The sequence below is a fragment of the Rhizobium sp. JAB6 genome (genome assembly GCF_003024605.1).
GTDB lineage: Bacteria > Pseudomonadota > Alphaproteobacteria > Rhizobiales > Rhizobiaceae > Rhizobium.
In genome coordinates, this window is sequence record NZ_PYJQ01000010.1 from 337,021 (window position 1) to 394,691 (window position 57,671).

Consider the following 57,671-nt stretch of genomic DNA (forward strand, 5'->3'; position numbering starts at 1 on the left):
GCAACCCCTCTCCGGCCGCCCCGCCATCGCCTTCGCCATGCAGCCGTCGCGCACGCAGCATGTGCTGCCCGACGCACTCATCCGGCGTCTGGATACCATCGGCCGCGTGCTCGATGCCGCGCCGATGCAAAGCTTCGATGATGCGCGTGCGACGAGGCTGCTCTCGGAAACCGAGATCCTGATCACCGGCTGGGGTTCACCGACGATCGATGCCGCCGCGCTCGCACAGGCGCCGCATCTGAAGCTGGTGGTTCACGCCGCCGGCACGGTAAAAGGGCTTGTCAGCGATGGTCTCTTCGATCACGGCATCCTGGTCAGCCATGCTGCCCAGGCCAATGCACTTCCGGTCGCCGAATTCACGCTTGCGGCCATCATCTTTGCCGGCAAGAAGGTCTTCCGCTTTCGCGACTATTACGTCGCCGACCGCAACCGCAATCGGACTGTACCGATGCACGCCGAAGCCATCGGCAATTACGGCCGCACCATCGGCATCATCGGCGCTTCGCGGATCGGCCGGCGGGTGATGGAACTCCTGGCGCCCTTCAGCTACCGCATCCTACTCTATGATCCGATGGTCGATGCAGCCGAAGCGACACGCCTCGGCGTCGAAAAGACCGAGCTGGACGCGCTGATGGCATTGGCCGACATCGTCTCGCTGCATGCGCCCTCGCTGCCCGCTACACGGCACATGATCGACGCCCGACGCCTCTCGCTGATGAAGAAGGGAGCGACGTTCATCAATACGGCACGCGGCGCGCTGGTGGACGAAGCCGCCCTGATCGCCATGCTGAAAACCGGCCATATCGATGCGGTCATCGACGTCACCGATCCGGAAATTCCGGAGGCCACATCGGCATTCTACGAACTGCCGAATGTGTTCCTGACGCCGCATATTGCCGGTGCAATCGGGCTGGAACGAACCCGCCTGGGTGAGATGGCGGTGGACGAAGTCATTCGCTTCATCGAAGGCAAGCCGCTGCTTTACGAAATCCGCCGCGAGGACATGGCGCGCATGGCATGACGCGTCGCAGCAAATCCATGAAAACACCCTGAAATCGCCCCATTTCGGCACAGGCAGACAACTCGTTTTTAATCATTCCGCGCTAGCAATCTCGTGAGCGTGGGTCCGCCAAAAGCTCGGCTCGAATTTTTGGAAAGGACCATGCGCCGGCAGGTTGTTGCTGCGTATCCCGTGCCTTTGAAAGACGCGCGGCGCAGCAATGAAGAGGTTCTAGTAATGCGTAGCCGCGTCCTTTCCATTCTGGCCGTAATGCTGCTCGGCGTGCTGGCGGGCTGTGCCACCGCACCTCGCCATACCCGCAACATCTGCGCCATCTTCGACCAGCGCGACGGCTGGTTCAACAACTGGCAGCGGGCCGCTGAACGCACGGAACGCAAATATGGTGTGCCGGTGCCGATCCTGATGGCGACGATCTATACCGAATCCGGCTTCCGACCTCGCGCCCGCCCCCCACGGCGCTATCTGCTCGGCTTCATTCCCTGGAAGCGCCCGACGACCGCCTATGGCTATTCACAGGCGCTCGACGGCACCTGGGATAAGTACAAGCGCGAAACCGGCAATTGGGGCGCAAGCCGCACCAATTTCTCCGACGCCATCGATTTCGTCGGCTGGTATCACTATCAGACGCACCTGCAGACCGGCATTGCCCTGAACAATTCCTACGATCTCTATCTCGCTTATTACTCAGGTCCCAAGGGTTATCTGCAGGGGTCGTGGCGCGGCAATTCGACGGCTCTCGCCGGAGCCAGGCGCTTCAACGGCATGACGAGACTTTACGCGCAGCAGCTGCCCAGCTGCAGCTGAGCGCAGCGAGTCTCAAATAGGAGTCGCAGCCCTAAGGCCGCGGCTCCAGCAGATTGAGGCCGCCATCTTCGCCCCAGATATCCGCAACCGAGACCTGCTGGCCGGTGTGGCTGCTCTGCAAGGCTGCGATGCCGCAAAGCACCGACATTGCCCCAGCCCGCGAACCCGCGCGCTGCCTGAGCTCGTCGTTCCGCCCGGAGCGCAGGAGCATGTTGCGCAGCCGGTCGTCGCCGCCATAATGCCCACCAGAGGAGTGCGGCACCCATATCCGCTCGACATCGCCGAAATTCTTCATAACGACGATCTCGTCGGCCGGCGGCGTCGTCCAGTTCTGCTTCTCGTATTGGCGCAATTCGATGCGTCCGTTGTGGCCGTTGAAGGCGATGTGGTGACCCTCGATCGGCATGTAAGTGTTCAGAGAATAGGAGACATTGACGCCGTTACGATAGCGGATGGATGCGACCATCGTATCCGGGATATCGATATCCTCGCGGAACACGCAGGCATCGCGCACATAGCCGTCAACGCTCGATGGGTCCTCATAGAGGCTTTCGAGCAGCGGCGTCGCGCTGATGTCGAGATAATAGTCGCACTCGTCCTTGTAAGGACAGGTGCGACAGCGCTCGCCGCGGAAAGGCCCCTTGCGGCCGTAATGCTTGAGATCGGCAAAGGCGGCGACCGTTTCCGGATCGGAATCCAGATACCAGTTCAGAAGGTCGAAATGATGCGTTGCCTTATGAACGAAGAGGCTGCCGGAATTTTCGACGTAAGCATGCCAGCGGCGGAAGTAATCGGCACCATGGCTGGTATCGAGATACCAATGAAAGTCGACCGATGTGACATCGCCGATGACGCCGGAATTGATCAGCTCCTTGATCTTCGCGGCAGTTGGCGCAAAGCGGTAGTTGAAGGAGATATCCAGCCGCCTGCCGGTGCGCGCCTCGGCATTGAGGATGCGCTTGATCTTGTCGACCGTCGTCGTCATCGGCTTCTCGCTGATGACATCGGCGCCGGCCTCCATCGCCTTGACGATCAGATCGTCATGGGTAGAATCACGGGTACAGACGATGACGAGATCCGGCTTTTCCGTCCGCAGCAATTCATCGAAATCGGTATAGATGGGCACCGATGCGCCGATATATTCCAGCGCGCGTTTTGCCCGCATGGCGTTGAGATCGCAGACCGCCACGAGTTCGACCTCATTACTCCAGCGCTCGACCAGATCCTTGCCCCACATGGTCGCGCCACGATTGCCCGTGCCGACCAGAACGTAGCGTTTCCTCGATGACTGCATCTGCTCCTCCACAATCTGCAAACAACGATAATGAGGCCTCGGAGGCCTTCATTTACTTCGGCAAGGCCCCTCACCCCAACCCTCTCCCCGCGCGCGAGGAGAGGGTTGGGGTGAGGGGCCAAGCACGGCAGCATCGGCAGGCTAGTGCGGCGATCTCTCCATCGCCGCCCAATCCGGCGCAACCGACGAACCAAGACCCACAGCATTGATAACGGAGCCGATCGCAAGCTGCCCCGCCTCGATCCGCAATCGTGTGCGGCCATTGCTGACGCGGTAGAGATCGGAATGCGCCGCGGCGAAAGTTGCCTGCTCCGCCTCCGGCGCGCCCGCCATGCCATCGACGTAGTGATGTCCGTTGCGCTCGATATGCGTCATGCCGATCAGCGATGCGAGCGCCAGATCCTGCTGCACGGCAAGACCGCCCTGCGTCGTCAGATCCTCGGCCGACATGAAATAGGGAATGCCGTCCTCCGCACTCCATTTGGCGACGCGCGCTCGGTTCAATAGCGAGCGATAGAACCCTTTGCAGGATTTCGAGGAGATGCCGGTATAGCCGAGACCCCTCGCCGTAACGAAGGCATCGATATCGGCATCGGATTCGTCGATCTCCACCGGCTTGAAGGCGGCAAGCGCTTTCACCGGCTTCTCGAAAGCGCGGACGCGGGCGATCGGCTGCTCGACGAACAGGATCGAAGAGGCGAAACGCGCAAGCCTCGGCTCCTCCTTGACGCGGGACAGCAGGTCGGCGACCGCTTCCGCGGACGAAAATTGCTCGTTGCCGTCGAGCGTCACGGAATAGCTGGGCACTTTGGCATCGATAACGGCAGCGACGCGGCAGAGACGATCGATATCGGCTTCCAGCGCGCCGGAAACCTTGACCTTGAAGAAGGTCAGGCCATAGGCATCGATCGCCTCTTCAAAACTCTCCGGCAGCCCATCATCCAGCCCCTCGCCTGCCGGAATGTCGCCGGGCACGATGGCGTCCACCAGACCGACGGTATGGCGGGCAGCAAGGCTTGACGATGGCTGCAAGGTCGAGAGGAAACCTGAGAGATCGAAGCCCGAGAGATCGCGCGCGGTGGACGCATCGATTCCGGGGCGGTTCATCTTGATTGCTTGCGTTACAGTCAGTCCCTCCAAGCGGCAAAGCGCATCGAGGATGGCCCGGTTGGCAAGTGCGATGCCGAAGGATGCAACAAGCCCGTTCAGCTTCTCCGCCGCCGCTTGCGCATGGTGTGAGGCCTCGACGGCGGTATGCAGACCGAAAGCCGTTCCCAACCCCGCGCTTCGCAGCGCGCCCTGTGCCAGAACCAGCGACCGGCGCAACTGGTTTTCATTGTCGGCATTGGAAAGCTCGGGCGATTTATCGAACCATTTTGGCACCATCAGCTCGGCCGCCATGCCCTCGGCCGAGCGTCCTTGCGCATCCTCGATGCGGACGCGCAGAAAAATCTGCCGGGCCTCCCGCAAGGTCGCCGCGCCAAAACGAAAGGGAAGCCGCAATTTGACCGGGCGCTCGAACGCTTCGGCCTCGACAAGCCTGATTTTCAATGGATCGGTCATGATATCAATCGGCTCCTGTAATTGTCAGGCAGGTTTGTATAGCCGGGCTACTGGCGTGCGTGGCCCTCACCCCCAAGCCCTCCCTCGCCCTTCGACAAGCTCGGAGAGGGCTGGGGTGAGGGGCAATTTAGTTCATTGCAGAAGTCTTTCTTGAAATCTCCAGCCGCGTCCCATTGCAGCTCATACACTTCACGCTATCTCCTCCTCATCCCGATTCCTCCAGAATCAGGAAAAGCAAATGCTTGGCCGGCCAAGCAATGTAACCATATAGTTACAAGATCGCGCGTTACCTCCGGCCTTGTCAATCGTCTTTTGCAAATTTCTCGAAAGCTCCGAAGCCTGTTTCCAGGCATCTACAGTCGGATCGAAGCAAGCGTGACGGCAACGATATGCTCGCCCCAGGCACTCAGCTCATCCGGCGCCGTCAGCTTGCGGGCGAAAATTGTCGACAGCGTGTGGCGGTTCGACAGATAGAAGAAACCGAGCGCCGCGATCGTGAGATAGACGGATATCGGATCGATCGCCGGCCGGAAAATGCCGAGCGCCTCCCCGCGGCGCAGCACATCCGAAAGCTCGTCGATGAGATGCGAGTGCATGGCCGAGATTTTGTCGGATCGCTGCAGATAATGCGCGTGATGCAGGTTTTCCGTAGCGAGCAGGCTGAGAAACTCAGGATGCGCGAGAAAATGCCGCCATGTGAACAAGGCGAGCTCCCGCATCCCCTCCTCCGGGTGGCGATGCGCAAGATCCAGTTGCTTTTCGGCATTGCGGATCGTCGCATAGCTCGCCTCCAGCACGGCGAGGTAGAGCCCCTCCTTGTCGCCGAAATAGTGGTAGAGCATCCGCTTGTTGGTCTGCGCCCGCGCTGCGATCGCATCCACGCGGGCACCGCCGAAACCATGCGCGGCAAATTCTTCCGTCGCCGCGTCCAGGATCGTGGCATGAGTACGCTGCGGGTTGCGGGTCACCTTCTTCGATCGCCTTCCGGCGCTCTTGCCAGCATCCGATTGCGCTTTATTTTCAGTTTCTTGTCTCGCCCCGCCCGCCATGGACGATCTCCTTTCGAACGGTCGCATGAGCGACGGATTCTGCCGGCTCCGGCCTGCGTCGTTTTAATTGCCGCACGATTGGCGCTTGACAGCGGTCGCGTTTCTATCCAACTTGTAACCAAATAGTTATATCATGCAAAGCAGTTCGTAAATCATCGGTTCGCTGGGGAGGAGACCAGGATGACGTTGACGATCGACCGCCGGCAGTTGCTTGCCGGCATGGCAGCTATGCTGGCTTTTAGCAGTATCGGATTTTCCCGCGCCAATGCGGCAACCGCCATGCGCCTTCTTTGGTGGGGATCGAAGGAGCGTGCGGACCGTACTTTTGCAGCGGTGAAGGCCTATCAGACCAAGAACCCGGATATAACCATTGCCGGCGAGTCCTTCGGCTGGGATAGCTATTGGACGCGCCTCGCCACCCAGACCGGCGGCGGCAATGCGCCCGACCTCATCCAGATGGATTATCGCTACATCTTCGAATATGCCCGCCGCGGCGCGTTGCTCGATATGACGCCTTATCTCGGCAAGAGCCTGAAGATCGAGGATTTCGGCCCGGCCAACATCGATTCCGGCAAGGTCGACAACAAGATCTACGGCGTCAGCCTCGGCGTGAACTCCTTCATGGTTGTCGTCAACACGGCCGCGTGGACCGAAGCAGGCGTCGAACCGCCACATGACGCCATGACATGGGAACAGGTCGGGGATGCCTGCGCCAAGGTCACGGCCGCCAAGAAGCGTCGCGGTTTCTACGGCATGGCCGATGCAAGCGGCGGGGAGCCGGCGCTCGAATGCTGGCTGCGCCAGCGCGGCAAGGCGCTCTATACGGCGGACGGCAAGCTCGCCTTCGAAGCCAAGGACGCGACCGAATGGTTCGATCTGTGGAGCCATATGCGCAAGATTGGCGCCTGTGTTCCGGCCGACGTGCAGGCGCTCGATCAGCAGACGCTCGAAACCGATATGCTTGTCACCAAAAAGGCAGCGATGAGCTTCGCCCATTCCAACCAATTCGTTGCCATTCAAGGCCTGAACAAGGAAAAGCTCGATATCGTCTCCTATCCGGTCGCGGGTGCGGACAGCAAACCCGGCCAGTATCTGAAGCCCTCCATGCTCATGTCGGTCTCCGCAACATCCCCGAACAAGGATGCCGCTGTCGCCTTCGTCAATTATCTGGTGGAGGATCCGGAGGGCACGAAGGCTTTAGGTCTCGAGCGCGGCGTTCCCGCCTCCCCGAAGATCCGCGATCTGCTGACGCCGGATCTGGATCCCGTCAGCAAACAGGTGGTCGATTATATTGGCCGGCTGACACCGCATGTCGGAGCGCTACCGCCGTCCCCGCCGAACGGCGCGGGCGAGAATGCATTCCTGCTGAAGAAGATCGCCGAGGAGGTGGCCTTCGGCAAAACCAGCGCGCAGGACGCCGGCGCAAAGTTCACCGAACAGGCAGCAGCAAACATTACGCGAGGCTGACATCGTGGGTACAAACAGCAAGAGCGTTGCCGGCGGCTTGGTCGTCGGCGTGCGCGCGCCGTCGCGCGTGGAAACCTCCTATAAGGCGCCGAGCGCCTTCGCGCGCAACGCACCCGGCTATCTCTTCCTTCTGCCGTGGTTCATCGGCTTCTTCGGACTGACCCTCGGCCCGGCGATCGCCTCGCTCTATCTGTCCTTCACCGATTACAATCTGCTGCAGTCTCCAAACCTCGTCGGCATGGAGAATTACGTGCGGATCGCGACGGCCGACGACAAATTCCTGTCGTCGATGAAGGTGACGCTGTTCTACGTCGTCTGCTCCGTGCCGCTGAAGCTCGCCTTCGCGCTGCTGGTGGCGCTGCTGCTCAATCGCGGCATCAAGGGGCTGCCGGTCTATCGCGCCATCTTCTACCTGCCGTCGCTGCTCGGCTCCAGCGTCGCAATCGCCGTGCTGTGGCGGCAGATCTTCGATGCCGACGGTATCGTCAACACCCTGCTCTGGTACGCTTTCGGCATCAACGGGCCGAGCTGGATCTCCAATCCCGACTATTCGCTCTATACGCTTGTCATTCTGGCTATCTGGCAGTTCGGCTCGCCGATGATCATCTTCCTTGCCGGTCTGCGCCAGATCCCGACCGATCTTTACGAGGCTGCCAGCCTCGACGGCGCCTCCAAGGCGCGGATCTTCTTCAAGATCACCCTGCCGCTTTTGACACCGGTCATCTTCTTCAACGCCGTGGTCCAGACGATCGACGCCTTCAAGGCCTTCACGCCGGCCTACGTCATTTCCTCCGGCACCGGCGGCCCGATCGATTCCACGTTGTTCTACACGCTCTATCTCTATCAGGAAGCCTTCGGCTATTTCCGCATGGGCTACGCCGCCGCGCTCGCCTGGATCCTGGTAATCATCATCGCGATCTTTACCGCCTTCTCCTTCCTCTCCGCTCGTTATTGGGTCCACTACGATGACTGACGCGAAGCTCACCCATTTTGCCGAGGACATGAAGCCGCCGCGCGAGCGCCCATGGTTCCTCTCGGTCCTCATCCATGTCGCTCTCGTCGCCGCATCGATCGTGATGCTCTATCCGCTGCTGTGGATGCTCTCAGGCTCGATCAAGGACCAGAACGAAATCTTCGGCACGGCATCGCTGATCCCCTCCCATTTCGATTTCAGCGCCTATGCCCGCGGCTGGTTCGGCGGTCAGGTCACCTTCGGCAAGTTCGTCTGGAATTCCGCCGTCATCGCCGTGCTTTCGGTGATCGGTAACGTCATTTCCTGCTCGCTGGCCGCCTACGCCTTCGCGCGGCTGAACTTCTGGGGCAAGAATTTCTGGTTCGCCCTGATGCTGGGCACGCTGATGCTGCCCTATCACGTCACGCTGATCCCGCAGTATATCCTCTTCCTGAAGCTCGGCTGGGTGAAAACCATGCTTCCGCTCGTCGTGCCGAAATTCCTCGCGGTCGACGCCTTCTTCATCTTCCTGATGGTACAGTTCTTCCGCGGCATCCCCCGCGAACTGGACGAGGCTGCCATGATGGATGGCTGCAGCCCGTGGCGCATCTACTGGCGCATCATGCTGCCGCTGTCGCTTCCCGTTCTGGCAACGGCCGCCATCTTCTCTTTCATCTGGACTTGGGACGATTTCTTCGGGCCGCTGATCTATCTTTCCGACATCAATACCTACACGGTGCAGCTCGGCCTGCGCTCCTTCGTGGATTCCACGGGAAGCTCCGACTGGAGCAGCCTGTTTGCCATGTCGAGCCTGTCGCTGATCCCGGTCTTCCTGATCTTCCTCTTCTTCCAGAGGCTGCTGATCGACGGCATCGCGACCGCCGGCCTCAAACGCTGATGACGAACCCCGCGGTCCCGAATACCCAAGATCTGGGGCTGCGAACCAACGAACCCACGAAAGGAAATGTCGCATGAGCGCGTTGCGCTTTGCCGCCATCGGCCTCAATCACGATCACATCTACGGCCAGGTCAACGTCATGCTGCGGGCCGGCGCCGAACTCGTCGCCTTCCATGCCGTGGAAGATGACCTCGCCGCCACCTTCGCCGACCGCTTCCCGCAGGCACGGCGCGTTGCCGATAAAAGGGAAATCCTCGAGGACAACTCCATCGCGCTGATCGTCAGCGCCGCGATTTCCAACGAGCGCGCCAGCCTTGCCATCGAGGCCATGCGCCACGGCAAGGACGTGATGCTCGATAAGCCTGGCATGGTGACGCTGGATCAGCTTGCGGACGTCAAAAAGGTACAGGCAGAGACCAAGCGCATCGTCTCCATTCTCTATTCCGAGCATTTCGAGACGGCATCGACGGTCAAGGCCGGCGAGCTGGTGAAAGCGGGCGCCATCGGGAAGGTCATTCACACGACCGGCCTCGGCCCCCACCGCTTGCGCAAACCGACACGGCCGGACTGGTTCTTCGACCGCAAGCGCTATGGCGGCATCATCGCCGATATCGCCTCGCATCAGTGCGAGCAGTTCCTGTTCTTTGCCGATTCCCTTGAAGCCGAGGTGCTGTCTGCGACGGTGTCCAACCGCGCCAACCCCGAAACGCCGGGCCTGCAGGATTATGGCGATTTCCATGTGAGGACGCCCGACGTCACGGGCTATGTCCGCGTCGACTGGTTCACGCCGGACGGTCTCTCCACGTGGGGCGACGGCCGCCTCTTCATCGTCGGCACGGAAGGCACCATCGAGCTGCGCAAATATATCGACGTTGCCGGCCGGCCCGGCACCGACCATCTCTTCCTCACCGACCGCAAGGGCATGCAGCATATCGACTGCAGCGGCGTGGAGCTGCCCTACGGCCGCCAGCTTGTGGCCGACATCAGAGACCGCACCGAAACGGCCATGGGCCAGGAGCATTGCTTCAAGGCCATGGAGCTGGCGCTGAAGGCGCAGGCGCTCGCCGAGGCAACATCGCTCAAGAACATTCAGAGGTAATTGCGACATGCCCGACATCAAGAAAGTCGCGATCATCGGCCTCGGCATCGGCCGCTCCCACATCGTCGAAGGCTATCTGCCGCATCCGGACCGTTTCGAGGTCGCGGTTCTCTGCGATCTCAACGAGGAACGCCTGAATGCCGTCGGCGACGAATTCGGCATCGCGAGACGCCTCAAGGATTTCTCCGAAGTCCTCAATATGCCCGATATCGACATCATCGATATCTGCACGCCGCCCGGCTCGCATTTCCAGCTGATCATGCAGGCGCTCGCCGCCGGCAAGCATGTGGTCTGCGAAAAGCCGCTCGTCGGCTCGCTCTCCGATGTCGATGCGGTCATCGCGGCCGAAAAGACGGCCAAGGGCCGGCTGATGCCGATCTTTCAGTATCGTTATGGCGACGGTATCCAGAAGGCCAAGCGCATCATCGCGTCAGGCATTGCCGGCAAGCCCTATGTCGCGACCTCGGAGACGCATTGGGTGCGCGGCGCTGATTACTACGCGGTTCCCTGGCGCGGCAAGTGGGATACCGAACTCGGCGGCGTGCTGATGACGCATTCCATCCATCTGCACGATATGCTGACCTATTTGATGGGGCCGATCGCAGGTCTTTTCGGCCGCGTCGCCACCCGCGTCAACGACATCGAGGTCGAGGATTGCGCCAGCGCCAGCCTGCTGATGGAAAACGGCGCGCTCGCCACCATCAGCGCAACGCTCGGCTCGCAGGAGCAGATCAGCCGTCTGCGCCTCGCCTTCGAAAACGTCCTGATCGAAAGCAACCATGAGCCCTACAGCCCCGGCCAGGATCCTTGGAAAATCGTTCCTGCCAATGACGAGATCGGCGCGAAGATCGATGCGCTGCTCGCCGATTGGTCGCCGATCCCAAACCGTTTCAACACGCAAATGAAGCTGTTCCACGAAGCGCTGGTATCGGGCGGCCCGCTGCCGGTGACCACAGCCGATGCCCGGCAGGCGCTGGAGCTGGTCACGGCATTCTATGAATCGTCGGAAACCCGCACCGAAGTCCGCTTCCCGGTCGGGTCGGAAGCCAAGAAATACAAGAGCTGGAGGCCGTCATGAACGTTGCCCCGCGAGCCGTCGGAACCAATAAGGAGGGAGCGCCCATGGCGACAAGCGTATCGCTGCAGAAGGTTATCAAGCGCTATGGCGAGCTTCAGGTGGTTCACGGGATCGATCTGGAAATCGAGCCGGGGGAATTCACCGTCTTCGTCGGTCCCTCCGGCTGCGGCAAGTCCACGCTGCTGCGCATGATCGCCGGGCTGGAGCCGATTTCAGGCGGTGGCCTCTATCTCGACGGCAGCCGCATGAACGATGTCCCCGCCTCCAAGCGCGGCATCGCCATGGTCTTCCAGTCCTATGCGCTCTATCCGCATATGACTGTCTACAAGAATCTTGCCTTCGGCCTCGAAACCGCCGGCATGAAGAAGCACGAGATCCAGCCGCGCGTCGAAAAGGCGGCCGAGATCCTGCAGATCAAGCAGTTGCTGCAGCGCAAGCCGAAGCAGCTTTCCGGCGGCCAGCGCCAGCGCGTCGCGATCGGCCGCGCCATCGTGCGCGAACCCAACATCTTCCTCTTCGACGAGCCGCTTTCCAACCTCGATGCCGAGCTGCGCGTGCAGATGCGCGTCGAGATCGCCCGCCTGCACCAGCGGCTTGGCAATACCATGATCTACGTCACGCACGATCAGACCGAAGCCATGACCATGGCCGACAAGATCGTCGTGCTCAATGGCGGCAAGATCGAGCAGGTCGGCGCTCCGCTCGACCTCTACAACAAGCCCAAGAACAAGTTCGTCGCCGGCTTCATCGGCTCGCCGAAGATGAACTTCCTCGACGCCGAGATCGTCGCCTCCGACGACGGCTCCGCGGTCATCGACCTCGCCGGCCAGACCGTGCGCCTGCCGCGCCGATTGGGCGGCCTCCAGCCCGGGCAGCCCGTCACGCTCGGCGCGCGCCCAGAACATTTGAATGTCGGCGATCGCGGCCTGTCACTTGGCAATGCCCGCGTCGATCTCGTCGAGCACCTCGGCGGACAGACGATCCTCTACGTCACGCTGAATGGGGGTCAGGCGCTGACGGTCGCGCTGGAAGACCAGCAGGCCATCCGCGCTGGCGAGACGGTCAACATCCACATCGATCCCGAGCGCTGCCATCTGTTCGGGCCGGATGGTGTGACGTTGTAGGAGAGCTGGCGCAGGCCCCATCTCGCCTTGGCGGGCGAGATAGGTTTCCGCATTTACCGCGCCTTGATCAAACCTCGACGATCCGCTGGCTGCCGATGGTGCGGATTTGCCCGGTTGGAATGACATCGGCCGGAACACCTTCCCGCCGGTACAGGCGAAGCCGTCGGCTGCCGGGGGCAAGATGGAACCAGTCATCTTCCGCCCGATAGGCTTCCAGATCGATCTGCACCGATTGCGCCAGGCGATCGGAGCTGAGATCTAGGAACCAATCCTCGCCCTCCTGAAGAACCGATGCCGTAATTTCGGCATCATGGAACGCCTTGCTGCGCCCAAGCGGGAAGTAAAAGGCCTGCGCGATAAGAGCGCCGGTTGCCGAATTCGTCAGCCGCGTCACAGTGACATCATGGGACGGCGGGCCGAAGCGGAAAGCGTAGGTCGTGTCGAAGAAGGCACCGAAAAGTTCAGTGCAGGCTATCTTTTGCTTGCTGCGGGCTTCGAGCACCAGATCGCGGCCACCACCGACAACGATCTGGCGGCCGTCGCGCAGGCAGGAGACCTCAACGGTCAGGTCGAGCGCCGCATCGCTCTCGTTGATGACATGGACGTCAAGGCCGTTCGTGCCCTCGTCCATCAATAATACCTGAACCGGCCGGAAAGCCCGGCGCAGCCCGTACCAGACCGGCTTCGGTTCGCTCGTGGAATTGATCACGCCCCATCCGGCGCCGGGAAGCAGATCCTGCAGCGTCCAGACCAGCGCGCCATTGCAGCCGGAACCTTGGCGGCGCCACTCGGCATAGGTCTCCTCGGCCACCTCGCCGGTCACCGCGCGCGAAAGGTTGAGATAGAGATCCTGGTCTTCCCGCCGCAGCTTGTCGGGCTCGAAGCCGTAAAGCTCCTGAAGATAATGATCGCGCACATCCTCGAAATCCCAGGATGCGCCGCGATCGCGCGGCACACGCTCTTTCCATAGCGGGCTATGGACTGCCGGAACCGGCAGATGCTGGCCAAGCGTACGGGCTTGCGGCACATGCGCGAAAGCCAGGCTCTCGGCGGCAAAGCGGACATCGGCGCGGCGCGCATCGGCAAGCGGCCGCATATAGGCGCCGACGCCGTAATAATGCGTGACCCCGGCATTCGGCGAAAACGGCATAGGGCCGCCAGAGGGCGAATTGACCACATAGGGCACATCCGGCCGAAGCGATTGCACCAGCGGCGGGATGATTTCTTCCACGATGGGGCTTTTCCAGAACTGTTCGGGCAGCCCCATCATCGCAGCCTGCTGGTGGATCTCGCTGCCGCCGCAAAGCACCGCCAGCGAAGGCGAGAGGCGCGTGCGGCTCAGAAACTGCGAAACCTCCGCCTCGACATGGGCACTGAACGCCTTGTCGTTCTTCGGATAGTCGAAATTGGCGAACATGAAATCCTGCCAGACGAGCAGGCCGAGTTCATCGCACAGGCGGAAGAATTCCGGCGTTTCATAAGCCATGGTACCGCCGATGCGGATCATGTTCATGCCGGCTTCAGCCGCCAGCCGCAGCCAGCGCTCGTAATCGTCGCGACCGCCCGGTAGGCGCACGATATCTGCCGTGGTCCAGACAGCACCTCGGCAGAAAATCCGTTCGCCATTGACGATAACAGTGAAATCCTGCCCATCGGCACCGCGATCGACCGAAAGCCGTCGAAATCCGGTTTTCCCGAGCGCGTGTTCGGTGCCATCGACGACGAGCGTGACGTCATGAAGCTGCGGCACGCCATGCGTATGCGGCCACCAGGGCGCCACATCGGAGATTTTCAGAATAGCCGTATAGCGCCCGGCGCCATCCTTCTCGAACGCCTGTTCCGCCTCGCCGCATTTCAATCCCAGCTCTTCGACATCGCCTTCGATCGAGAGCGACGCATAGAGCTGGCCCTCACCGTTTTCGAGCAGATCCGGCCGCAAGGAGAGATCGCGAATAACGGGGGCGCCTGGACGCAGCAGCGTGATCGACCGCCATGGGCCAACGGCCTGAACCTCCGGGCACCAGCCGGGCATGTGGCCGAGCAGCGTCGTGCGCACCATGCGCAAGCCTTGCGGCGTAATCATCTGCGGCCGCCAGCGGGCACGCGGTCCCGGCTCGGAAAGCTTCGGCTCCAGGGCACGGAAGCACAGCGCCAGCTCGTCCCCGCCAAGCAGGGTAACGTCGACGTCATGCGCTTCGAACATGCTTTCGGAGACGAGGATTTTCTGGCCGTTGAGGAAAACCTCGCAAAGCGTCGCCAAGCCCTCCAGCCGCAGGACCGCCTCACCGGCCTCCGCATCCACCAGACGGCAGATGTACCAGGCGTCGCGGTCGTGAAGAGGCTGGGGCTTCGTCCGGTCGAAACGCCCGGCCTTTTCTAGGGCTTCCGCCACCGTGCCCGGCACGGGCGCTGGAATGAAGCCTGACGTCAGTGGCACATCAGAGGGCGAGATGCATGTGCCTGCATCCGTTAATACCAAATTCCAGCCCTCGCTCAGCCGCATTCCACCGCTGAGATCCGCCAAGCGCCCGCCCATGACATCTTCGGGGATTTCCCCCGCCCCCAATATCGTCAGAAATAATCCAGCCGTAGCGCGATTGAACGAAAGCCGGTCAAAGCTTCCGTTCGAGTTCGCCCATCATGGAATCCCACGCATCGGCGGCGGGATCAAGCGCCGTGCGCAACGGCTCGAATTTCTTGCGCGTGATGGCGCGAGCCAGCTGGAACTGCACCGATTTCGCCGTCTCGGAAATTTTCCGCGCCTCGGCCGCCGCATCGGACATTTCAACCGAGAGCCAATCGAAATGGCTGCCCGCAAGCTCGAAATTGGCACCGAGCTGACGCAGCGTGTTGAAAGCATATTTATGGAAGAAGCCGAAAGGCCGTTCGGCAATCGCTTCAACCTGCGCAGGGAAGACCTCCGCGAAAGCGCGGACCGGATTGGCCTTTGGCCGGCGTCGGAAATGGAAGGAGAGGAGCTGCCGCGCGGTCTCATGGATCGCGGCTTCGGCCGGTGCTGTCTCCGGAAATTTCGCAAATTCCGTATAGGGCAGAAACGGCAGATCCTCGTCCGTCAAATGCAGCTGGAAGAGCCCGTCGAAATCCTCGCCCGACAGCTGGAAGAACCCGCCATTGTGGAAATAGTCGAGCGTGCGGCCCTGCATGTCGAGCCGGTTGATCGCCACCGTCGTCTTGCCGTGCTCGCGGCGATAGCCGACACCCTGCGTATCCGGCATGAAGAAGGAATCCATCTCTACCAGGCAGAGCCGGCCGCGGCCGATCTGCTCGGCGACATGATTTTCAACCTTGTCGTAGATCGCAAGCTCGGTGCAGCGCACGCCATAGAGCGCTTCGAGATCCTCGAGCGGCACCTTGAAGAAGGTGAACTGGTCGCCCTCGAAATCCTGTGTCAGCGTAAAGCCGAGCATGGCTTCCGGCGGCAGCTTCAGGCTCGAAAGCACCTCGATCCAGAGATCGATATAGCAGTTCGTCTCGGGCCACATGCGCTCGCTGTCGTGCAGCGCATGCGGCTTGTAGGCGGCGGGATCCAATCCCTGAAATACGGAAGCCATGGAAGCGATCAGCCCCACAGCGCCTTGCGCACGCTCTCGGGCCATTCCTTGACGTCGAGACCATGCGTATGGAACAGCGCCAGCGCAATGCGCTCCAGGCCGAAGCCGACGCAGGCTGTGTGCACGACGCGGCCATCGGCGAAGTTCAGGCCCCACTTCGTGCCGAAGGCATCCTGATGATAGTTGAAGCTCATGCAGGCGGTCGGCTTGGCGGTCGAAGTGATCGGGATCAGCAGCTCGAACTTCAGGTTCTGGTCGCGCTGGTTGTTGGCGAGCATCTTGCCGGCCCGACCGAAGAATGGGTCGTTGGCGACATCGATGGTCACGTCGAGGCCGACTGCCTTCATCATCTCGACGCCGCGGTCCATCCAACTCTGGCGGAAATCCGTCACATGCTTTTCGCTGCCCATGCAGACATATTCGCGCATGCGGAACAGCTGCTGGCGGGCTGGGTCCTTGGAGGGCTCGTGGCGGAAGCAATAGGACTGCAGATCGTAGAGCGCGCCGTCTTCCGGAATGGAGCCGCGCTTTGCAACCGTCGGATAGAGCGGATAGCAGGCGGCGGGCGTCAGCACGATATCGGTCGCCTGCTGGTCTTTCGTCCAGTCGTCGCCGACTTCCATGCATTTCAGCAGGCTCATATGGTCGAGTTCGCTGCCGCAGAAGCTGTGCACCGTGCCGGCCAGCTGCGGGAAGCTTTTCATATAGCCGCTCTTTTCGAAGAAGGCGCGGTTCATGCCGGGCGGAAAGCGGATAGCCTCGGCGCCATCGGCGCCGCCAAACTTGTCGATCAAGCGCTCGAAAGCGGAAATCACGTCTTCGAACTGGCCGCTGCGGCCATAGAGGCCGTCAACGCCGGTGTCGATCAGGAGACCGGAATCGAAAAGACGGTCGAGAAACGATGTTTGCATATCCATGACGGTTACCCCAACAGGCTGGTATCTTGTTTGTGGACGAGCAGCATGGTCGACGTATTGCCGAGAATGCGGTCATTCGAGATCATCAATTGCGCCGAGTGCGCGTCGCGCAGGTGGCGGCCGAGGCTGTAGGGCGTACCGTTCTTGTAGCCCATGATGCCGCAGATCAGCATCGCATGGTTGATGATCGGCAGGATCATCTCCGACGACGCGATCTTGACGTTGTTCATCGCGACGGCAAAAGCCATCGACGACAGGCGGTCCGCATCGAGCTTCGCCTCCTCATAGGCCTTCAGCCCGGCAACCACATTGGATTTCACCATCTGCAGCATGCTGGAAGCTTCGGCGAGACGCAGCGCGCCGGGCGGCGGCGCGCCGGGAGACTTGCGTGCGGCGGCGCGGACGAAAGCCTGCGCACGGGAAACGGCGTCGGCGGCAATGCCATACCACACACCGCTCCACAGCAGGTGCGAGCTTGCGAGCATCGACTGTGCGGCGATTTCGGCAAACGGCTTCGGCAGGATCTGCTTGGCCGGCGCCTCGCCCTTGAACAGGAAGCCGTCCGAGCAGGTGCCGCGCATGCCGAGCGTATTCCACTCGACCGTGCGCTTGAGCTCGTACTGATCTTTCAGGAAGCAGGTCAGCACCTGATCGGAAGAGGCGGCCTCGGCATGGCTGCGCGAGGTGATCAGGATGGCGTCGGCATGGGCGCCGTAGGAAATGACGGTCGCATCCTTTTCGAGATAGCAGGTATCGCCTTCGACCTTAATAGCGCAGATGCTGTTGCGCAGATTGCCGCCGATCCCGCCCTCGGTCGTCGCCGAGGCGAGCAGCAGCTGCTCCCTGGCAATGCGGCGCATGAAGTCGCGATGCCAGTCGCTGTCGGCGCCGTGCTCGACCAGGCTCGAAAGCTTGATCTGATGCATGGCAAAGACCATGGCGCTGGCGGCGCAGGCCTGACCGAGGATCGAGCAGAGCTCGGCGATTTCGGTCATCGACGCGCCCTCACCGCCAAGATCGGTGGGGATCTGGATGGAGAGCAGCTTTTCGGCGCGCATCGCGTCGACTGCTTCGCGGGGGAACCGGCCTTCGGCATCGACGGCATCGGCGTGTTGGCTGGCGATCGCTGCGACGCGGGCGGCACGAACAGCCGCTCCCTCGCCCGTCCCAACCTCGAGTAGAGCGATCGCCGCAGTCATCAGGCGACCTTTCTGCTGTCCAGGATCATGCCGACGGTTCTTTCGATCGCGGCGATGCTGGCGAAGGATTTGCGGTTCAGCAGATTGTCGGGAAATTCGATGTCGAAGGCTTCTTCGATGCCGAGCATCAATTGTACGGAAGCGAAAGAAGACAGCCCCGTCGCGTAGAGATCGGCATCATCTTCGATCTGATCGACAGCAACAGGAAGCGCCCCGAACTTGGCCAGCAAATCGCGAATCGTCTTGTTCATAGTCTAGTTCCTTCTGGCATTGGCAAGCATAACCGCAGTTACGCGGTCTTATCCTTCGCCGAGAAGTAACAGGCAAAATAGAACATTCCGCTAAGCGACGTGGTAAATAAAAACAACTTATACTTGATGGAAAATTGTTATATTATAAACTTTTCCGATTGAAATTTACCAACCGTAAGTCATCTAAATCGCAGCGCGCGCATTGATATTATATATGTCTAATATTAAGACGCGGTTCTTTTTGGAAAGCCGCAGGTCCCGAGACGGTTAACGTGCCGGAATTCGCCACAGCGTTTATTCGAAAAACACCATCACAATCAGAGCGTCAGTAAATTATAGGCTTGCGCTGCGGCCGCTAAGCCTCCGGCGCATAGATATGTTCGCCGCCACGATAATCCGAAATCGAATAGCAACCTTCGCCCAACTCGCGAACCGAGCTTTGACCGATGTCGGCCTTGCCGTGGCCGCCGGGAATATCGAGAATATAGGTCGGCTGGCAAAGGCCGGAAATGCGGCCGCGCAGGGCCGCGACAATTGCTTGCCCTTCGGCGATCGTCAGGCGGAAATGGCTGGTGCCAGGCGCAAGGTCGGGGTGATGCAGATAGTAGGGTTTCACCCGCGTTTCGACGAAAGCCTTCATCAGCGCCGCCAGCACCTCCGGCTCGTCGTTGACGCCCTTGAGAAGAACCGACTGGCTGACGAGCACGATCCCCGCATCGATCAGCCGGGCGCAGGCAGCGCGCGCCTCCTCCGTCATCTCCCGCGGATGGTTGGCATGCAGCGCCACATAGATGGTCTTGCCACTCGCCTTCAGCGCCGTGATCAACGCGGTATCGACCCGCAAGGGATCGACGACCGGGATGCGCGTATGGAAGCGGACGATCTTCACGTGCTCGATGCCGGCAAGCTGTCTCAGGATCTCTTCGAGACGCCGCGGAGACAGCACCAGCGGATCGCCGCCGGTGAGGATGACCTCCCAGATTTCCCGATGATCGCGGATGTAGGCAAAGGCGCCATCCAGCGCCTCGCCATCCAGCGTGCCCAACCCTTGAGGGCCGACCATTTCGCGGCGGAAGCAGAAACGGCAATAGACCGGGCAGACATGCACGGCCTTCAGCAGTACGCGATCCGGATAGCGGTGCACGATGCCTTCGACGGGGCTGTGCGCGCGATCGCCGATCGGATCGGCGCGCTCATCCGGAGTAACGATGAGTTCCGCCGCATCAGGCACGAACTGTCGGGCGATGGGATCAGCTGGATCCACGGGATCGATGAGGCGCATGACGGTCGGCGTCAGAGCGACGGCATAGCGCTCCGCGACCGCTTCAAGCGCAACCGCCTGATCGCCGTCGATCAATCCGGCGCGCTCAAGTTCGCCGATGGTCCGGATCGGGCGCATCGCATTCATGCGTCATACTCCGCAACCGGTGCCCACAGTACCTGTTCGATCCGCGAGGCGCCGGTTGCCAACATCACGAGCCGGTCGAAGCCAAGCGCGATGCCGCTTGCCTCAGGCATGACGGCAAGCGCCTGCAGAAACTCCTCGTCCAGCGGATAGGTCTCGCCATAGACGCGCTGCTTTTCCGCCATCTCGATCTCGAAGCGTCGCCGCTGCTCCTCGGCATTGGTCAATTCGCCGAAGGCATTGGCAAGTTCGACACCGCAGGCATAGAGCTCGAAACGCTCGGCGACGCGATGATCGCTCGCCGATGGCCGCGCAAGGGCTGCCTCGGAGACAGGATATTCGTCAAGGATCGTGACGCGGCCGAAGCCAAGGTTAGGCTCGATTTTCTCGACCAGCACCCGGCTGAAAAGATCCTGCCACAGATCGTCGTTGGCAACGCGAATGCCAGCCTGGCGCATATCTGCCGCCAGACGCTCACGATCCGTCGATCCGTCGAGACCGATAGAGGCAAATAGATCGATGCCGGCATAGCGTTCGAAAGCGGCCGCCACGCTGATGCGCTCGGGCGGCAGGAACGGATCGGTTTCGGCGCCGCGATAGCTGAATTTTTTCGCCCCGACCGTCTCCGCCGCAAGCCCCAGTATTGCGGCGCAATCGGCCATCAGGACCTCATAACCTTCCCCTGCCCGGTACCATTCGAGCATGGTGAACTCCGGATGATGCAAAGGTCCGCGCTCGCGATTGCGGTAGACATGGGCAAAACAGGCGATACGCTCCTCGCCCGCCGCAAGCAGCTTCTTGCATGCGAATTCCGGCGAGGTATGCAGATAAAGCGGCAGCGCTTTGCCGTCGGTCCTCAGCGCTTCGGTTTCGAATGCGTGCAGATGCGCCTCGTTACCGGGCGACACCTGTAGGGTCGCCGTATCCACCTCGATGAAGTCGTTGCGCGCAAAGAAAACGCGCAATGCAGCCTGAATGGCATTGCGGCCGATGAGGAACGGCCGCCGGTCCGCATGGACATTGCGGGTCCACCAAGGGGACGCTTTGCTCGTCTTTGGCTTCATTCCTGGCTTTCTTCGTGACACGAGCCACGCAAGGGGGTGGCAATTTCCATTGATTTAGGGTAGTTGCGCCCCCAAGCAAACAATTGCTGCGTCTCGGAGAGCATTTCGACAGTCCCTCTACGACGCAAAACGCAGCGTTACAAGGAAGTCTTATGGTCAAGGTCATCGCCTCTTCGGTCCGCAAGGGCAACGTTCTCGACGTAGACGGCAAGCTCTACGTCGTTCTCACCGCTCAGAACTTTCATCCGGGCAAGGGCACTCCGGTCACCCAGGTCGACATGCGCCGCATCGTCGACGGCGTAAAGGTGTCCGAGCGCTGGCGCACCACCGAGCAGGTCGAGCGCGCCTTCGTCGAAGATGTGAACTTCCAGTATCTTTATGAAGACGGCGAAGGCTTCCACTTCATGAACCCGGCCACCTACGACCAGGTCGTCGTCGATGTCGAAACCATGGGCGACCAGAAAGCCTACCTCCAGGAAGGCATGACCTGCATCCTGTCGATCCACGAGGGCGTTCCGCTGGCAATTGAACTGCCGCGCCACGTGACGCTTGAGATCACCGAGACCGAACCGGTCGTCAAGGGCCAGACGGCATCGTCCTCCTACAAGCCGGCCATGCTGTCGAACGGCGTGCGCACCATGGTGCCGCCGCACATCAACGCCGGCACCCGCGTCGTCATCGCGACGGAAGACAATTCCTACGTCGAGCGCGCCAAGGACTAAGCGATCAACGTCTCTCCGCCTTGAAAACGCCTCGTCCCGGTGACGAGGCGTTTTTCGTTTCGGGCGGTTGTAGCCGGAGCGGCCACGCGAAGACGTATCCTGCCGCGTTACGGAGCGCTGGCCCTTTTCTCGTCCGCCTGTATCGCACCGGCAATTTCGGAAGGCGTTTGCATATCGGTGCTGTGCTCATGCGGAGCCAGGGCCAGCAGATGCAGGACGCGCGGCGACATGGCCTGCATGAAGGCATCGGAGCGTCCGATGTAGATCAGGGTCGCACCCTCCAGTTCGGTGAGCAGAGCAAAGGCCTTTGCCTGAACCTCAGCCTCAAGCCCGTCCATGGCATCGTCGAAGACGATCCATTTCGGCTTCGCGAGCAGCAGATGCGCAAAACCGACGGCTTTCTGCTCTTCGGTATCGAGCAATCGATCCCAGCGGGCTTGCATATCGAGGCGGCTCTTCAGCCGGCCGAGCCCCACCTTGTCGATGACGGATTCGACGGCTGCATCGTCGTAGGCGTCGGGATCATCCGGGAAACAGATTGCTTCCTTGAGCGTGCCGGTCGGCACATAGGGCGTATGCGGCACGAACAGCATATCCTCCATCGGCGGCAGGCTGACCGTGCCGGAGCCGCTGTACCACTGATGCGCCAGCACCTCGAACAGCAGCCTGCGGTTTACGCCATGATCGCCATTGATCATGACATGCTCTCCGGCATTGATCGTCACCGTGCCCTCCGCGATCCGGAAGCCGTTTTCGGTCGCCTCGTCACTGGTCTTCGTCGAAACTTCCAGATCGGTCCAAACCATCGTCCCAGGTGCCGCCTTGTCGAAGACGAGGGTGTGCGGCATCGGCGTCTTGTCCTCCATTTCCGTCAGCGCCTTGCGGAAATCGGTCACGCGCATCAGCGTCGCGCGCCATTCGGCGATCGGGCCGAAATTGGCGACATACCAGCGCAGCGCCGAATTGACCTGATTGAAGGCGCCGACCGCCACCATCAGCTGACCGAAGGTCAGGCCGCCGGAGAAATAGGCGGGCGCGGCAACGAGGATCGGGATGATCAGCACCAGCCAGCCGTAGCCGGCCGACACCCAGGTGAGATTGGTATTGGCGATGGCAAGCTGACGGATGACGGCAAGCACGGCCGATATATCGAGATTGATCCGCCGGCGCTCGTTCTCCTCGCCGCCGGCAATCGTGATCGCCGGCATATGCTCGTTGGCATGCATGAGCGCAAAGCGCAGTTCGGCCTCTTTCGAATAGCGATCCGCATTCAGCCGCACGAGGCGGCGGCCGACGAATTGGCTGAGGAACGATGCCGATCCGGCATAGAGGATCGCCGCCCATACCATGTAGCCGGGAATGGCAAAATTCATGCCGTTGAGCTTGAATACCATGCCGCTGGAAAGCTCCCAGAGCACGCCGATGAAGCTCAGCAGCAGGATCGTCGCCTGCACAAGGCCGATGGCGAGCCCGGTCGTGCTTTCTGCGAGGTTGCGGGCGTCCTCATGGAGGCGCTGGTCAGGATTGACGCCGATCAGTCCGGAAGAGGCAAGCCGAAGCGCGCGCTTGGCCTGCAGCCATTGATTGACGAGGTCACGCGCCAGACCCTCGCGCATGTAGAGCGCGGTCATCTGGTTGAGCCAAGCCTGGATGACGTTAAGAACCAGCAGCGAACCGGCGATGATGCCGAAGACGCCGAGCTGATGGAAGAAAGCGGAAATATCGCGTCTCGCCAGCGAATCGTAGAAAGGCGCGTTCCAGTTGTTCAGCAGCACCTGGACGTAGGCCGTGACCAGGATGATTGCGAAAAGCGCGACGACAAGGATAATGAGCTTGATGCGGACCGGCGAATTCCAGAACGCGGAAAACATCATCCTCAACCGAAAGAAGAGGCTCAAATCGTATCCGACCTGTTCGTTCCCCTGCACATTCGGCTTGGCTTGCGTATCAACTGCCATCAGCACTTCCCTGCCACGCGTCCCGTCAGTTAATCATGAGCCGCCCTCATGTCCACCCTTGCAATAGATCGGTGGGATCACATTCCTATATACACGGTTTCGCGTCTTGAACCGAATAAGGCCAGCAATTAGCCTGCGCTCGAAAGATTGAGAAAGCCTTCCGATGCAATTTCAGGGAACCGCCGACTATATCGCCGACAAGGATCTGATGGTCGCCGTCAATGCCGCCATAAGACTGGAACGCCCACTTCTGGTGAAGGGCGAACCGGGTACGGGCAAGACCGAACTCGCACGCCAGGTGGCCGCCGCGCTCGGTCTCGATCTGATCGAATGGAATGTCAAATCGACGACGAAGGCCCAGCAGGGCCTCTACGAATATGACGCGGTCTCACGCCTGCGCGACAGCCAGCTCGGCGACGTCAGAGTTCACGACATAGGCAACTATATCAGGCAGGGCAAGCTTTGGCAGGCCTTCACCTCGCCGACGAAATGCGTGCTGCTGATCGACGAGATCGACAAGGCCGATATCGAATTCCCCAACGATCTCCTGCAGGAACTGGATCGCATGGAGTTCCATGTCTACGAAACCGCCGAGACGATCCGGGCCGTCGTCCGCCCGATCGTCATCATCACGTCGAACAATGAGAAGGAACTGCCGGACGCCTTTCTGCGCCGCTGTTTCTTCCACTATATCCGCTTCCCCGACATGGAGACGCTGAAGCGTATCGTCGAGGTGCATTATCCCGGCATCAAGCAGTCGCTCGTGCAGGCGGCGCTGACGCAATTCTTCGAAATCCGCGAGGTGCCGGGCCTGAAGAAGAAGCCCTCGACCTCCGAAGCGCTCGACTGGATCCGCCTGCTGGTCGCAGACGATATCGATCCGGAGACGCTGCGCGCCGATGCAAAGAGCATATTGCCGAAACTGCATGGCGCGCTTCTGAAGAACGAGCAGGATGTGCACCTTTTCGAACGGCTGGCCTTCATGGCCCGCGGGCAAGGAAAGTAATGCAGCGGGATGCCGTGAAGGTCCTGATCTACGCGCTGCGCGACCGGCATCTGCTGGTATTCGATGAGCCGGATTTTCCCGCCGTCCAGCTCCAGGTCCCTGGCGGCACCGTCGAATCCGGCGAGGATATCGTGGCAGCGGCGGCACGCGAATTCGAGGAGGAGACCGGCTTTGCGCCACACGAACTCCATCCGCTGGGCGTCCACGACTACCGTTTCGAAAAGAACGGCCGCGAATACTATCACCAGCGGCACTATTTCCGCTGCCGCATCTCTGAGCGGGCGCCCGCCACTTGGCTCCACTATGAAATGACGCCTTTCGATGGTGGCGGCCCGATTGGCTTCCGCTTCTTCTGGCTAGCGATCGAGGCCGCCAGGCAGCGCCTCGGTTACGGCATGGAAGCCCTCCTTGAACATCTGTAGGGCGCATCGCGCCTCCAGGCCGGGCCTCCCGGTTTCGCCGGCGCTTGCCCATTGACCAGCCGAGATGTCAGGTCTATTGAATTTCTCTCGTGGTGATTTGGCCGGCCGGCTTGCAGCCACGTTAAATAAGTCGCTAAAGGGCCGCGTGCGGACCGGTAGCGATTCATGATCGCGGCCGGTTTTTTTGTATTTGCGAGTGAACCCGATGCCCATCAAGATTCCCGATACGCTCCCCGCGTTTGAAACCCTCCAGAGCGAGGGTGTGCGGGTGATGACCGAAACGGTGGCGTTCCGTCAGGATATCCGCCCCCTTCAGATCGGGCTTCTCAACCTCATGCCGAACAAGATCAAGACCGAGATCCAGATGGCGCGCCTGGTCGGCGCATCGCCGCTGCAGGTGGAGTTCTCCCTGGTGCGCGTTGGCGGCCACAAGGCGAAAAACACCTCCGAGGATCATCTGCTTGCCTTCTATCAGACCTGGGAAGAGGTGAAGCACCGTAAATTCGACGGCTTCATCATCACCGGTGCGCCGATCGAGCTGCTCGAATATGAGGACGTCACCTATTGGCAGGAGATGCAGCAGATCTTCGACTGGACGGCGACCAACGTCCATTCGACGCTGAACGTCTGCTGGGGCGCGATGGCGGCGATCTACCATTTCCACAAGGTGCCGAAATACACCCTCACGGAGAAGGCGTTCGGCGTCTATCGCCACCAGAATTTGAAACCCTCCTCGGTCTATCTCAACGGCTTTTCCGACGATTTCGCCATTCCGGTGTCGCGCTGGACCGAAGTGCGCCGTGCCGACATCGAAAAAGTGCCCGGCCTGCAGATCCTGATGGATTCGAGCGAGATGGGCGTCTGCCTCGTGCACGAGCGCGTTTGTAACCGGCTCTACATGTTCAATCACGTGGAGTATGATTCCACCTCGCTGGCGGACGAATATTTTCGGGATGTGAATGCCGGCGTGCCGATCAAGATGCCGCACAACTACTTCCCGCATAACGACCCGGAAATCCCGCCGCAGAACCGGTGGCGCAGCCACGCGCACCTGTTCTTCGGCAACTGGATCAACGAGATCTACCAGACCACGCCGTATGATCTGGAGGAGATCGGCCAGGAAAGGACTTGAGGCTTGTTCATTCCCTTCTTCCTGAAGCTGAGGCAAGCGAAGGTGCCGGTAACGCTCCGGGAATTCCTGTCGCTGCTTGAGGGAATGGAGGAAGGGATTGCCGATTGGGACGTTGAAGCCTTCTACTATCTGGCGCGCGCGACGCTGATCAAGGACGAGCGCTTCATCGACCGTTTCGACCAGATCTTCGCCGATTACTTCCGCGGCGTCGAGGCGATCGGCGGCAATGCCGACGAAGAAGCGGTAGAGCCGGCAACCATTCCCGAAGAATGGCTGCGCAAACTCGCCGAGCGGCATCTGAGCGAAGAGGAAAGACGGCAGATCGAGGCACTCGGCGGCTTCGACAAGCTGATGGAGACGCTGCGCGAGCGGCTGGGCGAACAGAAGGGCCGGCACCAGGGCGGCTCGAAATGGATCGGCACATCAGGCACTTCGCCCTTTGGCGCTTACGGCTACAATCCCGAAGGCGTGCGCATCGGCCAGGAAACTTCGCGCCACCGCCGCGCAGTCAAGGTCTGGGATCGGCGCGACTTCAGGAATCTCGACGATGGCGTAGAGCTTGGCACCCGCAACATCAAGGTAGCGCTGAAGCGCCTGCGCCGCTGGGTGCGCGCGGGGGCAGCCGAGGAACTCGATCTTTCCGGCACCATCCGCTCCACTGCCGAGCATGGCTATCTCGATGTCCAGACACAGCCGGAACGCCGCAACGCCGTCAAGCTGCTGATGTTCTTCGATGTCGGCGGCTCGATGGACGATCATATCCGCGTCGTGGAAGAACTTTTTTCCGCCGCGCGATCAGAGTTTCGCCACATGGAGTATTTCTACTTCCACAATTGCCTCTACGAAGGTGTGTGGAAGGACAATCGCCGCCGGCGCACCGACATCACCGCGACGACCGACCTGATCCGCACCTTCGGCCCCGACTACCGTGTCGCCTTCGTCGGCGATGCCTCCATGAGCCCCTACGAGATCACTCAAGTCGGTGGCTCGGTAGAGCATTGGAACAAGGAGGCCGGCGAGGCGTGGCTCAATCGCATGACAGGCCATTTCCGCAAATGCGTCTGGATCAACCCCGTGCCGGAAAACTATTGGGGCTATGCGACCTCGATCTCGATGATCCGCCGGCTGATGAGCGACCGCATGTATCCCCTGACCCTCGGCGGATTGGAGAGGGCGACGAAGGAGCTGTCGCGCTAAGTGGATCAGTTCGGGTTTGCCAATAGTCGAGCGCCCACCGTCCCCCTGCACCTTCGTGCATGGCCCCTCACTCCAACCCTCTCCCCGCGCGGGGAGAGGGGGCTCTATAGCGCGCCTCTCTCCGATCAGAATGCGATTAACTGGCCTCTGTCGGCCCCTCTCCCCGCAAGCGGGAGAGGGCTAGGGTGAGGGGCCGTTACAGAATCGGCGGTTCTGTCACAGGCATTGCATACTTCCAGTGCAGCGTAGCGTCGCGAAAGCCGGACAGTACCTTGTCCCCTCTCCTCACGCTCCTAAATTTCGCCCTCTGACCGGTTGCGGAACGGCGCGAATGGAGGCAGGGTCTGGCCTCACATATTCAAAGCAATGGATGAGCTGATATGACGGAAAGCACTTTGCAGCGGGAACATTTTGGGACGACGGCGGATGGGGATACCGTCTATCGCGTCAAGATCGTCGGTGGCGGCCTGACGGCGCATATCATGTCATGGGGCGCGGTCATTCAGGATCTGCGTCTTGACGGACACGAGCCCTCGCTCCTGCTCGGCTTCGACAATTTTGCCGATTATCCCCTCCACTCCTCCTATTTCGGCGCCACGCCCGGGCGCTGCGCCAACCGCATCGGCGGCGGCCGCTTCACGCTTGACGGCAAGCAGTATCAGCTGGAGCTCAATGAAAAGGGCGTCACTCATCTGCATGGCGGCAAGGACAATATCGCCAAGCGCAATTGGACCATCGTCGAGCACGATACCGACCGTGTCGTACTGAAGATTGTCGATCCCGACGGCCGCGCCGGCTATCCCGGCAATTGCACGATCCAGGCAACCTATTGGGTCCATGGCAATGGCGAATTGTCGGTCACATACGAATCGACCACCGATCAGCCGACGCTCGCCAATGTCTGCCAGCACGCCTATTTCAACCTCGACGGCCGCGACGATGCGCTCGGCCACGACATCATGATCGCCGCCGATCACTATACGCCGACCGACGACAAACAGGTCCCGACCGGCGAAATCCGCTCCGTCGAAGACACCGTCTTCGATTTCCGCGAGATGTCGCCGATGAAGCGTTTCGAAGGCAGCGAGCAGGCGCTCTACGATCACAATTTCTGCCTCTCCGGCGAGCGCACCGCCAAGCGCTCCGTCGTGCTCGCCCGCAGCGTCAATTCCGGCGTCTCGCTCGAAGTGCGCACCACCGAGCCCGGCGTGCAATTCTATGCCGGCTTCAAGCTGGACGTGCCGGTGCCCGGCCATGACGGCCGTAAGATCGGCCCGTTTGCCGGCTTCTGCCTGGAAACGCAGGTCTGGCCCGATGCCATCAACCACGAAGGCTTCCCCAATGCCGTGCTCCGCCCGGGCGAGGTATTGCGGCAGGAAACGGATTACATCTTCACCAAGAACTAGGTCGGGGATGCCTGCTCACTTGAAAATATCGGCCGGGCGTCCAAAGCGCCCGGCCGATTCTTTTTGCACTGCGGATAGATTCACCTTGTGAATTGGTTCTAAATAGGTTCTATATGACAGCCATGGATAGAACCAGTTTGATAGCCGAATTGAACAATCGCGGCCTCGGCGACGGGACCGGGAGCGGGCCGCTGTACAAGCGCCTGGCACAAGCGCTGACGGGTCTGATCCAAGAGGGCCTGCTGAAACCGGGCACGGCACTTCCGGGCGAGCGAGATCTCGCCAGCGCACTGGAAATCGGCCGCGTTACCGTGCGAACGGCCTATCGCGACCTGCTCACTTCAGGCGTCATCGAATCCCGTCACGGCAGCGGCACCTTCGTCTCGCAGCATGTGGAGCGCATTGAGCAGCCACTCTGGCGCCTCTCCTCCTTTTCCGCAGACATGCGATCGCGCGGCCGCGAACCGGCAGCGCGCATCCTGTCCCGCACCGTCAGTGCGCCCGCGCCGGAGGAATCCTTCCTGCTGGGCCTCGGCCTTGATGAACCCGTGCTGCGTCTCGACCGATTGCGCTTGGCGGACGGCCAGCCGCTCGCCATCGAGCGTGCCGTCGTTCCCATCAAGTTCCTCGGTGAAGAGGCCATATCCGAGGGATCGCTTTACGACGCTCTGGCGGCCAAAGGCTTCAAGCCAGTGCGCGCCCAGCAGAGGCTGACCGCCGTGACACTCGACCCGACATCCGCATCGATCCTGACCGTGAAGGCCGGGGCGCCGGCACTTCTGATCGAACGCGTCTCCCGCCTCGCGGATCAGCGCGTCGTTGAATATACCCGCTCGCATTACCGCGGCGATGCCTACGATTTTGTTGCTGAATTGAGAATTGGAGATGACCTATGAGCGAGACCCAATCCCTGATGTTGGCGGAAGCCGGCCAATCGCCTGAGGTGGTTGCAACCCTGCTGGAAAAGGAAAAGCCCGCCTTTGCCGAAATCGCGAAGCTCTTCTCGACCGGCCGTCCATCGCTGATCACGACGGCGGCGCGCGGCTCCTCCGACCATGCCGCCACTTTCTTCAAGTATTTGTTCGAAATCTCCTGCGGCATCCCGGTCGCCTCGGTCGGCCCGTCGATCGCTTCCGTTTATGGCGCTCCGCTGCACCTGAAGGGCGGCATTCACTTCACGGTCTCCCAATCCGGCGGCAGCCCCGACATTATCGCCATGCAGGCCGCCGCCAAGAAGGGTGGCGCCACCACGATCGCCGTCGTCAACGTCACAGACAGCCCCCTTGCCAGGGAAGCCGACATCGTGCTCGGCCTCAACGCCGGCAAGGAACAGAGCGTCGCCGCGACCAAATCCTTCATCGCCTCGGTTGCCGCTCTTGCCGGTGTCACGGCTGCGGTATGGCAAGACAAGGCGCTGATCGATGGCCTTGCCAAATTGCCGGAAGCGCTTGCCGCCACCTCCGGCATCGACGGCCGTGCGGCCGAAGATGTGCTCTTCGACGCCTCCTCGCTCTATACCGGCGGCCGCGGCCCGGCTTTCGCCATTGCCCTTGAAGCGGCTTTGAAGGCCAAGGAGACCGCCGGCCTTCATGCCGAAGCCTTCTCATTGGCCGAACTCATGCATGGCCCGATGCGCCTCGTGCAGCCGGGCTTCCCGATCGTCGCCTTCTCGCCCGATGATGCCGCCTTCGCCAACAATGCCAAGGCGCTGGAACGGCTCCAGAAGCTCGGGGCCACCGCCGTCTCCTTCTCGACCGCGCCGCTTGCCGGCATCAACCTGCGCATGCCGACCACGGGGAATGGCCTGCTCGATCCGCTGGTATCGCTGCTGTGCTACTATCGCCTCATCGAGTCGGTGACCCGCCGCAAGGGCTTCGATCCGGACAAACCGGCTAATCTTCTCAAGGTAACGGAGACCATGTGATGGACTACAAGGTCTTTACCGGCGCCCGTATCTTCGATGGCGACCGGTTTCACGACGATAGCGCATTGGTGATCGGCAACGGCCGTATCCATGCGATCACCGGAGCGAATGATGTCCCCGATAACGCGGAGACCATTCAGCTGAAAGGCGGCGTCCTCTCTCCGGGCTTTATCGACGCGCAGGTCAACGGCGGCGGCGGCCGCATGCTGAATGACGAGCCCTCGCCCGCGTCCATGTATAGGATTGCCGAGGGCCATCGTCCCTACGGCACGACATCGGTGCTGCCGACGCTCATCACCGATGTCGCAGCCGCGACTACTGCAGCGATCGAAGCGGCTGTCGAAGCCGTGAAAGCCAATCGCGGCGTCGCCGGCCTGCATCTGGAAGGCCCGCATCTGGCACCGGCCCGCAAGGGTGCGCATCTCGCCGAACTGATGCGCCCGGTCGAAGACAGCGACGTCAAGACTTTCATCCGTGCCCGTGAGGCGATCGGCACCTTGCTGGTGACGATTGCGGCCGAGCAGGTCACCGAGCGGCAGGTGCAGGCGCTCGCCGAAGGCGGCGTCATCGTCAGCATCGGCCATAGCGATTGCACGGCGGAAGCCGCCAATGCGCGCTTCGATGCCGGCGCGCGCGGCGTTACCCATCTTTTCAATGCCATGAGCCAGATGGGCCATCGCGCGCCCGGTCTCGTCGGCGCAGCGATCGATCACCCCGCCCCCTGGTGCGGCATCATCGCCGATGGTCATCACGTGGAGCCGACGGCGCTCAGGGTCGCGCTGCGCGCCAAGCGCGGTGAAGGCCGCCTGTTTTTCGTTACCGACGCCATGTCGCTCGTCGGCACCGATCTGCCGAGTTTCACGCTGAATGGACGCACGGTCTATCGCACCGAGGGAGGCTATTGTTCCAAACTGACGCTCGATGACGGCACGCTTGCCGGATCCGATGTCGATATGGCCTCGACCATCCGCTATGGCGTCAATATTCTCGAACTGCCATTGGCGGAAGCCCTGCGCATGGCGACCTCCTATCCCGCCCGTTTCCTGCGGCTTACGGATCGGGGTCACTTAACGCCGGGAATGCGTGCCGATCTCGTTCACATCAACGACGGCATCGAAGTGACCGAAACCTGGATCTCGGGTCAACATTCGGCCTGACACAGCATATAAGGAAGGTCGGCATGAGCGCAGTCACGGACAGCTATTTCTCCGCCCTCATCGGCCGGTTGGAGACCCTGCGCGAGGCGCTGGCCGAGCCGATGTCCCGGGCTTCGGCTGCCATCTGCACGGCCGCACGCGCCGATCGCCGCGTCTATGTCTTCGGCACCGGCCATTCGCATATGCTGGCGGAAGAAGTGCATTATCGCGCCGGCGGCCTCGCCTTCACCATTCCCGTGCTCGTGGGCTCCGCCATGCTGCATGAAGGCGCCGTCATCAGCTCGGTCTATGAACGCACCGAGGGCCTTATCCGCCCGGTCTTCGAGCGCTACGGCATGCAGCCCGGCGATGTGCTGATCATCGCCTCCAATTCCGGCGTCAACGCCGCGCCGATCGAGGCGGCGGATTATGGCCGGGAAATCGGCGCAACGGTCATCGCCATCACCTCGCTCGCCTATTCGGCCGCCATCGCCAATGGACGCAGAAAGCTCGCCGATATCGCCGATATCGTGCTGGACAACGGCCTGCCGCCGGGGGATGCGATGATCGAGCTGCCGGGAACGGAGCTGAAGGTCGGACCGGCCTCGACAGCCGTCGGCGCCACGGTGCTCAATGCCATCTTCGCCGATGTCGCCGCCGAACTCTGCAGAGACGGCAATCCGCCCGTCTACCTCAGCGCCAACATGCCCGGCGCCAAGGAAACCAACCAACAATTGGTCAAGAAATACCGGCCGCGCAATCCGCATCTTTAAGGCGGCTGGAAGACGCCTCCTATCTGGAGCGGCATAAACAATCGGATAGAACGGCCGAGCGATTCCCGTGAAACGCTCGGCCACTCCTTTAGGAATCATTGCGCTGCGTCTGCCGCCGCAGGCTCCTGTTCGGCTTCCGCCTGCTTGCGCCGTCTGCGCAGGACAACATAGAAGACCGGCGTCAGGAACAGGCCGAACAGCGTCACGCCGAGCATGCCGGAGAAGACCGCGGTGCCGAGCGACTGACGCATTTCCGCGCCCGGGCCGGTCGCGATCATCAGCGGCACGACGCCGAAGATGAAGGCAAACGCCGTCATCAGGATCGGACGCAGGCGCAGATGACTGGCCTCGATCGCCGCCTCCACTGCGCTCTTTCCCTCAAGCTGCGCCTGCCGGGCGAATTCGACGATCAGGATCGCGTTCTTGGCCGCAAGGCCGATCAGCACGATCAGCCCGATCTGCGTGAGGATGTTGTTGTCCATTCCTCTCAGATGCACGCCGATCAGCGCCGCAAGCACCGCCAGCGGCACGATGAGGATGATCGCAAGCGGCAGGATCCAGCTTTCATACTGCGCCGAGAGCGCCAGGAAGACGAAGATGACCGACAGGGCGAAGATGTAGATCGCCGTATTGCCGGTATGTTTTTCCTGATAGGCGAGTTCCGTCCATTCGAAGGTGGTGCCCGACGGCAAGAGATTCTTTGCCAGCCCCTCCATCGTGTCGAGTGCCGTACCCGTGGAAACGCCCGGACCCGGATTGCCCTGCAAAGGAACCGAGACATACATGTTGTAGCGCTGGACGAGCGCCGGCCCGGTCGTGTCGCGGATATCGACCAACGTGCCGAGCGGTACGAGCGCGCCCGTCGCCGACCGCACCTTCAGTGCCAGAATATCCTCACGGTCCATGCGATACTGCTGGTCGGCCTGCGCCCGGACCTGATAGACACGGCCGAAAGCGTTGAAGTCGTTGACATAGGATGTGCCAAGATTGATCGACAGCGTCTCGAAGATATTCGGGATCGGCACGTTCAGCGCCCGCGCCTTGTCACGGTCGATCGCCAGGAAATACTGCGGGCTGTTGGCGGAGAAGGTGGTGAAGACGCCGCTGACACCCTTGTTCTGCGCGGCAACGCCCATCATCTGGTAGGCGAGCGGCAGGATGCGGCGCATGTCGGGGTTTTCCCGGTCCATGATCTGCATCTTGAAGCCGCCGGAATTGCCGACGCCGCGGATCGAAGGCGGCGGAATGGCGATGATGAAGGCTTCCTGGATACCTTGGAGGCTACCGAAGAGCTGGCCGATGATCTTGGTCGCCGTATCTCCGGTCTTTAGCCGCTCCTCGAATGGCTTGAACGGCGTGAAGATGACGCCTGAATTCGAGGCATTGGTGAAAGTCGCGCCGTTGAAGCCGGCAAAGGCGACGGCATTGGCAATGCCCGGCGTCTTGCTGATGATGTCAGTCGCCTTCTGGATGACGGCGTTGGTGCGCGCAAGCGACGCGCCGTCGGGCAGTTGCACGACGACGATGGCATAGCCCTGGTCCATGGTCGGAACGAAGCCCTGCGGCACGATCCTGCCCATATACCAGGTTCCCGCCAGCAGCCCCGCGAAGACGAGAAGCGCACAGGCCAGCGCCGTCCACGTTGTCACGAGGCGCCGGATGATCCACGAATAGCCGCTGCTCATCCGCTCGAAGCCGCGGTTGAACCCGTCACCCAAGGCGCGGCCGAACCGCGCGAAGACATTGTTCGATTTCTCGTGGCTATGGGGACGCAGGACGATCGCGGCGATCGCCGGCGAGAGCGTCAGCGAGTTCAGGCACGAAATGGCCGTCGCGACTGAAATCGTCACCGCGAACTGCCGGTAGAACTGGCCTGAGATGCCGGGGATAAAGGCGGTCGGCACAAAGACGGCGATCAGCACCAGCGAGATCGCCAGAACCGCGGTGCCCACCTCGTTCATCGTCACATGCGACGCCTCTTTTGGCGTCATGCCGAGCGCGAGGTTTCGTTCGACATTCTCCACGACAACGATCGCGTCGTCGACGACGATGCCAATGGCGAGTACCAGGCCGAACAGCGTCAGCATGTTCAGCGAGAAGCCGAAGGCGAGCAGGAAGGCGAAGGTACCGATCAGCGACACGGGTATCGCGACGATCGGGATGATCGCCGTCCGCCACGATTGCAGGAAGACCAGCACGACGATGGCGACGAGGACCGCCGCCTCGAAGATGGTTTTGTAGACCTCGTGGATCGATTCGGCGATAAACTCCGTGGGGTTATAGATGATGCGGTATTCGAGCCCCTGCGGGAAATCCTGCGCCAGGCTTTCCATCGTCTTTTGAATGTCGGCGGCAGCATCGAGCGCGTTCGTGCCCGGGCGAGCGAAGACGCCGAGCGCCACCGCCGGGCTGCCGTTCAGATAGCTGTTGGTGACATAGTCCTGCGCGCCGAGCTCGATACGGGCGACGTCCTGCAGCTGCACGAGACGGCCGTTGCCCGTCGCCTTGACGATGACGTAACGGAATTGCCGCGCATCGGAAAAACGCCCCTGCGTGGTGACGGTATATTGGAAGGCATTGGTGCCCGACACCGGTGGCCCGCCGATCGTACCGCCGGAAACCTGTACGTTCTGATCGCGAAGCGCCTGAACGATGTCGCCGGCGGTCATGCCATAGGCGGCAAGCTTTTCAGGATCCAGCCAGATGCGCAGCGAATATTGACGCTCGCCGAAGAGCTGCACGTCGCCGACACCATCCAGACGAACCAGAAGGTCGCGGATACGCGTACGGGCATAGTTGGAGATATACAGCTGATCGTATCGATTGTTCGGCGATAGGAGATGCACGACCATCATCAGGTCGGGCGAACTCTTGACCGTGGTGATGCCGATGCGTCTGACATCTTCCGGCAGGCGAGGTTCGGCGATGGAAACGCGGTTCTGCACCAGCACCTGCGCCTTGTCGAGGTCGGTGCCGAGCTTGAAGGTGATCGTCAGCGCCATGGAGCCGTCGGCACTCGAATAGGAGGACATGTAGAGCATGTCCTCGACGCCGTTGATTTCCTGCTCGATCGGCGTCGCCACGGTATCGGCGATGGTCTGGGCATCGGCACCCGGGTAGGAGGTACGCACGACGATAGTCGGCGGCGCGACTTCGGGATATTGCGCCACCGGCAGCTGGAAATAGGCGATGCCGCCGACGATCAACAGCACGATGGATAGGACCGATGCGAAGATCGGCCGATCGACGAAGAAGTGGGAAAACCTCATTGGCTCGTCCCCTGTGAATCGGCCTGGGCTGGTGGCTCGTCATTCGTCGCCTGCTGCGGCAGCTCAATCAGCTGCGGCGTCACCTTGACGCCGGGCCGGATGCGCATCAGCCCGTTGACGACGATGGTCTCGTCACCGGTCATGCCGTCGCGGATGACGCGATAGCCATAGAGTTTCGGCCCGAGACGAACGGATTTCGGCGTGACGTTGCCGGCGGTATCGACGGTATAGACGACGCGCTGGTTCTGATCGGAACCGATGGCTTCATCCGGCACGAGGATCGCCTTGTAGCTGTTGGACCCCTGCACTTGAACGCGTCCGAAAAGCCCGGGCTGCAGAATAAGATTGGGATTGGGAAAGCGTGCGCGGACGCGGATGGTTCCGGTCTCGTTATCGACGCGGTTTTCGGCGAAGTCGAGCTTGCCCTTGAACGGCTTCTGCTTGGAATCGGCAATCGTCACGGTCACATCGAGACCGCCGCCGCCCTGCTGCAGAGCGCTGCCATTCTTGCGGGCCTCATCGGCGTAGGAGAGCAGCCGGCGCTCATCAACATCGAAATAGAAGTCGATGGGGTCGAGCGACACGATGGTCGTCAGCACGGTCTGATCGGCCTGCACGAGGTTGCCGACAGAGATCAGGCGCCGGTCGATGCGGCCGCTGAGCGGCGCGGTGATCCTGGTGAAATCCATGTCCAGATTGGCGCGATCGACCGTCGCCTGCGCTCCACGCACATTCGCCTGCGCCGAAAGGAGATCGCGGCGTCGATCATCGAGGGTCGAAGCCGACTGGCTACCCGTCGTCGACAGGGACTCCGCCCGCTTATATTGCGCATCGGCAAGCGTCAGCGACGATTTTGCCACTTCCAGCGCGGCCGTCGCCTCGTTCAGCGTGGTGACGAAAGGCCGCTGGTCGATGACGAAAAGCAGATCTCCCTGCTTGACGATCGCGCCATCCTGGAAATGCACCTCCTGCAGGTAACCGCCGACCCGCGAGCGCACGGAAACCTCATCGACCGCCTGGAAGCGCCCGATGAACTCGTCGCTATCGACGACATCGCGAACCACAGGCTTGGCGACCGTAACGGGCGGCGACGGCGGCGCACCTTGGGCAAGCGCCTGGGCACTCGAGAAAACGGCAATAGCACAGCTCAACAAGACGGCACGCGGCAGCATCGGCATGAAGCCCCCCTTGAAAACCGCATGCGGCAGTAGGCGCCGTCATCACGGTACGCTCACGAAATTTGTCTGCAACTTTCCGCGAAGAACCCGTCGCCATCAGGCGCAGTGAATCAGGTCGCTTCGGACTTCCCCAACATGCGCCACGGACCGCGCCGGCCCGGGGGTATCAACCGGAACGTGGTCCGGCAACATGCGTGTATGTATAAACGGTTTATCGGATTCGACAACAGGGAATGAGCCGGCCGCGACCGAGCGCAACCGATTGTTTTTACTGCATAGTGAAGACGCGCATAGGATGAGCCGATATGAGCCTCAGCCCTCCAGCTCCTCGCGTAGCATTTCGAGCTCGAGCCATTCCTCTTCCATCTTGGTCAGGCTTTCGCGCAGCTTTTCCATCTCCGCTGCAAGACGGTTGAACGTTGCGGCATCCTTGGAAAAGAGGTTCGGATCGGCCATTTTCTTTTCGCGGGCCGCAATCTCGGCTTCAGCCTTGGCCATTTCCTTCGGCAGGTTTTCGAGGGCGAATTTCTGCTTGTAGGAAAGCTTGCCCTTTCCCTTCGAGGCGTCGGAAGCCGGCGCTTCGGCCGATTTCGGCTTCTCAGCCGCTTTCTCAGCCCGCCTGCGTTCCTCCATCGCCCCCTTGCGCTGGGCGAGCATGTCGGAATAACCGCCGGCATATTCGATCCAGCGGCCGTCGGGCTCTTCCGGATCGGCGGGCGCGATCGTCGAGGTCACGGTGCGGTCGAGGAAGTCGCGGTCGTGGCTGACGAGGATGACCGTGCCGGCAAAACCGGAGACGATTTCCTGCAGCAGGTCGAGCGTCTCGATGTCGAGATCGTTCGTCGGTTCGTCGAGGATCAGGAGGTTGGTCGGCCGTGACAGGATGCGGGCCAGCATCAGCCGGGCGCGTTCGCCGCCGGAAAGGTTCTTGATTGGCGTACGCGCCTGCTCCGGCTGGAACAGGAATTCCTTCATATAGCCGGTCACATGCCGCTGCTCGCCATTGACGAGCAGGTTCTCGCCACGACCGTCGGTCAGATAATTGGCGAGCGTGTCTTCCAGGTTCAGCTCCTCGCGCTTCTGGTCGAGCGTCGCGATTTCCAGATTGGTGCCGAGCTTCACCGTGCCGCTGTCCGGCTCCAGCTGACCGGTGAGCATCTTCAGAAGCGTCGTCTTGCCGGCGCCGTTCGGGCCGACGAGACCAATGCAATCGCCGCGATGTACGCGGATCGAAAAAGGCGCGACGATGACCCGATCATTATAGGACTTGGTGATCTTGTCCGCCTCGATCACCAGCTTGCCGCTTTCCTGCGCATCGGAAGCCGCCGCCTGTACCGTGCCCAAAGCACCCTTATGGCCGCGATAGCGCGAGCGCATATCCTGGAGCTCGCCGAGACGGCGCATATTGCGTTTGCGCCGCGCCGTCACGCCGTAGCGCAGCCAGTGCTCCTCGCGCTCGATCTGCTTGCCGAGCTTGTGCTGCTCGAGCTCTTCGGCTTCCAGCACCTGATCGCGCCAGGCCTCGAAATGGGCAAATCCCCTGTCCAGACGGCGCGAGGTGCCGCGGTCGAGCCATACCGTTGCAGTCGAAACCTTCTCCAGGAAACGCCGGTCGTGCGAAATCAGCACCAGCGCGCTGCGGCTCTTCTGCAGCTCGCCTTCCAGCCATTCAATGGTCGGCAGATCCAGATGGTTCGTCGGCTCGTCCAGCAGCAGGATATCCGGCTCCGGGGCCAGAACACGGGCGAGAGCCGCGCGGCGCGCCTCACCGCCGGAAAGGTTCTTGGGATCCTCTTCGCCGGTCAGGCCGAGATGGGAGAGCAGATAGGTGACGCGATAGGGATCGTCGCCAGGTCCAAGACCGGCTTCGGCATAGGTGGCAACCGTCTTGTATCCGGCAAAATCCGGAGCCTGCTCGAGATAGCGCACGGTCGACGACGGATGGCGGAAGACTTCTCCCGATTGGGCCTCGACCAGACCGGCAGCGATCTTCAGGAGCGTCGATTTGCCTGAACCGTTGCGGCCGACAAGGCAGATCTTGTCGCCCGGCTCCACCTGCAGGCCGGCACCGGCGAGCAAGGGCGCACCGCCGAAGCTCAGAAAGATGTCGTCGAGTTTCAGAATGGGAGGGGCCAAGATCAGACTCCGGAAAGGTCATAGGGGCGGGCGAGAACCACGGCCCTGCCTCTGCCGAGCGAAAAGCGCACGTCGCCTTCCGCCACGTTGGAAATGGTGCGTGATGCGCCGAAGGGCAAATGAAAATCGCGCAAGGGGTAGCGGGCATTTTCGATGGAAAGGCCCGTCAGATCGCTGAAACCAAGGACGGAGAACAGCGAGCCTGATGGCAGCGTCAGCGTGAGATTGCCCGACGGAAGCGGCACCGCCTCCTCGTCACCCGACGTCAGCAGCACGTCGAAGCCTTTTTCGGCGAGCTGAATACCATAGAGCAGGTGCTGGATCGCGTGATCCGAGCGCTCGCCGCCCATGGCGCCAGCAAGGATCAGCTGGACGGCGCCGCGATCGATCGCTTCCGAGACGGCAATTTCGCCGTCGGTCGCAGCCTTTGCCGCCGGATAGGGCTGCTTCGGTACATTCGGAAAGGCTCCCTGCAGATCGGCAGGCGTGGAATCGAAGTCGCCGACCCAGAGCTCAGGCTCCACTCCGAGCGCGAGCGCGTGGCGCATGCCGCCGTCGGCTGCGATGAAACGGCTGCCGGAAGTCGCGGCGCGCAATCGCTCCGTCAGGCGAAGCTCGCCGCCGAGCAGGATGGTGAAGGTGGTGGACTGGCTCATGAGGCAAGCCCATAGCGCAAAGTCATATCCCTAGGGAAGAGCGCCGTTACCGGAACGGCCCGGGCTGGCCGATCATTCAGCCGTTTCCTTCATGGCGGCCTGGACGACGCGTTCATAGCCGCTGACATAGCGATCGAACAGAAACGAAAAGCTCTCGATATCCTCGGGCGACCAATCGGCAAAGATGCTTCCGATAACGGCGTATTTCTGCACCTGGATTTCCGACAGCAAACGCTGCCCGAGCGTGGTCAGTACCACGACGATACGCCGCGCATCCGCCTGCGACGCCTTTCGGCGCAACACACCGCGCGCCACCATGTCGGCGGTGATCCGGCTCGCGCGCGAGGGATCGATGCGCAAGAGCTCGGCGATCGTGCCGACGGTCACTTCGCCCGTATCTTCCGCCCGCCGCACGACATCGAGCACATCGAGATGCGAAAGCTCGAGCCCCGGAGCGACGTGCTGAATGGCGAGCCTGCCGATCATGCGGCGGCCGGTCAGCAAGCGCATGCGCATCATCGCCTGACCGATGCGCAGAAACTTCTCGTCTTCGGCCAGCGTCGGAACCTCGATATCTTTTGTATTCGTCGCAGATGTCATCCCTGGAGCATAGCAGAGGTTGAGCGGAAACAAAACATGCAAATGGCATTCACCTGCCATTGACAATTATATGCTAATAGCACATATCTTCACTTATGAAGACCGGGCGCCCCGCGCATTCGCTCGATAGCGCAGCGTTCCGGCCCAGTTCGGGTTCCTTGCTCCATGGACATGCAGACAACGTTTACGCCGCTCGTGGCGGATCACAAACGGCGGCTTATTCTTTTCCTGTTTCTGATGACTGCCATGTTCATGGCGACGCTCGACAACCAGATCGTCTCGACGGCACTGCCGACGATCGTCGGCGAGTTCGGGCAGCTGGAGCGTTTCGGCTGGATCGGCTCGGCCTATCTTCTCTCGCTTTCCGCCGTCATGCCCGTTTACGGCAAGCTCGGCGATCTCTTCGGCCGCAAATATGTGATGATGACGGCGATCGCCATCTTCACGATCGGCTCGGCCGTCTGTGGTCTGGCCGTCTCGATGAACACGCTGATCGCCGCTCGCGTCCTTCAAGGCTTCGGCGGCGGCGGCATCATGGTTTCGATCTTCGCTGTCAATGCCGATCTCTTCGAGCCGCGTGAGCGCGCACGCTACCAGAGCTATTCGAGCCTCGTGCTGATGGCCTCGGGCGCCATCGGCCCCGTTCTTGGCGGCACGATGAGCGATCTCTTCGGCTGGCGTTCGATCTTCCTCGTCAACGTGCCGATCGGCTTCATCGTGCTCGCCGGTCTCGCCTTCATGCTGCCCTATCGCAAGCCCGCCCGCCGTCCGAAGATCGATTATGCCGGCGCCGTCGTCCTTGCCCTGACGACGACAAGCATCGTGCTTGCCGCCGACGGGAGCGAACTCTTCGGATCTCTGCTGTCGCCGGAATGCCTGGGCATCATCGCCTTCGGCGTGATCTGCGCCATCGCCTGGGTCTTCATCGAGCGCCGCGCGCTTGAGCCCATCGTGCCGATGACGCTCTTTCGCAATCCGACATTCGGCCTTCTGCTGATCATCTCGATCACCAGCGGCGCCGTCGCCATCGGCATGGTCAACTATTTTGCGCTCTTCCTGCAAACGACGACAGGTCTTTCGCCCTCCATGGCCGGGCTGCTGTTCATCCTTCTGACCGGCGGCATCGTCTGCGGCTCCCTTTCCGCCGGTCGGCTGATCGCGGCCAGAGGCCGCTACAAGCCCTTTGCCGTCGCCAGCGCCAGCTGCAGCACCATCGCATTCGCTTCGCTTGCCTTCGTTCATGCCGGCACACCCATCGCCCTCATTGGCGGCCTGATGCTGCTGCATGGCATTGGCATCGGTCTTGCGCAGCAAGTGCCCGTCATCGGCGTACAGAATGCAGCCGGTGCGCGCGATATCGGCGCTGCGACCGGTGCCGTCACGCTGTCGCGCATGGGCGGCGCCTCCATCGCCATCTCCATCTACGGCGCCATCATCGCCGCCAAGCTCGGCAATGTCGGCGTCTCCATATCGGGCGTATCCAATATCGAGGAGTTGACGCCGAAGATGATGGCCGCCTTGCCCGAGGTTACCCGCGAGGCCGTCGCCAATGCCTATGCCGCCGCCTTCAGCCCATTGTTCATGACCGCCGCCGGCATCTGCCTGCTCGGCCTTTTGACCTCGCTGACGCTGAAGAACGTGCAGCTCCCGGGGGCGGCGAAGAAGTTCGAAAGCCCGGCGGTCGCGGAGGCTGCCGAGTAAATCGTTCATGCTGCAATCGGCAAGGGAATCATTTCCCTTGTCATCCCTCCGTCACGAGACTAAATCTGCCCATGCTCTAACGGGGTGCCTCATGTCCTTCAGGACATTTGGCTGAGAGGCTTTCACCAGCCAACCCGCGGAACCTGATCCGGCTAACACCGGCGGAGGGATTAGACGCGTGACGAAATCATGGCGCCCTTTCCCCTTCAAGACGAAACCCAGAGCATGATGCCGAAAAGCGTAAGCGGTTTTTGGACGACATCATGTTCTAATTATTAATTTCAGAGCGGATCCAGATTTTAGGTCGATAGACCTAAAATCATCCGGCTCTAGGAGGAGGCGCTGTCGTGCAAGACCGTTCGCTATTGTCATTCTTCGCCGGACTGGCCCTTGCCGCCGGCGCAACGTTTTTCGCTGTCCAGACAGCCGAGGCAGCAGACAAGACCCTGACCATCTACACCTATGAGAGCTTCACCGCCGATTGGGGTCCGGGCGCCAAGGTCAAGGCTGCCTTCGAGAAGACCTGCGGCTGCACGGTCAATTATGTCGCCGTCACCGACGGCGTCGCGCTTCTCTCCCGCCTGAAGCTGGAAGGCACCGGCACCAAGGCCGACGTCGTTCTCGGCCTCGACACCAATCTCATCGATGAAGCGAAGGATACCGGCCTCTTCGACGCGAGCGGTATCGACACCTCCGCTCTCAAAGTTCCCGGCGGTTTCAAGGATGATGTCTTCGTGCCCTACGACTACGGCCATTTCGCCGTGATCTATGACAGCCAGACGGTCAAGAATCCGCCGAAGAGCATGAAGGATCTCATCGAGGGCGATCCCAACCAGAAGATCGTCATCGAGGATCCGCGCACCTCGACGCCGGGTCTCGGCCTGCTGCTCTGGGTCAAGTCGATTTATGGGGACAAGGCGGCCGATGCCTGGGCGAAGCTCAAGGGCCGCATCCTGACGGTGACGCCGGGCTGGTCGGAAGCCTATGACCTGTTCACCAAGGGCGAAGCGCCGATGGTGCTCTCCTATACGACGTCGCCGGCCTATCACATGATCGAGGATAAGACGGATCGCTATCAGGCCGCCGCCTTCTCGGAAGGACACTATATCCAGATCGAGGTTGCCGGCCTGATCAAGTCCTCGCCGAACAAGGAGCTTGCCCGCGACTTCCTGAAGTTCATGATCTCCACGGGCTTCCAGGACATCATCCCGACAAGCAACTGGATGATGCCGGTCGCGGCAACCTCCGAGCCGCTGCCGGATGCCTTCGATAAGCTCGTGGTGCCCTCGAAGACCTTCCTGATGAGCCCCGCCGACGTCGACAAGAACCGCAAGGCCTGGATCGACGAATGGCTGACCGCAACCAGCGGCAACTGACGCCTTGATCATACTTGCGGCACCCGAGCGAAGACGCGCTGTTTCCGGCGGGGCGCTCAGCCTCGCCGGCATTGTGCTCTTCGTCGGGATCGCCGTGCTCGTCCTGCTCGCCGCCGGAATCGAATCCGGCGGCGACACCTCGCTCATAGACCCGTATCTGCTGCGCATCCTGCGTTTCACACTGCTGCAGGCGGTCCTTTCGACGCTGCTCTCCATTCTGCTCGCCATTCCGGTCGCGCGCGCGTTGGCGCGCCAGCCCCGCTTTCCCGGCCGGCTATGGCTGATCCGGCTGATGGCCGTGCCCATGGGCCTGCCGGTGCTGATCGGCGCGCTCGGCCTGCTCGGCATCTGGGGCCGGCAGGGATTGTTCAACCAGGCGCTTGCAGCACTCGGCCTGTCGCAGCCCGTCAGCATCTATGGCCTTGCCGGCATCCTGCTTGCGCATGTCTTCTTCAATATGCCGCTGGCGTGCCGGCTGATGCTGGCCGGGCTGGAGCGAGTGCCGGCGGAATATTGGCTCATGGCCGGCGGGCTGGGCATGCGGCCCGCCTCGATCTTCCGCTTCATCGAATGGCCTATCCTGCGTGGCCTCATTCCCGGAATCGCCGGCCTCATCTTCATGCTGTGCGCCACCAGCTTCACGCTGGTTCTGATCCTCGGTGGCGGCCCGGCCGCGACGACGCTGGAAGTGGCGATCTACCAGGCGCTCCGCTTCGATTTCGATCCCGGCCGCGCCGTCATGCTGTCGCTGCTGCAGATCGCCGTTACCCTCCTTGTGCTCGGCGCCATGACGCTGTTTCGCGCTCCCGACGATCATGGACTCACAGGGGGGCGGGCGCTGAACCGCATCGATGGACAGGGGATGGCTGGGCGGAGCATCGATGCCGCGCTGCTGGCCGCGGCTGCGCTCTTTCTCGGCATGCCGCTCGCTTCGGTTGTCGTGACCGGCCTTGAGGCCAATCTGTTCAAGCTCGTCGGCCAGCCAGTCTTCCTGCAGGCGGCAATCACAAGTCTTGCCATCGCGCTTGCCGCCGGACTTCTGGCCGTGCTGATATCCTTCGCGATCATTCGCGCCCGCTCCGTGATATCGGCAGAACGCCGAAAGACCCTCGGCCTACGCGGTCTGGCACTCGCATTGGGCGCAAGCTCTTCCCTCATCCTGCTGGTACCGCCGATCGTGCTGGCAACCGGCTGGTTCCTGACGCTCAGGCCATTGGGCGATCCCAGTCGCTTTGCAGCCATCCTGATCGTCATCATCAACGCGCTAATGGCGCTGCCCTTCGTCATTCGCGTCATCGAGCCAGCCTATGCGGTCCACGTCAGCCGCACCGGCCGATTGGCGGCAAGCCTCGGCCTTCACGGCATGGCTCGCCTGCGCATGGTTGACTGGCCCGGCCTGCGCAAACCGCTCTTCACGGCGCTCTCCTTCGCCATGGCCCTGTCGCTCGGCGATCTCGGCGCCGTCGCGCTCTTCGGCTCCGATAGCCTGATGACTCTGCCCTGGCTGGTTTATAGCAAGCTCGGCAGCTACCGCACCAACGACGCCGACGGATATGCCTTGATCCTCGGCCTGATATGCCTTCTCCTGACCATTGCCGGAACGGTGGGCCAGGGCACCCCGAATGAGAAAAGCAGGCGACATGACTGAGGGCAGGAGCAAGAAGGCAGGAGACATCGCCATGGAAGGCGTCGAACTGCGCCTCGGCACCCATGACTTCCGTTTCGACTGCACGTTGCCGCAGGGCAGGATCATCGCCATTGCCGGACCATCGGGATCGGGAAAATCGACCTTTCTCAATTTGCTGGCGGGGTTCGAGCAACCTGACCGCGGCCGGATCCTGCTTGCTGGACAGGACGTAAGCGGCCTGCATCCCGCCGAACGGCCGGTCTCCCTCGTCTTTCAGGACAATAACCTCTTTGCCCATCTCGATCTCTTCACCAATGTCGGCCTCGGCATCAGCCCATCCCTGAAGCTTTCGAAGGAGGACCGGGAAAGGGTCTCGGAGGCTTTGGCGCGCGTTGGCCTGCCCGGCTTCGAAAAGCGCAAGCCGGGAACGCTGTCCGGCGGCGAGCGCCAGCGCGCCGCCTTCGCCCGGGCTCTGGTGCGCGATAAACCTATCCTGCTGTTGGACGAGCCTTTCGCCGCGCTCGATCCCGGCCTGCGCTCCGGCATGGTCGAACTTCTGAAAGCCCTGCACCGTGAAACCGGCAATACGGTGCTGATCGTCTCGCACGATCCGGCCGAGGTACGGCGCCTTGCCGACCACGCCGTCTTCATCGACGGCGGCACGATCAAGCTCGCCGCACCCGTTAAAATCTTCCTGGAGACGGATGGTATTCCGGCATTGACCACATTTCTGCAACATTGATCGTGTCATGGCAGCTTGCCGCCGGCTTTGCCTTAATTTCGTCTAGCCGAGCGGCTGAAAGTCCTCGGAAATGCTTGCTAAAATACAACGCCGCCACATTTAAACGGAGTCTCGCTATGCAACCGGTGCCAAAATCGGCTACAGCAAAGGGTGGAGACCGTCCGGGCAAATGCGGATCGATGGGGGCAGAAATAACCTTTGTCGGCGTGCGACGATGATCGGCCCGGTAAGGATCAACCGGATTTGGCGCCGAGTCGGCATGACAGCGAAATGAGTAGGATGCAGATCCTGAAGCAGAGCAAGCGAGCAGAACGAAGGATCGATACGACCGCCGCAGCCCGTTTGCGCCGCTTTATGCCCTTCCTTGCGGCCGCGGCGATGTTGAACAGCTGCCAGACGGTGCTGGACCAGTCCTATCAGCCGAGCGTTTCACCCTCCGCCAATCCGCAGATCGTTTCCGAAGTGCAGAAGAACGATCCGCGCGCGCAGATGGGCGCTCGCGAACATCCCCGTATCCTCGCAAGCTACGGCGGCGAATACAAGGACGCCAAGACGGAGCGCCTCGTCGCCCGCATCGCCGGCGCGCTGACGAGCGTGTCGGAAAATCCGCAGCAATCCTACCGCATCACCATTCTCAATTCGCCCTCCATCAACGCCTTCGCGCTGCCGGGCGGCTATCTCTATGTGACGCGCGGCCTGCTGGCGCTTGCCAATGATGCATCCGAAGTCGCCGCCGTGCTGTCGCACGAGATGGCGCACGTAACAGCCAATCACGGCATCGAGCGGCAGAAGCGGGAAGAAGCCGAAGTCATCGCCAGCCGCGTCGTCGCCGAGGTCCTTTCGAGCGATCTGGCCGGCAAACAGGCGCTTGCCCGCGGCAAGCTGCGTCTTGCCGCCTTCTCGCGCCAGCAGGAGCTGCAGGCCGATGAAATCGGCATCCGCACGCTCGGCCAGGCCGGCTACGATCCTTACGCCGCCGCCCGCTTCCTGAATGCGATGGAGGACTACAGCCGCTTCATGTCGGCCAATTCCGACGTGGATCAGAGCCTGGACTTCCTTTCGAGCCATCCGAGCACGCCGCAGCGTATCGACCTTGCGAAGGCGCACGCGCGCGAATTCGGCGAAGAAGGCAAGGTCGGCGATACCGGCCGCGATTATTATCTCAACGGCATCGACGGCCTGCTCTATGGCGACAGCCCGGAGGAAGGCTATGTACGCGGCCAGACCTTCCTGCATGGCGGCCTCGGCATCCGTTTCGACGTGCCGCCCGACTTCCATATCGACAATAAGGTCGAAGCCGTCATGGCGACCGGCCCGGGCGACATCGCCATCCGCTTCGACGGCGTGGCCGACACCCAGAACCAGAATCTGACGAACTATATTTCCAGTGGCTGGGTCACCGGCCTTGATCCCTCCTCGATCAGGTCGATCACCGTCAACGGCATGCCGGCCGCCACGGCGCGCGCCTCGGCCGATCGCTGGGATTTCGACGTGACTGTCATTCGCGACCGCACGCAGATCTTCCGCTTCTTAACGGCGGTGCCGAAGGGGAATATCGCCCAGCTCGATCAGACTGCCAATGTGCTGCGCGCAAGCTTCCGGCATATGACGCCGGAAGAGGCAGCCTCGCTGAAGCCGCTGCGCGTTCGCGTCGTCACCGTCAAGCCCGGCGACTCCATCACCACGCTCGCCGCCCGCATGATGGGCACCGACCGCAAGCTCGACCTGTTCAAGCTGATAAACGCCCTGCCGACCGGGGCAAACGTTGCGCCGGGCGACAAGGTCAAGATCATTTCGGAATAGTAGCGGGGCGACTTCTCCCGCGCGGGAGAAGGGTGCACTCAGGCGTAGCTGGCCATGCGGGGATCCGCATCCACCAAAGCGTTGCGGAGCTTGTCCATCGCGCGGCTTTCGATCTGGCGCACGCGCTCCTTGGAAATGCCGAGATCGGCGCCGAGCTCTTCAAGCGTCGCGCCGTCCTCGACCAGGCGGCGGGCCTGGATGATCTTCATTTCACGTTCGTTGAGATGCTTCAGCGCGGAGGCGAGCCAGACGCGCCGGCGCTCGCCATCTATCATGTCTGAAACCTGCTCGTCGGGAAGCGGCTCGTCGCTGATCAGGAAATCGATGCGCTCGGCACTTTCGGAATCACCGGCAATCGAAGGCGCCTGCAGCGAGGTATCGTTGCTGGAAAGGCGCGCATCCATCGTCTGCACATCCGCAAGGCTGACGCCGAGCGTGACGGCGATTTCCTCATGGATGGACTGAACGGTAACGCTGGAATTGCTGCGGGCAAGCTTGGCACGCAAGCGGCGCAGATTGAAGAACAGTGCTTTCTGGGCGGAACTGGTACCGCCCCGCACGATCGACCAATTGCGCAGGATATAGTCCTGGATCGACGCCCGGATCCACCAGCTTGCATAGGTGGAGAAACGAACCTCCCGCTCCGGCTCGAAACGGGCGGCCGCTTCCAGCAGGCCGACATAGCCTTCCTGCACCAGATCGCTCATCGGCAGTCCGAAGTTACGGAACTTCCCCGCCATGGAAATGACGAGGCGCATATGGGCGGTTGCGATCTGATTGCGGGCACCGCGATCGTCGTGGTCCTTCCAGCGTATGGCGAGATTATGCTCTTCGTCGCGATCGAGATAGGGAGCAGCCATCGCAACTTTGATCATACGCCGATCTGCAGACATATTCGTCATATGCATCTCCTGGGTTTCGGCCTCAAATCGTCTCTATGCCGCGGTCGACGAAAAGGGCAGCAAGCGTCGTTTCCGAACATCGCTGCTCGGATGGAAATCAATGAATGAAATTGCAAATTGGAAACCGATTATCGCCGGATAATCGATGACTAGTCTAGTTCGATCTCATCGAACGGATCTGGCGAATGAAGCATCTTCAGATCGCCGGGGAGCTTCGAGTGAAAACGCATAGGCCGGTCCTCGTGAATGTCTATAAGACGGCCCATCTGGATAAGCGCTCCACAGGAGCTAGCCCACACGGACCGCCAACACGGGGGATAAACGCATCAGAACGGAAAAGGTTCCAAAGAAAAAACCCGGCACGAAGGCCGGGTTTTTGAAGCGCTATCGGCGTCTCGCCCTTATGCGGCTTCGTCCTGCGAATCGTCTTCGTCGACGACTTTGCCGCGCTTTGGTCCCTTGTTCAGATTGGTTTCGACAAGGCGAACAGCTTCGGTTTCCGACATCTTGTTGACGGCGGCGATTTCGCGCGCCATGCGGTCAAGAGCGGCCTCGTAAAGCTGACGTTCGGAATAAGACTGCTCCGGCTGGTTCTCGGCACGATAGAGATCGCGAACGACCTCCGCGATCGAGATCAGATCGCCGGAATTGATCTTGGCATCGTATTCCTGCGCGCGGCGCGACCACATGGTGCGCTTTACGCGGGCCTTGCCCTGCACGACCTTCAATGCACGCTCGACGAAATCGGTCTCGGAAAGCTTGCGCATGCCGATGCTCATGGCCTTGGCCACCGGCACCTTCAGGCGCATCTTGTCTTTCTCGAAGTCGATTACGAACAGCTCGAGCTTCATGCCTGCGACTTCCTGTTCTTCGATCGCAGTGATCGTGCCGACACCGTGGGCCGGATAAACGATCGCTTCACCAGTCTTGAAGCCATGGCGTGCTGCTGAAGGTTTTTTCTGCTGGGTCGTCATTCTTTTCAAAAACTCCCTGTTACGCGCCCCGTTAGGGCCGGGGTGCCGGGTCAGTCAGGCCCGGATGAGACGGACGTACCGTCGGGTCACTTCATCCTGGTCCAGCCAGACTTATGCAAACAGAAACCCACCCATCGCGATCAAGGACCCGACAACACAAACGGTTGATATGTCAAGGAAACCGCGTACGGATTGGTGATTTGCTTTCGTGATGGTTTTGGGCATGCGAAATGCCGCTGTGGATCAGTGTGGCGACCCTATCACAAAAATCTGAGGAAATCAATAATTTGCTGCGCACGCGCCAAAATGGCCACGTTGACCGGCCCGCGGCCCAACGGCAATGATTCGCTTTCTGCGATATCGACTACACCCTTATCGAGGGCCTGTCACGGCCATCGATCAATCGCCCGAACCGGGATTGGCCGAGAAATATTTCTCGAATTTTCCCTGTTCGCCATCCATCTCCTTGGCTTCCGGCAGCGGGTCGCGCTTGACCGTGATGTTCGGCCAGATGGCAGCATATTCCGCATTGACCTTCAGCCACTTATCGAGACCGGGCTCCGTATCGGGCTTGATCGCCTCGGCAGGACATTCCGGTTCGCAGACGCCGCAATCGATGCATTCGTCGGGATGGATGACCAGGAAGTTCTCGCCCTCGTAGAAGCAGTCGACGGGGCAGACTTCCACACAATCGGTATATTTGCAGCGGACGCAATTGTCGGTCACGACATATGTCATGAAGCACTCCAGGAATGTATCTAGCTTCCGCGGATGCGCAACCTGGAACGTCGCGCCTTTCCTCGGAGCCGAACGGGCAGACGAATGCATCACGCGCAGACGCGCCGTCCGGCTGGTTACCGGCAGGTTGATCGTGAGGTATCGACTTTGTTACCCAATTTCAAGGACAAACAATCGCGAAAACCGCCGGCAACAGGCAGAGTTTTCTAATCATCGTCGGAGGTGAGGCGATCGATCGCACGCCGGTCCCTTTTCGTGGGCCTGCCGCTGCCGGGTGCGCGCAACGCCTGCTCGAACGGGGTGAGGCGTTTTGTCTCATCCGGCGGCGGCGTCAGATCTTCGTAAAGCAGCCTGGCTTCCTCGAAAGGACCCCTGCGCTCGCCAGCCGACCGCACGATCAGCACGATATCCCGCCGCTCCAGCGAGAGCTCGATGCGGTCGCCGGCCTTGACGCCGAAACTCGACTGCACGACCCGCTCGCCATTCACCCTGACGCTGCCGTTCTGCACATAGAGCTGCGCCAACGAGCGGGATTTCACCATACGGGCAAAGAACAGCCATTTGTCGATGCGCTGGCGCGAACCGGAAAATGGCTGTTTCTCGTCCGTCATGACCTATTTCTTCATCTGCTCCTTGAGGGCAGCGAGCTTGGCGAAAGGAGAATCCGGATCGATCGGCTTTTCCTTGCGCGGCGGCTTGGCTTCGAAGCGCAACGGCTGCGACGCGCCGCGATTGTTGCGATCATTCCGGTCGCCACGGTCCTGACGATCACCCCGTTCGCCGCGGTTGCCCTGGTGCTGTGGACGACCACCCTCGCGGTTGCCGCGCGGACCCTTGTCACCGCCCCGGGCCTCACGATTGTCGCGCCCATCGCGGCGATCGCGACCGCCCTCGCGATTGCCTTCGCCCGCTGCCTGCTCGCCACCACGGCGGTTGCCCTGATGACCTCGGCCTTCGCCCTGTTGGCCGCGGCGATCGCCATGGCCACGGCCGCCCTGACGCTGCTGATTATCGTTGCGGCCACCCAGACGCCAGAGCAGAACCGGCTTCGGCTCGACCAGCTCTGCAGCAGCGGCGCCACCGCCCGGAGCTTCGGCCACGTCAGCTGGCGCAGCCGTCGGTTCGGCAGAGGCTGCCGCGGTCGGAACGGCTTCCGGTGTGGCAGCTTCCGTTTCCTTGACCGGCTCGTCGCTGGCGGCATCGGCGTCGTCATGATCGGCCTTCTCGGCCGTGGCTTCAGCAGCCGGCGCGGCCGGTGTCGCAGCCGCATCCTGTTGAACGAGGAAGGCCGCAGCCTCCTCCGCCTTTACCGTATCGGCGCGGTAACCGAGACCCTTGAGGATTTCCTCCATGTCCTCGAGCGTTGCGCCGAGGATGGAGAGCATCGCGGTCGTCGTCGTGAATCGGCGGCCGTCATAGGCGCCGTCAGGACGAGAAGCCTGACCGGGCTTCCACTGCAGCAGCGGGCGGATGAGATCCGCCAGACGCTCGAGGATATCGATGCGCACCGCACGCTTACCGAGGAAGCGGAAGCCGGCGAGCTTGTAGAACATGCGCTCGTAGCCGGGATCGGTGACGACCGAGGTACGGCCGGCAGCAAGGATCGGAATGAGATCGCCATAGCCCGGCTTGTCCAGGCCATCGTTCTTCAGCGCCCAGAGCAGCGTGATGAGCTCGGCGGGAGCCGGCTTCAGCAGTGCCGGCACGAAAATATGGTAGGCGCCGAAGCGAACGCCATACCGGCGCATGGAGGCACGACCGTCCTGATCGAGCGACTTCACTTCTTCCGTGACGTCGCGGCGGAACAGAACGCCGAGATTTTCCACCAGCTGGAAAGCCAGCCCCTTGGCAAGGCCCTGCAGATCTTCGGCCCGCTGGAGATCGTCCAGCGGCTTCAGGATCGTGCTGATATGATGGTTCACGAAACGCTCGATACGGGCGGCGACATGATCGCGCGCGTTGCCCGTCAGCTGCTCGTCGGCGAGCAGGATGACGCGCGGGCGCATGACATGATCGCTGCCTGACAGGCGCGCGACGGGATCGCCGAGCCAGCGCACGAGGCCATCGGCGCTGATCGCGAGATCGCCGTTGCCGGCCGCATGCAGACGTGCGGCACGCGCCTCGAATTCCAGCGCCAGCGCCTTCTGCGAGGCCGTCTGGACAGCCTTGGCGTCCGGCCCTTCGGTCCCTGCGATAGGCGTGAACCGGAATCCGGTCAACTGTCCCACATGATGCCCCTCTACGAAGACATCTCCATTCACACTGATTTCAGCTTCCAGCATCGCATTCTCTCTCAGGCGCTTCATGAGCACAGATGTCCTGCGATCAACAAAGCGTTTCGTCAACCTCTCATGCAACGCGTCGGACAATCGATCTTCGATTTCCCGCGTCTTTTCTTGCCAGTGTGTCGGATCGGCAAGCCAGCCGGGCCGATTCGACACATAGGTCCAAGTCCTTATCTGCGCGATTCGCGCCGAAAGCGTGTCGATCTCGCCATCCGTCCGATCGGCGCGATGCACCTGTTCGGCCAGGAAGTCCTCTTTCACCGTGCCATAGCGCACGAGATCGGAAAAGAGGGCGGCAATGAGATCGGCGTGCTGGGCAGGCGTAATGCGCCGATAGTCCGGAAGCGCACAGGCCTCCCACAATTTCTCAACCCGGGCCGGGTTGCTGGCAAGATCGGCTATCTCCAGATCGCGTGACAGATATTCCAATGCCTGCTGGTCTACCGCAGGCAGCGCACGCGTCAAGCCCTGCACGCGAGGCGCGTCTTCCAAACTTGCACGCAGCGCGGTGATCGAAGCGAAATCCAGATCCTTGCTGCGCCATTGCAGCACCTTGACCATGTCGAATTCGTGTCCCTCGATGCGGCGCACCAGCTCGTCGTCGAACGGATCCACCTGCCCCGTCACGCCGAAGGTGCCGTCCTTGAGATGACGGCCGGCGCGACCTGCGATCTGGCCGAGCTCGGCCGGATTGAGGTTGCGGAACTGATAGCCGTCGAACTTGCGGTCCTGCGCGAAGGCGACATGATCGACATCGAGGTTGAGCCCCATCCCGATCGCATCGGTCGCAACGAGATATTCGACGTCGCCGGCCTGATAGAGCGCCACCTGCGCATTGCGGGTACGCGGGCTGAGCGCGCCGAGGACGACGGCGGCGCCGCCGCGCTGACGACGGATGAGTTCTGCGATCGCATAAACTTCGTCGGCGGAAAAGGCGACGATAGCGGTGCGCTGCGGCAGCCGCGTGATCTTCTTCTGTCCGGCGTAGAAGAGATGCGACAGCCTGGGCCGCTCTAGGACCGTGATCCCCGGCAGAAGCTGTTCGAGAATGGGCCGCATCGTGCCGGCGCCGAGCAGCAGCGTTTCATCGCGGCCACGGAGATGCAGGATGCGGTCGGTAAAGATATGCCCGCGCTCCAGATCGCCGGCAAGCTGCACCTCGTCGATGGCGACGAAGGAAGCGCGCGTCTCGCGCGGCATGGCCTCGACGGTGCAGACCGAATAGCGCGCATTGGGCGGCGATATCTTTTCCTCGCCAGTTACGAGCGCGACGTTGTGCGCCCCGACCTTCTCGACGACGCGCGTATAGACTTCGCGGGCAAGCAGCCGCAGCGGCAGGCCGATCACGCCGCTGCCGTGCGCCACCATGCGCTCGATGGCATAATGGGTCTTGCCGGTATTGGTTGGTCCGAGCACCGCGGTCACGCCGCGTCCGCTCAGGATCATGGGCTGCGAAGTCTGAGTCATAGGTCCGTGCATAGGCGAGAAACAGCCGTCTTCCGATCAGCAGGTTCCTCCTGGAGGAAACGAACAGATGACGACCATATGCGACAAAGGCAAGACCCGAATGAAAAAACAGGTGCGGCAACATTCAATTTCATATTTGAGCGCCTCAACCATAAGCTACATTTACCCTGCATCCCATGCGAGTCCCGTGGATTCCGGAACAGCCTGAGAACGAATCGGAGACGAATCGCTGACTCCTAACCGTTCTTTGTTTGTTCACTACAATATATGGACTACAAAGGAAAGGCCCCCACCAAATGCTGAATCCTTCTTGCGCAGCCTTTTATGGTGAAAGAGAGTCAAGCGAAGAATCTTCCACCAGCGAAATTCCGCATCCATTTATGGTTAACGATCTGTAAATAGCGACATTTTCCCGTGAATCGGTCGGACCTTTAATATCGCATCCAAAGCCGGAACGAATGGGAGCCCAATCGCACCTTCCGGCCGATTCCGTTTTGTTCTCCACAACATCTAGCGTTTTCTCAGCCGGAAAACACCGGACTCTTGTTGGTTGAGACTGCGAACCACGCCGAATCTGGGATTGCGACCGGTCTTTTGACGAGTGCCGCAATTATGAATCAGTATATACACGCGTAAGCTGCAGCCATTAACACATTGATCAAAGCCTGAACGAATCGGTGACGAATCGCGGATAAGAGCAGGTATCGCATTTGTTCACGGCTATATGTTGTATTTCGGCGGAACAGCATCGCGACATGGAGATCGGCTCGAACGACGATACCGTCGTGGAGTTCGCTGCCAATTAACCAATCCATCCATAAGCGCACCACCTGAACGATATTGCCGGCGGTAATTCCCGTGTATTCCGCACGCCGACAGTCGCACTGCCGTTCACTAAAGTTCAAATGCGGAACGAATCGCCGACGAATCGCGGACATCCGGCCTTTCACGTTTCGTTCACCACAAACCCTTGTATTTTAAACATATTTTAACCATACAGGCGATTTGCCTTGCCCGTAGTAACCGGTCACCCGATGCGATCGCATTAACATTTCGTTGAGCATCCCGGCTGCTCGCACCCGCATTTTTATTTCTCAGCCGGAACAATTGCCGCACATGCAAGTTTCTATGAGCAGAATTGAGGAATTCGGCCCATTCGCTGGAACAGATTGAGCTGAAACGCTGGAAGGATAACGCCACATCAAACAGCGATATGGCGCGAATTCCGGTGATGGACATGGAGGACACAAATTATGCTTGGTACGGTATTGCTTGTCATACTAATTCTGCTGCTGGTCGGCGCGCTTCCCAGCTGGGGTTACAGCCGGTCCTGGGGATATGGACCATCGGGTGGTCTGGGGCTGGTTCTTGTCATTGTCCTCATTCTGCTATTGATGGGGCGCATCTAATCCGCAGACATTGTTCAAAACCTCGCAACATAAGGGAGCTAACACCATGAAGAAGATCATTGTCGCGATCGCCCTCGTCGGCGCATTGGCGTCTTGCACATCCACAGAAAAAGGTACGGCTATCGGCGCCGGTACAGGCGCGCTAATCGGTGGCGTCGCCACCCATAGCTGGGGAGGTGCCGCTGTTGGCGCAGTCGCTGGCGGCGTAGTCGGCAACCTCATCGGACGTTCGGAAGACCGTCGCGGCTACTGCATCTATCGCGACCGCTACGGTCATCGTTACGAGGCTCGCTGCCGCTAAAGCATTGCCTGGCCGGCCGCCTCGATTGCGGCCGACCAGGATTCGCCCTTGAACAATTCAGGGAGCGGCAGTTCCCCCCACAAAATCTTCTTTCCGCGCCATCAGTTACGGCGAGGTGGCAGTATTTTGAGAAAGGAACGGCATCATGGCCGCAATTATCGCAAGCATTGCAGCATTCGTGCTTACCGGCACCACTTTTTATGTTCTCGCAAGCGCAGCAAGAGCACGGGGCAGAGAAAAACGGCGGGGCACGTTTGAGGCCGTCATCCTAGAATTTAAGCCACGCCATCGACAGCAGGCAAGTTCACCAAGAGGATGATTGCCGGCTGAACTCTTCCGTTGCTGATATAACGATATAACGGCCGAAGCGGTTCTATTGCCCTGAGCCGCTCCATTTCATGGCCTCACGCGGCTCCCACGGAAAATGACCCGCGCTTTTCCCGAATTGCTCTACACGAAAAGCTGGCCGCCATTGGCCGTTATCGTCGATCCCGTGATGAAACCGGCATCGTCGCTGGCCAGGAAGACCGCGATGCGGGCGATTTCTTCGGGCTCGCCAAGACGTCCCACCGGAATCTGCGGGATAATGCGCTCGTTCAACACCTTCTCCGGCACTGCCAGCACCATCTCCGTACCGATATAGCCGGGGCAAATCGCGTTGACCGTGATGTTCTTGGCGGCCCCTTCCTGCGCGAGGGCTTTGGTGAAGCCGAGATCGCCCGCCTTGGCAGCGGAGTAGTTTGCCTGCCCCATCTGCCCCTTCTGACCGTTGATCGAAGAGATGTTGATGACGCGGCCGAAGCTGCGGTCGCGCATGCCCTGCCAAACGTGGTGCGTCATGTTGAAGAGGCCGGTAAGGTTGGTGTTGATGACCTCGTGCCACTGCTGCGGCGTCATCTTGTGGAACATGGCGTCGCGGGTGATGCCGGCATTGTTGACCAGGATGTCGACATGGCCGAGATCGTGCTCGATCTTGGCAATGCCCTTGCCGCAGCCCTCGTAGTCCGTCACATCCCACTTGTGAACGGAGATACCGGTTACATCGTGGAAGGCCCTGGCCTTCTCCTCGTTGCCCGCATAGGTCGCCGCCACCTTGTAACCCGCATTGTGCAGCGCCATCGAAATGGCCGCGCCGATGCCGCGGGTGCCCCCGGTTACCAATGCCACTCTGCTCATGTGCCATTCCCCTTTTTTGCTGCGGAGGCGGGACGCCCAAAGGTCGGGTCGCCCGCTCGCTTTCACCATTTCTTCTGGAAAACTTCCTTCAAGACGCCCCAGAGCATGATGCCGAAAAGTGCACGCGGTTTTCGGATGACATCATGCTCTGCTTCTTTGCCTCTAGAGCGCCTCGAAGCACATGGCGACACCCATGCCGCCGCCGATGCATAGCGTGGCAAGGCCCTTGCGTGCGCCGCGGCGCTTCATCTCGAACAGCAGCGTGTTGAGGACGCGGGCGCCGGAGGCGCCGATGGGATGGCCGATGGCGATCGCGCCACCGTTGACGTTGACGATCGACGGATCCCAGCCGAGATCCTTGTTGACGGCGCAGGCTTGCGCGGCAAAGGCTTCATTGGCCTCAACGAGATCGAGGTCGTTGACGGACCAGCCGGCCTTCTCCAAGGCCTTGCGCGAGGCGGGTATCGGCCCGGTGCCCATGATCTGCGGATCGACGCCGGCGGTCGCCCAGGACACGATACGGGCGAGCGGCTGGATGCCGCGACGCGAGGCTTCCGCTTCGGTCATCAGCACGGCCGCGGCCGCACCGTCATTAAGGCCGGAAGCATTGCCGGCGGTGACAGTACCTTCCTTGTCGAAGGCCGGACGCAGTTTCGTCATCGCCTCCAGCGTCGCGCCATGGCGGATATATTCGTCGGCATCGACGGTGATGTCGCCCTTGCGCGTCTGGATGGTGAAGGGAACGATCTCGTCCTTGAAGCGGCCGGCCTTCTGCGCAGCTTCTGCCTTGTTCTGCGAAGCAACGGCGAATTGATCCTGTTCCTCGCGCGAAAGCTGCCATTGGCGAGCGATATTTTCCGCCGTGATGCCCATATGGTAGCCGTAGAAGGCGTCCGTC

General features: G+C 61.1%; 47 protein-coding genes, 1 pseudogene and 2 riboswitches (2 of these 50 only partly in view). Of the genes and pseudogenes, 25 read left to right on the plus strand and 23 right to left on the minus strand.

Translation table 11 applies throughout. The features are described from left to right. On the plus strand, nt 1-1,021 hold the 3' portion of the coding sequence (locus C7U61_RS17915; protein WP_106999420.1) for a hydroxyacid dehydrogenase. 5 nt of this gene lie to the left of the window's left edge; only the last 1,021 of its 1,026 coding nucleotides appear in the window; the start codon falls outside the window, past its left edge; it ends in the stop codon at nt 1,019-1,021. 216 nt (nt 1,022-1,237) lie between these two features. Further along, nucleotides 1,238-1,825 carry a transglycosylase SLT domain-containing protein gene (locus tag C7U61_RS17920; RefSeq protein WP_106999529.1) on the plus strand — a complete coding sequence of 196 codons (588 nt, stop codon included), beginning with the start codon at nt 1,238-1,240 and terminating at the stop codon, nt 1,823-1,825. Between the two features lie 31 nt (nt 1,826-1,856). Here C7U61_RS17920 and C7U61_RS17925 read toward each other — a convergent pair whose 3' ends face one another. The 3 genes from C7U61_RS17925 to C7U61_RS17940 all read right to left on the minus strand — a co-directional run bounded on the left by C7U61_RS17925 (nt 1,857) and on the right by C7U61_RS17940 (nt 5,731). After that, nucleotides 1,857-3,119 (minus strand): Gfo/Idh/MocA family oxidoreductase, encoded by a 1,263-nt coding sequence (locus C7U61_RS17925; RefSeq protein ID WP_106999421.1) that lies wholly within the window; start codon nt 3,117-3,119, stop codon nt 1,857-1,859. Nucleotides 3,120-3,260: 141 nt separating this feature from the next. After that, nucleotides 3,261-4,682, minus strand: a complete 1,422-nt coding sequence (locus C7U61_RS17935) for a mandelate racemase (protein ID WP_106999423.1) — start codon at nt 4,680-4,682, stop codon at nt 3,261-3,263. 353 nt (nt 4,683-5,035) lie between these two features. Next, entirely contained in the window at nt 5,036-5,731 is a 696-nt protein-coding gene (locus tag C7U61_RS17940) for a TetR/AcrR family transcriptional regulator (RefSeq protein ID WP_106999424.1), read from the minus strand. Between the two features lie 180 nt (nt 5,732-5,911). Here C7U61_RS17940 and C7U61_RS17945 point away from each other — a divergent pair, with 180 nt between their 5' ends. The 6 genes and pseudogenes from C7U61_RS17945 to ugpC all read left to right on the plus strand — a co-directional run bounded on the left by C7U61_RS17945 (nt 5,912) and on the right by ugpC (nt 12,349). Then, the gene (locus C7U61_RS17945) at nt 5,912-7,198 is read left to right on the plus strand and encodes an ABC transporter substrate-binding protein (protein WP_106999425.1); all 1,287 of its coding nucleotides are present in this window, start codon (nt 5,912-5,914) and stop codon (nt 7,196-7,198) included. Nucleotides 7,199-7,304: 106 nt separating this feature from the next. Then, nucleotides 7,305-8,171 (plus strand): annotated as a pseudogene (locus C7U61_RS17950) (sugar ABC transporter permease); the annotation flags it as partial. Between the two features lie 28 nt (nt 8,172-8,199). Beyond that, entirely contained in the window at nt 8,200-9,048 is an 849-nt protein-coding gene (locus tag C7U61_RS17955; protein WP_181315873.1) for a carbohydrate ABC transporter permease, read from the plus strand. 73 nt (nt 9,049-9,121) lie between these two features. Continuing rightward, nucleotides 9,122-10,147, plus strand: a complete 1,026-nt coding sequence (locus tag C7U61_RS17960) for a Gfo/Idh/MocA family oxidoreductase (RefSeq protein ID WP_106999428.1) — start codon at nt 9,122-9,124, stop codon at nt 10,145-10,147. 7 nt (nt 10,148-10,154) lie between these two features. After that, nucleotides 10,155-11,225: a Gfo/Idh/MocA family oxidoreductase gene (locus C7U61_RS17965; protein WP_106999429.1), complete on the plus strand. Its 1,071-nt coding sequence runs from the start codon at nt 10,155-10,157 to the stop codon at nt 11,223-11,225. A gap of 44 nt (nt 11,226-11,269) precedes the next feature. Next, a complete protein-coding gene (gene ugpC, locus C7U61_RS17970; protein WP_106999530.1) occupies nt 11,270-12,349 on the plus strand; it encodes a sn-glycerol-3-phosphate ABC transporter ATP-binding protein UgpC in 1,080 nt (359 codons plus the stop codon). Nucleotides 12,350-12,416: 67 nt separating this feature from the next. Here ugpC and C7U61_RS17975 read toward each other — a convergent pair whose 3' ends face one another. The 7 genes from C7U61_RS17975 to epmA form a co-directional block, all read right to left on the minus strand. Beyond that, entirely contained in the window at nt 12,417-14,885 is a 2,469-nt protein-coding gene (locus C7U61_RS17975; protein WP_106999430.1) for a glycoside hydrolase family 2 protein, read from the minus strand. Between the two features lie 76 nt (nt 14,886-14,961). Continuing rightward, entirely contained in the window at nt 14,962-15,921 is a 960-nt protein-coding gene (locus C7U61_RS17980) for a DUF1839 family protein (RefSeq protein ID WP_106999531.1), read from the minus strand. A gap of 8 nt (nt 15,922-15,929) precedes the next feature. Beyond that, complete coding sequence (locus C7U61_RS17985) at nt 15,930-16,838, minus strand: amino acid--[acyl-carrier-protein] ligase (RefSeq protein ID WP_106999431.1); 909 nt, start codon at nt 16,836-16,838, stop codon at nt 15,930-15,932. A gap of 5 nt (nt 16,839-16,843) precedes the next feature. Next, the gene (locus tag C7U61_RS17990; protein WP_106999432.1) at nt 16,844-18,037 is read right to left on the minus strand and encodes an acyl-CoA dehydrogenase family protein; all 1,194 of its coding nucleotides are present in this window, start codon (nt 18,035-18,037) and stop codon (nt 16,844-16,846) included. Then, a complete protein-coding gene (locus tag C7U61_RS17995; protein ID WP_106999433.1) occupies nt 18,037-18,288 on the minus strand; it encodes an acyl carrier protein in 252 nt (83 codons plus the stop codon). The genes C7U61_RS17990 and C7U61_RS17995 overlap by 1 nt, the downstream gene beginning before the upstream one ends. 355 nt (nt 18,289-18,643) lie before the next feature. Continuing rightward, a complete protein-coding gene (locus tag C7U61_RS18000; protein ID WP_106999434.1) occupies nt 18,644-19,696 on the minus strand; it encodes a lysine-2,3-aminomutase-like protein in 1,053 nt (350 codons plus the stop codon). Further along, nucleotides 19,693-20,757: an EF-P lysine aminoacylase EpmA gene (gene epmA, locus C7U61_RS18005; RefSeq protein WP_106999435.1), complete on the minus strand. Its 1,065-nt coding sequence runs from the start codon at nt 20,755-20,757 to the stop codon at nt 19,693-19,695. The genes C7U61_RS18000 and epmA overlap by 4 nt, the downstream gene beginning before the upstream one ends. A 152-nt stretch (nt 20,758-20,909) precedes the next feature. Here epmA and efp point away from each other — a divergent pair, with 152 nt between their 5' ends. Continuing rightward, the gene (efp, locus tag C7U61_RS18010) at nt 20,910-21,479 is read left to right on the plus strand and encodes an elongation factor P (protein ID WP_106999436.1); all 570 of its coding nucleotides are present in this window, start codon (nt 20,910-20,912) and stop codon (nt 21,477-21,479) included. Between the two features lie 107 nt (nt 21,480-21,586). Here the strand turns inward: efp and C7U61_RS18015 are convergent, their stop codons facing one another. Further along, nucleotides 21,587-23,437 carry an ABC transporter ATP-binding protein/permease gene (locus C7U61_RS18015; RefSeq protein ID WP_106999437.1) on the minus strand — a complete coding sequence of 617 codons (1,851 nt, stop codon included), beginning with the start codon at nt 23,435-23,437 and terminating at the stop codon, nt 21,587-21,589. 163 nt (nt 23,438-23,600) lie between these two features. On the opposite strand from C7U61_RS18015, the gene C7U61_RS18020 reads away from it, so the two are divergent. The 9 genes from C7U61_RS18020 (at nt 23,601) to C7U61_RS18060 (ending at nt 32,433) form a co-directional block, all read left to right on the plus strand. After that, nucleotides 23,601-24,443, plus strand: a complete 843-nt coding sequence (locus tag C7U61_RS18020) for a MoxR family ATPase (protein ID WP_106999438.1) — start codon at nt 23,601-23,603, stop codon at nt 24,441-24,443. Continuing rightward, on the plus strand, nt 24,443-24,865 hold the full coding sequence (locus C7U61_RS18025; protein WP_106999439.1) for an NUDIX domain-containing protein: 423 nt from the start codon (nt 24,443-24,445) through the stop codon (nt 24,863-24,865). The genes C7U61_RS18020 and C7U61_RS18025 overlap by 1 nt, the downstream gene beginning before the upstream one ends. A gap of 79 nt (nt 24,866-24,944) precedes the next feature. Beyond that, nucleotides 24,945-25,022, plus strand: a riboswitch (SAM riboswitch). 48 nt (nt 25,023-25,070) lie between these two features. Next, complete coding sequence (gene metA / locus C7U61_RS18030; RefSeq protein ID WP_106999440.1) at nt 25,071-25,997, plus strand: homoserine O-succinyltransferase; 927 nt, start codon at nt 25,071-25,073, stop codon at nt 25,995-25,997. Between the two features lie 3 nt (nt 25,998-26,000). Next, nucleotides 26,001-27,194: a VWA domain-containing protein gene (locus C7U61_RS18035; RefSeq protein ID WP_106999441.1), complete on the plus strand. Its 1,194-nt coding sequence runs from the start codon at nt 26,001-26,003 to the stop codon at nt 27,192-27,194. A gap of 380 nt (nt 27,195-27,574) precedes the next feature. Further along, entirely contained in the window at nt 27,575-28,600 is a 1,026-nt protein-coding gene (locus tag C7U61_RS18040) for an aldose epimerase family protein (RefSeq protein ID WP_106999442.1), read from the plus strand. 122 nt (nt 28,601-28,722) lie between these two features. Then, complete coding sequence (locus C7U61_RS18045; RefSeq protein ID WP_106999443.1) at nt 28,723-29,496, plus strand: GntR family transcriptional regulator; 774 nt, start codon at nt 28,723-28,725, stop codon at nt 29,494-29,496. Then, nucleotides 29,493-30,524 carry an SIS domain-containing protein gene (locus tag C7U61_RS18050; protein ID WP_106999444.1) on the plus strand — a complete coding sequence of 344 codons (1,032 nt, stop codon included), beginning with the start codon at nt 29,493-29,495 and terminating at the stop codon, nt 30,522-30,524. The genes C7U61_RS18045 and C7U61_RS18050 overlap by 4 nt, the downstream gene beginning before the upstream one ends. Next, nucleotides 30,524-31,681: an N-acetylglucosamine-6-phosphate deacetylase gene (nagA, locus tag C7U61_RS18055; RefSeq protein ID WP_106999445.1), complete on the plus strand. Its 1,158-nt coding sequence runs from the start codon at nt 30,524-30,526 to the stop codon at nt 31,679-31,681. The genes C7U61_RS18050 and nagA overlap by 1 nt, the downstream gene beginning before the upstream one ends. 23 nt (nt 31,682-31,704) lie before the next feature. Further along, nucleotides 31,705-32,433, plus strand: a complete 729-nt coding sequence (locus C7U61_RS18060) for an SIS domain-containing protein (protein ID WP_106999446.1) — start codon at nt 31,705-31,707, stop codon at nt 32,431-32,433. 95 nt (nt 32,434-32,528) lie between these two features. On the opposite strand, the gene C7U61_RS18065 is transcribed toward C7U61_RS18060, so the two are convergent. From C7U61_RS18065 to C7U61_RS18085, 5 genes are all read right to left on the minus strand, one after another. Continuing rightward, nucleotides 32,529-35,702 (minus strand): multidrug efflux RND transporter permease subunit, encoded by a 3,174-nt coding sequence (locus C7U61_RS18065; RefSeq protein ID WP_106999447.1) that lies wholly within the window; start codon nt 35,700-35,702, stop codon nt 32,529-32,531. After that, entirely contained in the window at nt 35,699-36,874 is a 1,176-nt protein-coding gene (locus C7U61_RS18070; protein ID WP_245410833.1) for an efflux RND transporter periplasmic adaptor subunit, read from the minus strand. The genes C7U61_RS18065 and C7U61_RS18070 overlap by 4 nt, the downstream gene beginning before the upstream one ends. 318 nt (nt 36,875-37,192) lie before the next feature. Continuing rightward, a complete protein-coding gene (locus C7U61_RS18075) occupies nt 37,193-39,016 on the minus strand; it encodes an ABC-F family ATP-binding cassette domain-containing protein (RefSeq protein ID WP_106999449.1) in 1,824 nt (607 codons plus the stop codon). A gap of 2 nt (nt 39,017-39,018) precedes the next feature. Continuing rightward, on the minus strand, nt 39,019-39,672 hold the full coding sequence (locus C7U61_RS18080) for a thiamine diphosphokinase (protein WP_106999450.1): 654 nt from the start codon (nt 39,670-39,672) through the stop codon (nt 39,019-39,021). Between the two features lie 72 nt (nt 39,673-39,744). Beyond that, nucleotides 39,745-40,272 (minus strand): MarR family winged helix-turn-helix transcriptional regulator, encoded by a 528-nt coding sequence (locus C7U61_RS18085; RefSeq protein ID WP_106999532.1) that lies wholly within the window; start codon nt 40,270-40,272, stop codon nt 39,745-39,747. 165 nt (nt 40,273-40,437) lie between these two features. Between C7U61_RS18085 and C7U61_RS18090 the strand changes: the two genes are divergently transcribed. The 5 genes from C7U61_RS18090 (at nt 40,438) to C7U61_RS18110 (ending at nt 47,521) form a co-directional block, all read left to right on the plus strand. Continuing rightward, entirely contained in the window at nt 40,438-41,973 is a 1,536-nt protein-coding gene (locus C7U61_RS18090) for an MDR family MFS transporter (protein WP_106999451.1), read from the plus strand. Between the two features lie 70 nt (nt 41,974-42,043). After that, nucleotides 42,044-42,160, plus strand: a riboswitch (TPP riboswitch). A gap of 196 nt (nt 42,161-42,356) precedes the next feature. Beyond that, nucleotides 42,357-43,349, plus strand: a complete 993-nt coding sequence (thiB, locus tag C7U61_RS18095; protein ID WP_245410834.1) for a thiamine ABC transporter substrate binding subunit — start codon at nt 42,357-42,359, stop codon at nt 43,347-43,349. Nucleotides 43,350-43,356: 7 nt separating this feature from the next. Further along, nucleotides 43,357-44,997 carry a thiamine/thiamine pyrophosphate ABC transporter permease ThiP gene (gene thiP, locus C7U61_RS18100; protein ID WP_106999533.1) on the plus strand — a complete coding sequence of 547 codons (1,641 nt, stop codon included), beginning with the start codon at nt 43,357-43,359 and terminating at the stop codon, nt 44,995-44,997. Further along, nucleotides 44,990-45,718: an ATP-binding cassette domain-containing protein gene (locus tag C7U61_RS18105; RefSeq protein ID WP_106999453.1), complete on the plus strand. Its 729-nt coding sequence runs from the start codon at nt 44,990-44,992 to the stop codon at nt 45,716-45,718. Before thiP ends, C7U61_RS18105 begins: the two co-directional genes overlap by 8 nt. A gap of 354 nt (nt 45,719-46,072) precedes the next feature. Then, complete coding sequence (locus C7U61_RS18110; RefSeq protein WP_106999534.1) at nt 46,073-47,521, plus strand: M48 family metalloprotease; 1,449 nt, start codon at nt 46,073-46,075, stop codon at nt 47,519-47,521. A gap of 38 nt (nt 47,522-47,559) precedes the next feature. Here C7U61_RS18110 and C7U61_RS18115 read toward each other — a convergent pair whose 3' ends face one another. The 5 genes from C7U61_RS18115 to C7U61_RS18135 all read right to left on the minus strand — a co-directional run bounded on the left by C7U61_RS18115 (nt 47,560) and on the right by C7U61_RS18135 (nt 53,887). Then, nucleotides 47,560-48,423 carry an RNA polymerase factor sigma-32 gene (locus C7U61_RS18115; RefSeq protein WP_106999454.1) on the minus strand — a complete coding sequence of 288 codons (864 nt, stop codon included), beginning with the start codon at nt 48,421-48,423 and terminating at the stop codon, nt 47,560-47,562. Between the two features lie 401 nt (nt 48,424-48,824). Then, a complete protein-coding gene (locus C7U61_RS18120) occupies nt 48,825-49,397 on the minus strand; it encodes a CarD family transcriptional regulator (protein ID WP_095433143.1) in 573 nt (190 codons plus the stop codon). 399 nt (nt 49,398-49,796) lie between these two features. Beyond that, the gene (gene fdxA, locus C7U61_RS18125) at nt 49,797-50,135 is read right to left on the minus strand and encodes a ferredoxin FdxA (RefSeq protein WP_106999455.1); all 339 of its coding nucleotides are present in this window, start codon (nt 50,133-50,135) and stop codon (nt 49,797-49,799) included. A gap of 206 nt (nt 50,136-50,341) precedes the next feature. Continuing rightward, entirely contained in the window at nt 50,342-50,746 is a 405-nt protein-coding gene (locus C7U61_RS18130) for an RNA-binding S4 domain-containing protein (protein WP_106999456.1), read from the minus strand. A gap of 3 nt (nt 50,747-50,749) precedes the next feature. After that, entirely contained in the window at nt 50,750-53,887 is a 3,138-nt protein-coding gene (locus C7U61_RS18135) for a helicase-related protein (protein WP_106999457.1), read from the minus strand. 1,253 nt (nt 53,888-55,140) lie between these two features. On the opposite strand from C7U61_RS18135, the gene C7U61_RS18145 reads away from it, so the two are divergent. Next, complete coding sequence (locus tag C7U61_RS18145) at nt 55,141-55,296, plus strand: DUF3309 family protein (RefSeq protein ID WP_015341639.1); 156 nt, start codon at nt 55,141-55,143, stop codon at nt 55,294-55,296. 46 nt (nt 55,297-55,342) lie between these two features. Beyond that, nucleotides 55,343-55,597: a YMGG-like glycine zipper-containing protein gene (locus C7U61_RS18150; protein ID WP_106999459.1), complete on the plus strand. Its 255-nt coding sequence runs from the start codon at nt 55,343-55,345 to the stop codon at nt 55,595-55,597. Nucleotides 55,598-56,047: 450 nt separating this feature from the next. Here C7U61_RS18150 and phbB read toward each other — a convergent pair whose 3' ends face one another. Both phbB and C7U61_RS18165 read right to left on the minus strand, forming a co-directional pair. Then, nucleotides 56,048-56,773, minus strand: coding sequence for an acetoacetyl-CoA reductase (gene phbB, locus C7U61_RS18155; protein ID WP_106999460.1), 726 nt, complete (start codon nt 56,771-56,773; stop codon nt 56,048-56,050). A 162-nt stretch (nt 56,774-56,935) separates the two neighbouring features. Further along, nucleotides 56,936-57,671 carry the 3' portion of an acetyl-CoA C-acetyltransferase gene (locus C7U61_RS18165; protein ID WP_106999462.1) on the minus strand. Its footprint extends 446 nt past the window's final position, so only the last 736 of its 1,182 coding nucleotides appear in the window; its start codon lies off the right edge, out of view; its stop codon occupies nt 56,936-56,938.

Coding starts and splice junctions, on each gene's coding strand:
- C7U61_RS17920 (WP_106999529.1), top strand. CDS start 1,238: ATGCGTAGCCGCGTCCTTTCCATTCTGGCCGTAATGCTGCTCGGCGTG.
- C7U61_RS17925 (WP_106999421.1), bottom strand. CDS start 3,119: ATGCAGTCATCGAGGAAACGCTACGTTCTGGTCGGCACGGGCAATCGT.
- C7U61_RS17935 (WP_106999423.1), bottom strand. CDS start 4,682: ATGACCGATCCATTGAAAATCAGGCTTGTCGAGGCCGAAGCGTTCGAG.
- C7U61_RS17940 (WP_106999424.1), bottom strand. CDS start 5,731: ATGGCGGGCGGGGCGAGACAAGAAACTGAAAATAAAGCGCAATCGGAT.
- C7U61_RS17945 (WP_106999425.1), top strand. CDS start 5,912: ATGACGTTGACGATCGACCGCCGGCAGTTGCTTGCCGGCATGGCAGCT.
- C7U61_RS17955 (WP_181315873.1), top strand. CDS start 8,200: ATGAAGCCGCCGCGCGAGCGCCCATGGTTCCTCTCGGTCCTCATCCAT.
- C7U61_RS17960 (WP_106999428.1), top strand. CDS start 9,122: ATGAGCGCGTTGCGCTTTGCCGCCATCGGCCTCAATCACGATCACATC.
- C7U61_RS17965 (WP_106999429.1), top strand. CDS start 10,155: ATGCCCGACATCAAGAAAGTCGCGATCATCGGCCTCGGCATCGGCCGC.
- ugpC (WP_106999530.1), top strand. CDS start 11,270: ATGGCGACAAGCGTATCGCTGCAGAAGGTTATCAAGCGCTATGGCGAG.
- C7U61_RS17975 (WP_106999430.1), bottom strand. CDS start 14,885: ATGGGCGGGCGCTTGGCGGATCTCAGCGGTGGAATGCGGCTGAGCGAG.
- C7U61_RS17980 (WP_106999531.1), bottom strand. CDS start 15,921: ATGGCTTCCGTATTTCAGGGATTGGATCCCGCCGCCTACAAGCCGCAT.
- C7U61_RS17985 (WP_106999431.1), bottom strand. CDS start 16,838: ATGGATATGCAAACATCGTTTCTCGACCGTCTTTTCGATTCCGGTCTC.
- C7U61_RS17990 (WP_106999432.1), bottom strand. CDS start 18,037: ATGACTGCGGCGATCGCTCTACTCGAGGTTGGGACGGGCGAGGGAGCG.
- C7U61_RS17995 (WP_106999433.1), bottom strand. CDS start 18,288: ATGAACAAGACGATTCGCGATTTGCTGGCCAAGTTCGGGGCGCTTCCT.
- C7U61_RS18000 (WP_106999434.1), bottom strand. CDS start 19,696: ATGAATGCGATGCGCCCGATCCGGACCATCGGCGAACTTGAGCGCGCC.
- epmA (WP_106999435.1), bottom strand. CDS start 20,757: ATGAAGCCAAAGACGAGCAAAGCGTCCCCTTGGTGGACCCGCAATGTC.
- efp (WP_106999436.1), top strand. CDS start 20,910: ATGGTCAAGGTCATCGCCTCTTCGGTCCGCAAGGGCAACGTTCTCGAC.
- C7U61_RS18015 (WP_106999437.1), bottom strand. CDS start 23,437: ATGGCAGTTGATACGCAAGCCAAGCCGAATGTGCAGGGGAACGAACAG.
- C7U61_RS18020 (WP_106999438.1), top strand. CDS start 23,601: ATGCAATTTCAGGGAACCGCCGACTATATCGCCGACAAGGATCTGATG.
- C7U61_RS18025 (WP_106999439.1), top strand. CDS start 24,443: ATGCAGCGGGATGCCGTGAAGGTCCTGATCTACGCGCTGCGCGACCGG.
- metA (WP_106999440.1), top strand. CDS start 25,071: ATGCCCATCAAGATTCCCGATACGCTCCCCGCGTTTGAAACCCTCCAG.
- C7U61_RS18040 (WP_106999442.1), top strand. CDS start 27,575: ATGACGGAAAGCACTTTGCAGCGGGAACATTTTGGGACGACGGCGGAT.
- C7U61_RS18045 (WP_106999443.1), top strand. CDS start 28,723: ATGGATAGAACCAGTTTGATAGCCGAATTGAACAATCGCGGCCTCGGC.
- C7U61_RS18050 (WP_106999444.1), top strand. CDS start 29,493: ATGAGCGAGACCCAATCCCTGATGTTGGCGGAAGCCGGCCAATCGCCT.
- nagA (WP_106999445.1), top strand. CDS start 30,524: ATGGACTACAAGGTCTTTACCGGCGCCCGTATCTTCGATGGCGACCGG.
- C7U61_RS18060 (WP_106999446.1), top strand. CDS start 31,705: ATGAGCGCAGTCACGGACAGCTATTTCTCCGCCCTCATCGGCCGGTTG.
- C7U61_RS18065 (WP_106999447.1), bottom strand. CDS start 35,702: ATGAGGTTTTCCCACTTCTTCGTCGATCGGCCGATCTTCGCATCGGTC.
- C7U61_RS18070 (WP_245410833.1), bottom strand. CDS start 36,874: ATGCTGCCGCGTGCCGTCTTGTTGAGCTGTGCTATTGCCGTTTTCTCG.
- C7U61_RS18080 (WP_106999450.1), bottom strand. CDS start 39,672: ATGAGCCAGTCCACCACCTTCACCATCCTGCTCGGCGGCGAGCTTCGC.
- C7U61_RS18085 (WP_106999532.1), bottom strand. CDS start 40,272: ATGACATCTGCGACGAATACAAAAGATATCGAGGTTCCGACGCTGGCC.
- C7U61_RS18090 (WP_106999451.1), top strand. CDS start 40,438: ATGGACATGCAGACAACGTTTACGCCGCTCGTGGCGGATCACAAACGG.
- C7U61_RS18105 (WP_106999453.1), top strand. CDS start 44,990: ATGACTGAGGGCAGGAGCAAGAAGGCAGGAGACATCGCCATGGAAGGC.
- C7U61_RS18110 (WP_106999534.1), top strand. CDS start 46,073: ATGCCCTTCCTTGCGGCCGCGGCGATGTTGAACAGCTGCCAGACGGTG.
- C7U61_RS18115 (WP_106999454.1), bottom strand. CDS start 48,423: ATGACGAATATGTCTGCAGATCGGCGTATGATCAAAGTTGCGATGGCT.
- C7U61_RS18120 (WP_095433143.1), bottom strand. CDS start 49,397: ATGACGACCCAGCAGAAAAAACCTTCAGCAGCACGCCATGGCTTCAAG.
- fdxA (WP_106999455.1), bottom strand. CDS start 50,135: ATGACATATGTCGTGACCGACAATTGCGTCCGCTGCAAATATACCGAT.
- C7U61_RS18130 (WP_106999456.1), bottom strand. CDS start 50,746: ATGACGGACGAGAAACAGCCATTTTCCGGTTCGCGCCAGCGCATCGAC.
- C7U61_RS18135 (WP_106999457.1), bottom strand. CDS start 53,887: ATGACTCAGACTTCGCAGCCCATGATCCTGAGCGGACGCGGCGTGACC.
- C7U61_RS18145 (WP_015341639.1), top strand. CDS start 55,141: ATGCTTGGTACGGTATTGCTTGTCATACTAATTCTGCTGCTGGTCGGC.
- C7U61_RS18150 (WP_106999459.1), top strand. CDS start 55,343: ATGAAGAAGATCATTGTCGCGATCGCCCTCGTCGGCGCATTGGCGTCT.
- phbB (WP_106999460.1), bottom strand. CDS start 56,773: ATGAGCAGAGTGGCATTGGTAACCGGGGGCACCCGCGGCATCGGCGCG.